The organism is Prosthecobacter gellanilyticus, assembly GCF_007992435.1.
Lineage (GTDB): Bacteria > Verrucomicrobiota > Verrucomicrobiia > Verrucomicrobiales > Verrucomicrobiaceae > Prosthecobacter > Prosthecobacter gellanilyticus.
On the sequence record NZ_BKAG01000020.1, the window covers coordinates 57,672 to 114,840 of the forward strand.

The following is a 57,169-nucleotide window of genomic DNA, read 5'->3' on the forward strand; positions in this document are numbered from 1 at the left end:
TTCGATGCACAAACGCACGTCGATCTTGAGGCTGATACGGATGATGAAAACACGCTCATCATGCACAGTGTGGTGGGAGTCACGCCTCATGAGGGTGTGCTGGCCTTCTACCAAAAAGTCCTTGCGGGAAACTACCTCGGGCGGGAGACGGAAGGTGCCATTTTGGCCTTGGATCCCGGCACCGGTGAGGTCGTTCTCTCCCAGCGAATCGGAACCCATAAATGCGATGTGGAGTTCCTGGCACAGAAACTGACCTCTTTTGTGCGTGTCGCACGTGACTGGCAGCAGCGCCTCGTCCCGAACCAGCATCACGAAGAAACCACTTCGGACGACTTTGATCCGCGGCTCTCTGGCATGATCCGGATCTAGTGAGTCCTCTCTGACAAACCTCAACCTGCACGACCATGTCCCAAATGTCTCCCATCTCCATCCGGCCGGGGAACCTTCAAGGCACCACTGGAAGCTCCGAGGTGTCCGTTCCCAAAGGGAAGCTCGGTGGTGATGAGGTCGTTGTGATGGACCGTGAGTTTCCGAAGCCACCGAAGTCCGGTGGACTGCGTCATGAAAGCGGCGTGCATGTGGGCAGCAAGGCGCTCATCGAGCGTGAATCCAGCCGCACCGAGCTCAGCACACCGCGCGGCAAGATCTCGGCCATCCAGCAGCGTGTGCCCACGGAGATCGGGAAGGACGAGGTCGCGAAGGCCATGAAGGACATCGTCGATGATCCCCGCCTGGAGCAGTCAAAGGAATCGACGAAGCCGAAGAGCTACTGGAACAAGTTTGTCGACTACTTCGCCAGCGGCCGCTTCTTGAAGCTGCTTCCCCAGGCCATCGCAGGGCCCGTGTGGTCCTTGATTGAAGGCGCCAAGGCCGAGCGCCATCAGGAGCGCATGGTGGCCATCTCCCATGATGCCGGTGCGCGCAGCGAGGAGGGCGGCGTGCACGACCTGCCCAGGGAGCTGGCTTCCGCCATGTCCGGCCACTACCAGCACAAGGCGCAGAAGCACAGTGACAAGGCCATGATTGGAACGGTCGGACTTGTTGTTACGCCGGTTACCGGGCCGCTCTTCGCGTCACTGGGCGGTGTGGTCGGTGGGGTGACCTCCGAAGTCGTGGGCACAGCGGTGGAGAAGGGGGGCGCAGGTCTTGTTTCACTGGGGGCTAGAAAGGGCGTCCAGTTTGGTCTTACCGAACCGATGCGAGACAAAGAGCGCCGGATGGAGAAGTCCGAGACCTTCCACTCTGCCGCTCACTTGAGCGTGGAGCTCGACTCGGAGGGCAACTCGGCAGAGATCGCCCGCACCTCGCGTGGCTTTTTGAAATACCTCTCCCTGCCGCCTGATAAAGAGAGGCTCAATTCTGATGACCCCAAAGTGCGTCAGCAGGAGCTATCTCGCCTGACCCTCAAGCGCGCCATGGGCGGTGATGTGAACACAGACTACAGCAAGGAAACGCGCACCACGATGGACCAGCTCGAAAAGCGCAGCACGTCTGGCACCTCCACACCCCTGTCGTCATCCGACGGCATGTCCTGGGTGCCCGTGGGTGTGGGCAGCAAGGAACGCAGCACGGACTATCTCCGCCGCATGCTGGTGTGTGAAGGCATGATGGAGCACAGCGAGGAGAGTCTTAACGTCAAAGATCGTTAGGCTCTCAGCGGGCCGTCCAGTGCTGCTGCACCTGATCGCGCGTGAGTGGCTGGAGGTTGCCCTCCGTGGTCAGTGTGTGGCCGGAGCTCAGCGTGGCCTCCTTGACTGTCATGGGTTTGGGCGCCTCAGGCTTCAGATCCCAGAGACGCGTGATGCCCGCGGCATTGGTGCTGGCCAGATAACGTCCGTCTGGACTGGCGAGTGCCGCACGGATGGGGAAGGCATCTCTCAGGACCGCCACAGGAGTCTGGTCATCGTTCAGATAGACGATGAGGCGCTTTCCGTCCGGATGTGCGCGCATGTGAGGTTGAGCGGGAATCGGGATGTCCTTGGTCGCGACGAGCTCCCCTGAGCTGATGTCATAGGTATGTACTGTCCCCGCCTCTGCTGTGAAGATATGCAAACAACGGCCATCCTGGCCGAAGGCAAGCTCTTTACCTTCCTTACCTAACCAAAGATGCTTGAGCGATGGCGCGTTGTCACCGGCGCTCTCCGCGCCATTGCTCCTGGCCTGGTCAAACCAGAGCGCTGCGGTCGCAAAGTCATGCTCCGCGCCAAAGGTCTGCGCGGTCTGGGTCTGGTGCGCGGCCAGTTGCTGCAGGCTTTCACGTGCCAGGGACCGCATGTGGCGATTGTTGATGAAGATAACCGTGCTGATGCCTAGCAAAGTGAGCAGAATGGCGCTGCTGAGCAGGCCGAGGCTGGGGTTCCGCTTCACCCATTTCGTGACCTGGGTGATCACGGTGGCGGGCCGCGCCTGGATGGGCTTGTGCTCCAGCCAGCTGCCGAGATCATCCGCCAGCGCCTGGGCGCTGGAGTATCGATGCACAGGATTCTTTTCGAGGCACTTCAAGCAGATGATGTTGAGATCACGCGGAACTGCGGGATTGAGCAGGGAAGGCGGCACCACGTCTTCATCACGGATGCGCAGCAGCGTGTCCTGCAGCGTCTCACCCAGGAAGGGTGGACGGCCCACGAGGCACTCATAGAGCATGGCCCCGATGGCATAGATGTCACTCGCCGCACACACATCATTGGTTCGGCCAGCCGCCATCTCGGGCGAGAGATAACCGGGCGTGCCGATCATGAGGCCCGTGGCGCTGAGATCACTGCGCACTTCCATCTTTCCGGCGAGCCCGAAGTCTGTGATGTGCGGCACATCATCGAGATCGATCAGCACATTGGAAGGCTTCAGGTCCCGGTGCAGCACCCAGCGCTCATGGGCGTAGTGCACGGCTTCCGCGACCGTGCGGCAGTAGGTGGCGGCCTTCAGCGGGGCCAGCGGACCGTTGCGCAGCACCTCGGCCAGGCTGCGGCCTTCGATGAAGTCCATGCTGTAGTACGGCTGCTCGCTCAGGCCGCCGTCTGCATGCTCCGAAGGCACGCTGCCCACGTGGTGAACGGTGACGATGTTCGGGTGGCGCAGGCCGGCCGCTGCTTTCGCTTCTCGGCGAAAACGCTCCCGCAGATCATCCGAGCTGAACCTGCCATCCAGCAGAAACTTCAGCGCCACAAAGCGCTCCAGGCTGAGCTGTCTCGCGAGGTAGACCACGCCCATGCCGCCGTGGGCGATCTCCTCAATGAGTTCATAGTCACCAAACTTCTCCGGCACACGCCCCCCGAGCGTGGTCGAGAGCGTGCCAGAGATGTGGGAGAGTGCCGCTGAGGTCTTCAGCAGATCCGGTGGTGACAGCAGGATCCTGGTGGCGCTGTCAGGAGATTTCTTCCCAGGCGGTTTCGGGGTTATCTGTCCCAGGCCAGCCGCCAGCAGGCAGCGGGGGCAGGCCGACCTTGGCTTGACTGGCGCCCCACAGGTAGGGCAGGGAGTGGTGGTGGGAGGGCCGGAACTCATGCTGTAGGGGGATTTTCCAGCCATTCGCGCTCGGCGGCCAGGGGCGGCGTGTAGGTCAGGAGCGTTCCACCGACCCACAAAATGTCGTTTTCGACAAAGAGGTCCACCACCTTCAGATAGCGCCGATAGAAGGCCAGAATGCCCTCATTTTCAAGGCTGTCTGCCGGGCGATCACTGGTAGCGGAAACATGCCCTTTGATGTCCGTGATGCCCACATCCGCCTTTTTGACCAGGGAGAGGAAGCGGACGATATCCGCAAACGGACTGCGCAAGCCGTTGCGCTGGGTCTGTCGCTCAAACAGCACGATGATGAGCAGGTGCGGCGTCTCCTCCGGCACCCGGTAAACCAGTGTGGACTGCCCTACGGTCATCTCCCAGCCCACGGGCGGCGCTCCGAGCATCGCCGCTGGCTGGTAGAGCTTCGGCGGCATACCCCGCTCATGGAGCCAGTCGGTGAAACGGTCGCGGAAGAATTTAGCCATGAGGGGGGAGGAGAGCGGGAATTTTCAGCGCTTTTTGTGCCTGCTGACAACATTGTTGTAATCCTGGGCGCACATTCTGCGGAGGATTTATTCACAGGCCGTCGTTACCGCTCATTGACGCTCGAACAAGGCCTGTGTTAGAACAACTCCGAATTCCCCCTAAAAGCCATGCAGATTATTAAAACAGAACTCAGTGCGGCGGCCCAGGCAGGGGCGCTCGACGGCTCGCTGGCTTTCAACAAGATGTACATGGAGCACCGGGAGTTGGTGGCCAAGACGGCTGCCAGTGGTTTGCAGGGGCTTCAGGAGGTTTTGTCCAACAGCTCCGTCTACACCTCGGCGCTCAGCCATCTGGAGGAGGCCACGGCCAGCATCGATGAGGCCAATGCACTGGCGGCGAAAGATCCTTTTAAAGCTGGCAACAGTGCCACTCAGACCCAGCACACCACGGCCACCACGAATGGCTTGAAGACCCAGGCCGGGCCTTACCAGACCACGGCAGGCGGTGTGCAGACCACGGCGCAAAATGCCGTCAATGGCACAGATTCGAGCAAGCCGGAGCGCGGAATTGCCAACAATGGGAAGTCAGCCGCTGACCTGCTGAAATCCGGCCTGGATGCCCTGGCCACCAGCGGTGATCTCACCACCGCGCTGACCCGGATCAATCAGGCCAAGTCGGATGCACAGTCGGTGGTCTCAGCGGCCACGTCACTCCGAACCACGCTGCAGGGAGAGGACCCGGTGCCGACGGCGCGCATCAACGCGCTCAACGCCGTGATCAGCGCGGCGAACAGTGTGATCAACACAGCGAATAGCACGCAGGCCCTCACCAACAGCCCCATCGCCCAGATTCGCAACGAAACACCCACCGTTCATGACCTCGGTGATGGCAATACTCTCTGCACCTGGGGAGACAGTGGTTACATGACCCTGGTGGATGCCAGCGGCAATGGCGTGATCATCAGCCCGGATGGCACGGTGGATCCTCTGAATGGCAGCGGTGAAGGCTGGAAGTTCAGCAACACCTCCACCTTCGTCCTGGCGAACGAAACCAAGATCACCATCACCCCTGGCAACCCGGCCAGCGTGCTCGCCACCAAAGGCCTGCATGCCATTAACATCACCGGCGTGCAGGCGGGGCAGGTCCCCACGGTGACACCTTATGGGCAGCTCAACGGCCGCACCGAGGACCGCGCCAGCAATGACGGTCACATCATCAATATCAACGGCAATGCCAGCAATTGGAAGATGAATGGTCAGGTGCTGGGGGATGCCGGCAGCCGTGAGCAGGTGGCGACGAGCGCGCTTACCAACGAGCTGAAACTGGATCCGACCGACGTCGCTGTTTCACCGGAGATGATGGCCTTCCTCACCCTGATCGGCGGACCTGCGGTCACGGACTACGATGGTGACGGGAAGCTGAACAACGAGGAAATGGCCCATGTGGCCGGGCTGGTTTACAACTACATCCAGCAGCTTCAGCAGAGCTTCTCCTCAGCATTGGCTGGTGTGGCGGATGCCAATCAGGCGCTCGCGGATTTGAATCAGCTTCTGGAGCTCATGCGCATTGAGAACGACACCCGCCAGGGCAACCGCCAGACCGAGAATGCCGAGGCCAAGGCTGCCTTGCAGGCGGTGGAGCGGAGGCTCGTCGCTGCTTTGGAAAAACTCAGAGGAGATCAGTCCGCCCAGGCGCAGGGCAACATCGAGAGCAACGCGCAGAACGTGCTCTCCCAGCTCAATGCCTTCAGCCAGACCGGTGGTGCAGGCGCGCCTTCGAGCACCAGCAGCGCATCCTCATCCAGCGGCACGCCTAACCAAAACAATGGTCAAAGTGAAAGCCGGCCGGATCCGGTGGGCGATGGTCTGCGCCGTGCCAGCCGCCTGCTCTCAGGCATGCTCGGCGGTGGCAATCTGAACATCCTGGACCTGCCACCGACGCCGCCGGCTTCCAATGGTCAGGCCGCTGGTGCGGCAGGCACTCCGCCATCCATTGAATCTCTGGCCCAGCAGGCGCTCACGGAAGCTGCACAGGGCGGCCTGACCGCGCTGAATGAACTCGGTGCCGCTCTCGCCGCGCTTGGCTTGCAGCTTGATCCACAGGCCGCCGCAGGATTGAACGCTCAGAACCTCTCCGCCGGTCTTCAGGCTCTCTTCACTCTCTTTGATGAGCTCGGCGTCCTGCCTCCAGGCACAGATCTCCAGGCAAACGGTCCTGGCGTTGAAGACGTGCTCCAGCAGCTTGCCAGCATCTTGCAAGGTCCGGAGAAGGGAGATGCGCCTGTCGGCGCTGTTTCCAATCGTTCGTTGCTCTCCTTCCTCGGCACCCTGGCTCAGCTCGGCTCCGCCATCAATGCCGTGGCACCTCAGGCCGGACAAACCACGCCAGGGCAGGTGGAGAAGGCTGGCACCGGCTCGCTTTCTCCTCAGTCACGCACCGCTGAGCAGCTCGCTCTTGTGCTTGCAGGACTCGCAGCCCTCGGCTCGGCAGGTGCCGGTCAGAGCACCGGCACTCAGGGTAGCACCGCGCCCACCTCCGCAGAGCTCCGCCTTGGCTTGCAGAGCTTCCTCGCTGCTATGTCGGCGTTCGGTGTCTTTGGCGTGAACCAGCAGCAGGACCAGTCCCAGGGCCAGCAGTCCGGCATCACCTTCACCAGCAACAGTTCCGAGGCCGCTCGCACCATCGCGGGCAACTTCGCCACAGATCCACAGTTGTTGAAGCAGTTGCAGGCCAACCTCAGCCGCGCCATCCAGGAGCACCAGACCCAGCTCAATCTGGCCTCCATCCTCTTTGTGCAGAGCCAGGAGGTCGTGCAAAAATTTGTCTCCATCATCAAGCAGGACGACCTCGCTCGCGACATCGTCCACACCGACGAGCTTTCTGATGAGACTCAGACGAAGTTTGATGACCGCATGACCAAGCTGAAGCAAGAGTGGGGTGTGGAGTGGGGCGCTGACAATGAGGAGCGCACGCCCGCCGGCCAGAGCAACCTCGTCAGCCGCGCCGTGCAGTCCGGCATGATGGTCTGATTTTGTTTTTTCGATGATGAACGATGCCTGAAGATTCCCAGAACTCGAAGCCCAACGGAGCCGCCCAGCCCTCGCCTGAGGAGTTGATCGCGCGGATGGATGCGCTGCTGGCCAAGGGCAGGGAAGCGATGGACCGGGTGGACCAGTTTTACACCGAGACAGGCCTTGTTCAGGGCATCGGTGCGAAAACGCTGCTCGGAGATGAAGTTCCTGAGGAAGACCGTGTAATATTCGCCCGTCTTTTGACGGAGTTGGAGATCATGGAGCAGCGCATCGCCCAGATCGAGACCGCGATCACTCCTGTCGCCAGAGTTTCAGTCAGTGCCCGCGCCGTGGGCAACCGCTACCGCATCTAAGTTTCCCTTCACCTTTACCCCTCACCTCTATGGCCTTCGACGCTGGATCCATCACCTTTAAAACGAGCGACCTCGCCAACCTCTACGTCAACGGTACCGGGCTCGCGGCGGGCGGCGGTGCGATGTCATCTGAGGATGAGTTGCAGAAGTTCAGAAGCGGATCTGTGGCCGTCATCGATGCCACGCTCACCGCCATCTTGGATGACGTGAAGACCCTGGACAACCGCATCGTCAACTTCCAGAACGCCATCACCGCCCGTGCTCCAGCAGGTACCGAGGACAAGCCCTATGATGCGGCCATGATGAAGCGCGAGTTCATGGAGGAAGTGTTTGCGCTGCTGCTCAAGCGTTCTGACTTCCGGGCAAACTCGCCCACCTACAATGTGAACACGGGTGACGTCACCGAAGACCTGCTGGGAGACGGCCTGCGGAACCTCAGCGACAAGACCTTCGATGACATGCGCGGCTATCTCGTGGAAGGCGGCAAGCGGATCTTCAATTCCTATTCGTCTCTGATTGATGCCATCTTCACGGAAGGCAACAAGATGGCCAACAACCCCACGGACCCGGCCACGGGTCTGGCAGTGTCCACCAACATCACCACCACCATCCCGGACACGGACATCGGCGGTGTCATCTACAATCGCGTGACCTCTGAGCGCATCCCAGGCGCCAGCGATCCGGACGACACCAAGAACTTCAATTACTACCTGATCCAGAAAAACTCCACCCCGGTGGTTTCGGGCAAAACAAACGTCGAAGGCTATGCGGTGAACCGCACCGACAACACCGTCTCCACCACGCGTCCGGTGGTGGACACTCAACTCACCTTTGGCGGCAATTTGGTGACCACCAACTACCTCCGGGTGAACAAGAACCTGACCGCCATCACGGGTGAGGTTCCCCAGCCTCGTCTCAGCCGGCAGATGTCCCCCATGTGGTTCCTCTACTACTGGAACGAGGCCCGCGTCAAAGTGCTGCGCGGCCAGTTGAACTTCAAGGAAGCCGTCACCGGCGAAATTCGCGATGACCTTGCCAAGGCCCAGAAGGCCTACTCGGATCTGGAGAAACAGGCGGGCCGCACCCGTTCCCAGTCGGCGGACGGCAAGACCATGAATCCTGACCTCAGCTATGAGACCGCCACCATGGATTTCTTCGAGGCCACGAACACCAAGGCTGGAGCCACGCTCTACGACAATGCCGGTGCCGATGACCTGCAGAACTTCAATACCTGGGGCAGCAGCCGCAGCACTCTCAAGACCTACATTGATGCCAAGAGCACCCACTCCCAGGATGCCATGCTCGATTATCAGACGACACTGAACCGCTACAACAATGCCTTTGAGGTCATGAGCAAGCTGCAAGAAAAGGTGGACGGCCTCGTGAAGAGCCAGCTCCGCAACGTGGCCTGATTCGCCTTAGTTTTTACCTCCCTCACTCTCCCAAACTCCCACGCCAACAGCCACCATGAGCAACACTGCCAACCCGAAAGCGTATTTCGAAACAGATGAAGAACTGCGCGATTTTTATGAAAAGTTCGGCCAGAACGGCCGCACCTTTCAGGACTTCACCAACCTGACTCCCCAGAGCATGGAGGTGATCTACATGGTGGCTTTCAACCAGTTCAATGCCGGCAAGTATGATGAAGCGGAAAAGATCTTCCAGCTTCTCTCCGTGCTGAACCACTTCGACGCACGCTTCTGGACCGGCCTGGGCGCCAGCCGTGAGATGCAGAAGAAGTATGATGACGCCATCAAGGCCTACACCTACCTGACCGTCCTGGATCTCGAAAATCCGACGCCCGCCCTCCTCATGGGCAAGTGCTATCTGGGTGCTGGACGCAAGGAGGACGCGGAGAGCGCTTTCCACGCCTGTATTTTTATTTGTAAGGACAAGCCGGCAAATGCGGAAGTAAAAGCACAGGCCCAGTCTCTCCTCGAAATCCTCGGGAAGAACTGACCGGTCTGTTGAGACCCTTTCACTGCATCGCCGGGAGGTGCAGCCGCCAGAATCTGAACCTCTAGAACCCACCTTATGAGCTCGATCAGCAACAGCACGACCGCGAAACTCTCCTCCTTTGATCCCACCCAGTTCAGTCAAGACCTGGACAAGGTGAAGGAAGAAGGAGCCCAGTCCCTCACCCAAGCCCTGACCCTTCTCGCCAGCCTGGATGCCACCGGCCTTGTGTCCGGAGAAGGCGGCACCATCACCCTCGCCCCGCCTAAGGGCATGATGAACGCCGCGGATCTGACCCTGCGCATCGGCATGCTTCAGGACGCCCTCAATGAACTGATGCAGCAGGTCTCGAAGAATGAGATCGAGGGCCGCTTGAACGACCTCAACCGTCAAAACACGGAGCAGCTCGACAAGATGAAGAAGCAGATGGAGGAGGTCGAGAAGTCCGTGAAGAAGCAGCAGGAAGCCGCGAAGAAGTCGAACATCTTCACCGCCATCGCCAACTTCTTCAAAGCGGTCTTCGACATCGTCTGCGCCGTCTTTTCCGCCATTGCCGCCGTCGGTTACTTGCTCGTCAATCCTGCGGCCGCCGTGGGACTGGCTGTCTCAGCCATCGCGCTGGCTGCTTCAGGCATATGTAACATGGTAGTAGCGATCGATGCGGCCATGGCAGCCGCCACAGGCAAAGGTTTCCTCAGCGACACGGATAAAAAGAATCTTGAGAAAGCCACCGAGATTCTCGGCTACATCGCCCTGGTGGCAGGTGTCCTCTCCGGGATTGCGGTCATCGTCAGTGCCGTCCGCACGGGCGCCGCGATGGCGGGCAAGGAGCTGATGAAGCACGGCATGGAAGCTGGCAACAAGGCGATCGCGAAAGAGGTCCTCAACGCCGGCAAGCAAGCCATTCAGGAAATCACCCGTGACTTCTTCAAGCAGGCCGCCAAAGAGGCCGTCAAGGAAGGCTCCAAGGAGGCTGCCCAGCAGACCGCCAAAGTCTTTCTGGAGCAGGCGGCCAAGGTCGCTGCCCGTGAATCCATCAATGCAACAGCCTCCGAGGCTACCAAGGCCGGTTTGAACGCGGTGGTGAAGCAGGCGATCACGTCGGTCGTTAAAGAAGCCATGAAGCCGATGCTTCAGGAGATGATCGAACTCAGTCTGAAACAGGCTGTGGCGGCCATCTTCCTCCAGGCTCCGTCTGCAGTGGTTTCGGGCGTGGGTGATGTGAAGGTGGCTGATCTCATGACCGAGGCCGCAGATGCCAAACGCAAGGCAGACGAAGCCGAGGCCCAGTCCAAGGCCATCGAGGCCATGATCAAGATGCTGAGAAACCTGATCGAGCAGCTCCAGAGCGATCTCGAGGACATGATGGAATCAGCGATGGAGACCGTGTCCGCCATCTTCAAGGCCGCTGACGACAGCGCCTCGTCCATGAAGGAGCTCATGCAGTTCCAGTCCGCCTGATTGCCTGGCCTAACGAAGTTTTAAAAACCTCATCCATCACCCACTATGAATGTTTCTTTCAATGTTTCATCCGGTTACGCCAGCCAGATCGGCCAGACCGATCAGACGGAAAAAACGCAAGAATCCCAGAAATCCAGCAAGTCGCTGACTGTCTCAGTCTTCGGTGGAAAAGGCTCTGAGGAAACCAAGAGCTCCAACGGCATCACGCTTTCTTATCCGATGATCGGCCCCGAGGATTTTGACGTCAATGAGTTTGCTCAGTCCCTGGCCAACATGGATGTGAGCGTTCTCCAGACCATGACCAACACCGCCGCTGCGCTGGTGGTGAACGGAATGGTGCTCGATCTGGCCTCCAACATCGTCAAGGGCGGGACAGACTACATCGAGAAGAATGCCGCTGACATCACCGCCGCCCTTGAGCATCTCGAGAAGCGCGCTGCCGAGACCGAGAAGTCTCTCTTCGACATGATCAGCAGCAGCAAGTATCCGGACTTCAACTCCTTCCTGAAGCTCATGCTCAGCATGGCCCAGGAGCTCCGTGAGTCCACCGCCAAGGCACGCCAGGAAATGGTCAAGGGTGAGTATAACAACATGCTCGACCAGGCGAAGACCATGATGGACAACGCCAAGTCCAACTATGACGCCGCCATCAAGGAGGCCAAGGCCACCCGTGCTCAGGGCATCGGCAAGATCGTCGGCGGCTGCCTCACCTTCGCGACCAGCCTTGCGGGTGGTCTCGCCGGCCGTGGCAATCCTGCCATGGGCTTCCTCGCAGGCGCGCAGGCGGGCGGCATGTTTGGCAATGCCATGACCCAGATCATTGATGGCTCCACCGCCGTCTATGCGGCCGAGATGCAGACTGAGGCAGCCGGACATAAAAAGGATGCCGAGGAAGGCCAGGCTCTCCTGAAGAAGTATGAGGCTTCCCAGAAGCTCATGCAGGATGCCCAGCAGGTGATCCAGGAAATGCGTGACGCCGCCAAGACTCTCTCTGACATGGTGCTGAAGCTCTACCAGGACTTCATTCAGAACCAGAGCCAGATCGTTTCTCGCGCGAACATCTAAGAGGCGGATTTTTTCTGCAATCCTGCCTGTCCCAGAAGGTTAGAATCCGGTAGCTCATGAGTTCCTTAGCATCATCCACATCCAACCGCCTGATCATCGGGCAGGAGGTGGGCTCATGAGCGCCATTGGCAATGACGTCCGCGCCCTCGTCTCTTCCTTCTCCAGCAAGGAAGGCGTGGCGGACTCGCTGGCCCAGGCCCAGCGCCAGGAGGGCAGCATCAAGGGGCAGGTGGTGCAGGAGACCGACGCCGCCACCGCGCTCCAGAATGCCGCGGAGGAGATGACCTTCGCTGCCTCGGAAAAGGTGGAGAAGAAGCTCTCCGAGCGCAAAGCCGGCTCCAAGGAGTCGATGAAGCTCAACCAGGCTGAGCTTGCCGAGAAGTATGTGACGATGACGGGTGACTCGCAGTCGCCCCAGAAGCTGAATGACTTTGTCGAGGCTCTTAAAAAGAGGGGCAGCAAAGCCAGTGAAGGCGAGATCCGTGACATGCTGCAGCGCGAGTTCAGTGATGTGAGCGAGCAATACGCTGCCATCGCCTTCGCCGAGGAAGCCCTGAAAGGTCAGGAAGGCGAGGAATTCAAAGAACTGGCTGCCAAGGTCGGCAATGTGAAGGAAACCTTGATGAAGGAGGCCGGACCTGCCATCCGCGCCGGCATCAACATCGCCTCGGACGTGCTCGGTTTTGCCAAGCAGGGACTGGAGCAGCTCGACAAACTGCGTGAGCTGTATCGCTACGCTGTCCTGGGCCGTCCGAACGTCTCTGAAATGTATCAGGCCATCATGACCCGCTACGGCGAGAGTCGTTTCTCTCAGGCTCTCGATTTCCTCATCCAGGCTGCGGGCAGTGACCTCGATGCCAGCGGCATGGGGCCCAGCATGGAATCCGCCCACCTCGAAACCGCCGTGAACAACATCAACTACGTGCAGCAAATGGGAAATCTCTTCCGCACTCTCTCTGACCTTGTGGACAAGGTCCGCCCGAACGCCACACCTGCGCCTGCCTTCTCCTTCGCCTTTGCCAATGGCAGATGAATACACAGCCCATGATCTCATGCGCGAGCTGCTGGAAATGACCACGCAGCGCTGGATCGATCCCGAACGCTTTATCCAAATCACCAACCGCCTCGGAGTGAAGACTTCCGAGATGCGAATTTACTTCCTCACTCAATTGCGCGAAAAAGTTCGGCAGATTCCCTTGAAACTCTACCCGGTCCCTGACATCCGGGAGAAGATGCTCGACGCGCTGCAACAGGCCATGGACACTGAAATCTCACGAGAGGAGGTTGCATGACATCACTCTTTGACGAGACCCTCGCTGAGTTTGGCCGCAGCATCGGCATGGAAGGCTTGGCCCTTCGTGAGAACAATGCCTTGATGCTGGACATGCAGCGGCTCGGCACCCTGGCGGTCGAGCTGATCGGCGAGCGCAGTGAGGATGTCTCCATCAGCCTCATCCGCCAGATCGAGACGCCAGATGAATCTGCCTGCGCGCGCCTCCTGGAACTGTGCCACTATCGGGCGCCCGCACCTTTTCCGGCCCGTGTGGGCTGGACCCGCTCCGGCCAGCTCCTCTTTGCCGTCCGCATGGATGGTTATCTTTTCACCCTGCCAAACATGCATCAGGCGCTCGACTGGCTCACCAGTCTGCATGATCAGAGCAGCACCTTCGTTAGATCTGCATGATGCAACTTCTCCCAGAAGCTTTTCAGCCGCGCATCGGGCTCGCCTCCATCGAGCTGGCTGACGAGTCCCCCCATGCTTTGCTGCCGGATGATTCACATCTCCAGCCGATCAATGCGGCCGTGGAGAGACAGCTCGAGGTCATGCTCCAGGCGGAGACCTTTGAGAAGGTCATGCTGGATGCGCTGCGCCCGAAAGTGCAGGACCAGAGCGTGCTTCACCCCAGTGTCTTCCACCCGATGCGTGAGGAAGTGGCCGTGAAGCTCCGTGAGGAGATCCACACGCAGCACGATATCAGCGTCGTCCAGGAACTCCGCGCCGCCATGGCCCTGCTCGACCATCTCGGCGCGGTTCATGACCTCGGTGAGCAATACCGCTACGCGCTCCTCCGTGGCTGACGACAAGACCGCCCGTATCACTCTCTCATGGAATCTTCTCCCGACATTCCTCCCAACCCCGAAGACTCGCTCGAGTCTCTGGAGCCCGACCGCGCGTTCCTGGCGCTGACGACGCGCCAGAGGGACTGGTTGATGACTGTCGCCTACCTGCACCTGGAGCAGCACAAACCAGATCGCGCTTGTGTATTGCTCCGTCTGGTTTACCGGGCCTTCCCGGAAGACTCAGAGGTCCAGCGCTGCCTCGCTCTTGCCGAGTTGCTCGCTGGTTTCCCGGTGGCCGCCGCCCGTGCCGCCACGCGCGCTTTCAAACAATCTGACGGTCCCCTGCGTGTGCCGGTGGGACTGGTCTTTGCCAAAGCTCTGTGGGAACAGGGTAAACATGAGGCGGCGCGGGATTTCCTGGCCAGCCTCCTAACCGACGAACGACGCTAACATTCTCCCATGGCCGCCTCGATTGCTTCAGTCCAAAATGCCCTCTTAAAGGGTGCCAAATACTACGACGTGCTCATGGCCGTCGTGGTCGTGCTCATCCTGTCTCTGATGATCCTGCCGGTACCTCCAGCCCTGCTGGACGTGCTGCTCGCGGTGAACCTCGCCGTCTCGATGCTGCTGCTCATGCTCTCCATGTATGTGCCGCACATCCTGGAGTTCTCGACCTTCCCGTCGATGCTGCTGGTGACCACGTTGTTCCGGCTTTCGCTGAACATCACCACCACGCGTCTCATTTTGCTGGAGGCTCACGCCGGGGACATCATTTTTACCTTCGGTAACTTCGTGGTCGGGGGGAACTTCATCGTCGGTGTGGTGATCTTCCTCATCATCACGATTGTGCAGTTCATCGTGATCACGAAAGGCGCGGAACGTGTGGCCGAGGTGGCCGCGCGATTCACCCTGGATGCCATGCCGGGCAAGCAGATGAGCATTGATGCCGACCTGCGTGCCGGAAACATCACTCAGGAGGACGCCAAGAAGCGACGACATAACATCGAGAAGGAGAGCCAGCTCCACGGCTCCATGGACGGTGCCATGAAGTTCGTGAAGGGGGACGCCATTGCAGGTCTCATCATCACCGCCATCAACATCACCGCAGGCATCGCCATCGGCGTGCTGCAAAAGGGCTGGGAGATCGGCAAGGCAGTCACCACCTACTCCATCCTCACCATCGGTGACGGTCTGGTGTCCCAGATCCCGGCGCTGCTCATCTCCATCACGGCGGGCATGATCGTGACCCGCGTGGGCAATGAAGAGGAAGGCGGTGCCCTCGGTGGCGATGTCGGCAAGCAGCTCCTCGCCCAGCCCAAAGCGCTCATGATTGCTGCTGGCTTCATGTTCGGCTTCGCGATGATCCCAGGTTTCCCGAAGATCCCCTTCATCATCCTTGGCGTGGTGGCCGGTCTCATCGGCTATGCGAACTTTAAGACCAGCAATACGCCCGTCGCAGTGCAGCATGACAAGCGCAACCTCCCGGCCGCTGCCGCCACCGGCCAGAAGCCTGCCATCAAGCAGCAGCGCCGTGATGATGGGGGTGATGACTTCTCCGTCACCGTGCCTCTTCTGATGGACGTGTCCGCCGCCAGCCAGGACATCGTGGATGCAAACGCGATGAATGACGAGCTCATACGAGTGCGAAAAGCGCTGTATCACGACCTCGGCGTACCCTTTCCGGGCATCCACCTGCGCTTCAATGAGTCTCTGCCAGCCGGTCAGTACAAGATTCTCCTGCATGAGGTGCCCATCGCGGAAGGCCAGTTCCGCACGGACTTTGTGCTCGCCCGTGAGAAGCCGGACTCACTGAGAATGCTCGGCATTCCCTTTGAGGAAGAAAAACCCTTCCTGCGTGGCCTCCTGCCGCTCTGGGTGCCGAAAGACCGTGTCGCAGATCTGGAAAAGGCCAGGGTGCCTTTCCTGGCTCCCACCCAGGTGCTGACCTATCACCTCAGCGTCATCCTCAAACGCTACGCCGGTGACTTCGTCGGCCTGCAGGAGACCAAGTACCTGCTGGAGCAGATGGAATCCCAGTTCCCGGAAGTGGTCCGTGAAGTGCAGCGCGTGCTCCCGGTGCAGAAGATCACAGAGGTCTTCCAGCGCCTGGTGCAGGAGGAAGTCTCCATCCGCAACCTGCGCACCATCCTGCAGGCTTTGATCGAGTGGGGCCAGAAGGAGAAGGAAGCCGTGCTTCTCACCGAGTATGTGCGCGCCAGCCTGAAGCGTTACATCAGCTACAAGTTCAGCCGCGGGCAGAATATCCTGGCTGTGTATCTCCTGGAGCCAGGCTTGGAAGAGAAGATCCGCAAGGCGGTCCGCCAGACATCAGCCGGTGCTTATCTTGCCCTGGAGCCCATGACGGTGAAAACCCTTCTCACCTCCGTGCGAAAAGAAGTCGGAAATGTCATGGAAAGTAACCAGCGTCCGGTGTTGTTAACATCGCTGGATGTCCGTCGTTACACCCGCAAGCTGATCGAGCAGGAGTTTTATGAGCTGCCTGTCCTCAGCCATCAGGAGCTGACCGAGGAAATCACGATCCAGCCCCTCGGGCGCATCTCCGCCTAAATACTTTCATCCTAGAACAATCAAGCATTGCTTCCCGGTCCTAATTTTGCTTCAACTCTAATCAGCATAGTTTCCAGTATTGGCCTAATTCCCCATGAGTGACGCACTCCATGAACCTATCGCGGTACTTTGTGAAGAAGTGGGGTTGCCTGTCCCTGCGCCAGACGCTCGCGGGACTTATGTGATCGACATCGACGGCCAGCAGATTCGCGTCTTTGCCTTGAAGAATGGCAAGGTCGTTCTGCTCGGTGTCATCGGCGGGGCAGGGGACATCGCGGAGCGCCGCAAAGAGTCCCGGCACAGCATTCTGACCTCCTGCTTGAATCTCCAGGCGGTGCGCTTTGGAAAGCTAGGCACATCTGAAGTGCTCACGCTCGAACCCGAGACAGGGGAGCTGGTGCTCTGGCAGACCTTTGAAGGTCCGGGCGTGTCCATCCCTGCCTTCCTGCAGGGGGCGGAATCCCTTCTCAACGAACTCGAATTTTGGAAAAACTGGCTGGCCGTCTCCTGACACATGCTGATGAACCTCTCCCGCTCGTCTCTCATCATCACCTCGCTCGCATGCATGCTCGCTGGATCTCTGCTCTCCCCCTTGCAGGCCCAGGAGTATGACCGGGTCCCCTGGCGCACGAGGCGTGTCAGCTTCACGCCCCAGCAGCGCTCCGTGAGGGATCTGCTGAAGGACTTCGCCACCTCCCAGAATCTGCCTTTGACCCTCAGCGACCAGGTGCGCGGCGTGACCAGCGGTACCTTTACCAACGTGGAGACCGAGAAGTTCCTCGACCTCCTCTGCGAGGCTCACGATCTCGTCTGGTTTTATGATGGCGTGCGCATGATCATCGAGTCCACGGACGAGGTGCTCTCCCGTCCGCTCTCCCTCCCATTTGTCACCCCGCTCGCGCTTCAGGACGTGCTGTTCAGCGTCGGCTATGCCAGCGGCCCGAAGGGACGTCAGTTCCAGGTCAAGCCGGGGCATCGTGATGGCGTGCTGTTGCTTGTCGGCGGACCTCAGTTCATCCTGGCCACAGAAGCCTTGGCCCGTGACTTGGACACCCAGGAAAACCGCCGCGTGAATGAGCAGATCACCGTCCGCACCTTCCGGCTGAACTACGCTTCCGCAGGCGATATCACGGTGAACAGCGGCAACAACAACCGCGTGATTCCCGGCGTGGTTCGCAGTCTGCAAAACCTGATGGCCAACCAGATCCCTGGCAGTCCTCTTTCCGCCGGTGTTGAGGACACCGACAACCGCGTCACACGCCCCGGTCTTCGTGGCAGCGGACTCGCCGCCATCGGCAATCCTAACGCAGGCGCACCGGTGAAGCCGTTCAACCCCTATGATCCTGCCGGCAGCCAGCAGGCAGCGCAGGGCGCCGCGCCCGGAGGCAGGCAGGCCGCTGACCCGAGTGATCCACGCTCACCTATGATCGTGGCTGACTCCCGTCTGAATGCGGTGCTCGTCCGTGATGTCGCCGCCCGCATGCCTCTCTATGAGGAGCTGATCAAGATGCTCGATGTGCCGACCAAGGCGATCGAGATCACGGCGGCCATCGTGGACATCGACAGCGACAATCTGCGCAACGTCGGCATCGAACTCCTCGGCCTCGGCAAAAAGGGCAATGACCGGGGACGGATTGGCTTCGATGCGGATCGTGGCATCTTTGATGCTGTGAACACTCAGGGCCAGGTGCCCAGCTTTTTTGACAGTGCCAACCTCGCCCGTGGTGTCGGCTTGAATGCGACTGCGCTTATCAGCGCGGGCGGCTATGAGTTGCTGACTCGTCTCCGTGCCATCGAGCAGGTCGGCGCAGGGCAGATCGTCTCCAGCCCGTCCGTATTGACGATGGAGAACGTGCAGGCGGTCATCCGCACCGACGAAAAGGTGTATGTCCGAGTGGAAGGCAACCTCCAGGTGGACCTCTTTGATGTCACCACCGGTGTGCAGCTCCGTGTCACGCCCACCATTGTGAAGGCCGGGAACCTGAATGATTTCCGCCTGCAGATCGACATCACAGACGGCAGCTTCTCCGACACCCGTGTGGATGATATTCCCTCCACCCGTGAGAGCGCCATCACCACCCAGGCCATGGTGCCGGAAAACAAGACCCTCCTTCTCGGTGGTTACTCAGTCGAGCGCCGCAGCCGCAACACCCGCCAGGTGCCGCTTCTTTCCAAGGTGCCGGGGCTCGGGAAGCTCTTCTCCCGGAACGAGCGCAACCATGAGCGCACCCAGCGTTTCTTCTTCATCACACCGCGCATCGTCGATATGCGCAAGGAGGCCACGGATCCCGCCGATTATACCACGACGTCCGGCAATGATCTCGCTCTGCCTAGCTACCTTAGCAGCGACCAGCTCTCACGAGACAAGGTCGAGGATCTCGCACGTCGTCTGGCGGCCGGAAATCATAGCGCCATGCATGAGGAGACGATCTCGGGCAAGCGCCCCAACCCGCTCCTCCCTCCGCTATCTGACACCCCGAGAGCCTTGCCTGCGTCCGAGCCTCTGTATGAGACCTACGACGGCATCACTCCTCCGCCGAGCGCGACACCGGCTCCCACCAAACGTCCCATCCCTTCTTACATGCCCCGTCGATGAGTAATCCGCGTCAACAATGGCTCCTCAAAGTGATCGCCGGCCCTCACCAGGGGGCGGAGATCAGCCTGCACGCGGGCAAGACTCTCATCGGCAGTGATGATGAGTGTGACGTGGTGCTTCATGATGTCCTGGTGGCTCCGCAGCATCTGGAACTTGAATTGGGTGCCTCAGGTATCGCCGCAGCCCCGCTAGGCGGACGTGTCTACGTTTCAGGAAAACGCATCCGCGATGCGCGCCAGACCGTCCCGTCCTTTGCCTTCCTCTCGATTGGTGGCAGCCATCTCGTCATCGGTCCTGCGGAAGAGAAGTGGCCGCTGCTTTCCGCCGCAGATGTTCCTGAGCTGGAAAAAGAGGTCGAGGCACCGGCTGAAGAAGCTGAGAAGACGGAAGAAGCTGCGACGGAGACTCCTGCCGAGGAAGCGGCTCAAACGCCAAAGCCGGTCGTGGTCAATACCGTCACCACGGCTCCCGCGGCATCTCCGAGTTCCAAGCTAGGCCCGATCCTCGGCATCGCCGCAGGCATTGTCCTGCTCCTGGGGTGGGCGGTCGTTTACAATGATTTCTTCGCCGCCCGCAGCAAGGCGGTGGACGACACGGGCCGCAAGCCCCTCGAGCGTGCCAATGCGGTGATCGACGAGCTTGGCCTAACCGGAAGTGTGAAAGTGGAGGAGGCTGCCGGTCGTCTCACGGCCAGCGGTTATGTGGACAGCGAATCACGCCAGCGTGAGCTTCAGGCCATCTTCCGTGCCACGGTCCCCGGACTGCGCACGAAGATCTACAGCCTGGAAAAGATCGCCTCCAGTTCCCGCGCGCTTTTGGATGACCAGCATCTGCCGCTCACCGTCTCCAGTTTGAGCAATGGCAAGCTGAAGGTCACCGGCAAGCTTGCCTCCGCCGACCCCTGGGTGCGCATGAAGCAGACCTTGATGCAGGAAGTGCCAGGCATCAGCGGCGTCGAGGATGAGGTGGAGATCGAGGCCCCACGGCCAAAGGCTCCGAACACCGTTCTCGTGCCCATGCCAACCCTGATGCTGGGCAGCAGCGCACCAGTCACCCCTGCCAAGTCCGTGGCAACGGCCCCGGCACCTGCGCCAGTCGTTGTCGCCAGCAACACGCCAGCCATCACTCTACCTCCCCCTGCAGCGCCGGTCGCACCGCAGGCGCGAACGTCAGATCCGACCCCGCAGCCGGACCCGGTCACGGACTACCTGATCACCCAGGACACGATCGACACGCCTGAAGCGAGCATCTCCGCCATCCGCGCCATCGAGGACGGCCAGGGCTACGTCCGCCTCAGCACCGGTGGTGTCTACTTCACCGGCGCGCGCCTGCCCTATGGCGGTACCGTCATGAAGGTCGAGCAAAATGAGGTCACAATTATTGAAAAAGGTGAAATCCGCACCCTGCGTCAGGGTGATATTGCTATGAAGGCCAAACCTATCACCCCACTGACCACTCCATGAGCAACGATGTCCTGAGCAATCGCGAACTGAAGGCCCGTGTCGACACGGCCGACTTTGCCGAGACTCTCGCCGCGGATGCGGATGGTAGTTTCTATGCGGACGTCACCAGCTATCTGGAAGCCTGGACCGCGCGCATCAAAGGCTACCAGGATGCCGGAGTGTCCAAAGCTGAGTTTGAAGAGCTCACCCGCCTTTCCCAGAGCGTCCAGACTGCCGGACGCGTCCTCGAATTTTTCGTGAAACTGCAAAAGCTTCCGCCGCCGCAGCCTAACGAAAACTAAACCCGCAAACTAAAACACCAACACGCCACCCATATGCCAGTTACAGACTTCAATCCGCCGCTTTTCGGCTCCAACTCCACCATCTGGAACACGATCACCACGATGGCCACCACCCTGAACACTGAGACCACCGCCGTCATCACGGACGCCAGCACTACGGACTTCTCTGATCCGGGTTCTGTCGTGCTTCTCCAGATGCGCGTGAACCAGGTCACGAACGCCGCCACCGCCGTCTCCAACTTGGTGAAAGCCATCCAGGAGCCGTCGAAGAACGCCGTGTCGAACTTGCGCTGATTGTTCATCGTTCTCTCTCATTTTTTCTCCCTCTTAAACCATGGTCCACATCGATTCCGAACTGGTCCGCCTGCTCATGCGGGTCGGCTACACAGCCGCATGGAATGGCCTTCATAAAGAAGCCATCTCCATCTTCGACGGTGTCGGCGCTGTGCGTCCTGAGAGTGAGATTCCCGTCATCGGGGCCGCCGTCGTGGCGCTCCTTTCGGGTCATTATGAGGTAGCCGTGAAAACCTTGCGGGAAGGTGCTCTCGAACTCAATCCTGACAGCGCACTGGCGCGCGCCCACCTCGGTGTGGCGCTGCGCCTGCGCGGGGATGAGGACGAGGGTCTCGCCCTTCTTCAAGAGGTCACTTCACAGACGGCTGATCCAGATGCCGCCGCCATGGCGCGCAACGTCCTGGCCATGAGCCCTGACCAGCTCAAACCCAATCTCAAACTTCTATGACACCTATCGCCATCGCTGCTGCCGTCCCGGCACCGGCGACCTTCAGCCAGATGATGCCTGTGACCGTGCAGGCCTCTTCCGCAGCCGACGTCGACCGCCTTCGCGCGCTCGTCGCCGGCATCCAGCCCGCCGGTGAAAACGTCGACGTGATGCCGCCCACCAACCGGATCGAGCAGAGCGGTTTCCGCACCATGGGGGACTCCATCCTCGACGGTGTGTCCAAGTTCAACACGGGTTACAACGACTCCCTGTCCAACATCACCAACAAGCTGGAGCACATCGCCAACACCGATCCTCTCGAGCTCGGCAGCAACTTCGGTGAGCTCATGGCTCTCCAGGTTGAAATCGCCCGCTGGACCATGTCGGTCATGGGTGTGGACAACGCCTCCAAGGCCGGCACCAACACCATCAAAGAACTGAGCAAAGGCGGCTGATCCCGGTTACTCCCGAAACCGCTGTCTGCTGAATCTGAATTCCCTCTATCCCGAAGCTGTGAGATCCTCTCTGCCCTACCTTCGCCGGCTTTTGCTGGTGCTCATCCCCGTCATCCTCGTCAGTTGCGCCAAGGTTCCGCTGTTCAGCGAACTGCATGAAGAGGAGGCCAATGAAATCATGGCCCACCTTCTCGAGCAGAAGATCGAATGCGTGAAAGTCGCTGCCAAGGAAGGCTTGTGGATTCTTCAGGTCCCGCAGGATGATTTCCCGCTCGCCATGCACACGCTTCAGGCCCTGGGCCTGCCGCGTGAAAAGCTCGTCAAGATGGGAGAGGTTTTCCAGAAGAGCGGCCTCGTCTCCTCGCCCACCGAGGAGCGCATCCGCTTTATCGATGCCCTGTCCCAGGAGCTCTCGGACACCCTCATGAAGATCGACGGCGTCATCGCCGCCAAGGTGCACATCGCCCTGCCGAACAACGACCCGCTGAGTGACAAGACCACACCGGCCTCGGCCTCCGTGTTCATCAAGTTCCGCGCTGGTTACGACGTGGAAAGCTCCACGCCTGACCTGAAGAACCTCGTCACGAAGTCGGTGGAAGGCCTCACCTTTGAAAACGTGGAGCTCATCATGAGCCAGGCAGACGCCATCCCGCCGCCGCCCAAGAATGAGCACTCGGACGAGAACAGCATGCTTGCCAAATGGCAGGCCAAGCTTCCGCCCTGGGGCATCCCGGCCGCCAGTGCCGGTGGTGGTTTCCTGATTGCCGCCATCTTCTTTGCCGCCATGCGCAGCAGGAAGCCGGCAGCCTAATCTATTTTATTTTCTTTTTCGAAACACCACAGCATGAGCACTCCTGGAGGATGGTATGCACAGCAGGCAAAGGCTAATCCGGACCTGTTCCGGGTGGTCTTTGACTTCAACAGCCGTCCGCAGTACTGGGTTCATCCGGAAGTCATGGATCGCCTGCCTGATGCCAAGGTCGTGAAGGCGCTGGCCGGTGCCACTCATGGTTCGGCCCATCTCGCGAAGTGGCTGCGCAACATTCTGGATCTGAATGCGCATGAGCCCGTGTGGGACTTCGAGGAACCCCGCCGCCGTCTGAATCTGCTGGCTCCCGAGACCCTTGCCAAGCTCGCTCGTTTCGCCGCCGCTGCCCTGAGCTGGCCGCGCATCGCCTCCGTCATCGGCAAGGTGCAGATGCAGGAGATCAAAAGCACCTTCGGCGAGGACGCCCACTCCTTTGCCCTGCGCCGCGCCCGCTTCATCATCCCGGAGAGTGATGCGGTGCTGCCTGAGAGTGACAAGCCACTGTATGACAACGCCATGGAGCTCGGCTGGAACCTGCTGACCTCCGCCGCCTGTGACGAGGCAGACCCCATCCAGCAGAGGTTTGTGCTGAAGCTGCCGATGGCTGTCGCCGAAAGAACGCTCCGCCGCGTTCCGCAGGACATCCGCGAACGTGCCTGGAACCGCATCCGCAAAATCAGCACCGAAGTTTTAACCGAAGGAGAGACGAAATGCTTTGCCTAGAAAAGAGCGGCGTCGCCGTCGCCCCAGATTCCAAGATCCTGAAACGAGATGAGCATGCGTTCATCATCGACGGCCAGCGCATCCTTGATGCCGCCCGTCATGAGGCCACGCTCATCCGTCAGCAGGCCATCGCCGATGCCGAAACGAAGCGCCAGGAAGGCTTTCAGCAAGGCCAGGAAGAGGGCAAGGCGCAGATCGCCGAGCACATCGTGGAGTGCATGGGGCAGAGCGCCGCTTACTTCTCCAAGGTGGAAGATGTGATGGTGGACCTCGTCATGCGCGCCGTGCGCAGTGTGATCGGGGAGATGAACCAGCACGACCTCATCGAGAAGATCGTCCGCCGCGCGCTGGAAAGCACGCGTAACGAAAACCATGTCACCGTGCGTGTGTCTCCGGGGCAGGCTGACTGGCTGAAGAGCCGGCTCTCCGCCATCATGCAGACCTTTCCGAAGATCCAGTTTCTGGATGTGCAGGCTGACAGCCGCCTGCCTGAAAACGGTTGTGTCCTCGAAACCGAGATCGGTGTGGTGGATGCCACGCTCGAAACGCAGCTCAAGGCCATCGAGAAGGCCCTGATCCGCTCCATGAAATAACTGACAATGACGCCGCCCACCTTTGACTTTGATTCGCTGACCACGCGCCTGAAGCGCGGCATTGATTCCGTGCCGCCGCTCAGCCTTCGTGGTCGTGTGACTCAGGTCACCGGCACCATCCTGCGGGCCTATGCTCCTGGTGCCAAGATTGGCGAGCTCGTGCGCTTGAAGAACCCTTGGGAAGAAGAAGGCATTCTCGGTGAGGTCGTCGGCTTCCAAAAGAATCTCGCCATCATCACCCCGCTCGGTGAGATGCTCGGCCTCTCCTCCACGACCGAAGTCATTCCCACCGGGGAGATTCACAAAGTGCCAGTTAGCAATGACATGCTGGGCCGTGTGCTGGATGGACTCGGCAATCCGTCTGATGGCAAAGGCCCCATCAAGATTGAAGACTACTACCCCGTCACCGCGGATCCGCCGAATGCGATGACGCGTGAACTGATCAGCAGGCCCATCAGCCTTGGCGTTCGTGCCCTGGATGGACTGCTCACTTGTGGTGAAGGCCAGCGCATGGGCATCTTCGCTGCCGCTGGTGGTGGCAAGAGCACGCTGCTCAGCCAGATCATTCGCAACACCACTGCTGACATCGTCGTGCTCGCCCTCATCGGTGAGCGTGGTCGTGAGGTGCGTGAGTTCCTGGAGCGTGACCTCGGTGAAGAAGGTGTGAAGCGCGCCGTCACCGTGATCGCCACCTCCGACCGCCCTTCCATGGAGCGTCTGAAGTGCGCCTATGTAGCGACCGCGATCGCTGAATATTTCCGTGACCAGGGGAAGAAGGTGCTGCTCCTCATGGACAGCGTCACCCGCTTCGCCCGTGCTCTGCGTGAGATCGGTCTCGCTGCGGGTGAGCCGCCCACACGCCGTGGTTTCCCGCCGTCCGTGTTTGCCACGCTGCCACGAATGATGGAACGCGCTGGCTGCTCGGATAAAGGCAGCATCACCGCTCTCTACACCGTGCTCGTCGAAGGTGATGACATGACTGAGCCGGTCGCCGATGAGACCCGCTCGATTCTCGATGGTCACATCGTTCTCAGCCGCAAGCTCGGTGCCGCGAATCATTATCCAGCCATTGATGCGCTGGCCAGCGTGAGCCGTCTGTTCACCGCCATCACCACGCCGGATCACATGAAGGCCGCGGGCAAGATCCGCAATCTCATGTCCAAGTATCAGGAGGTGGAGCTGCTCGTCCGCATCGGTGAATACAAGAAGGGCAGTGATGCCGCTGCCGACGAGGCCATCGCCAAGATCGATTCCATCAACAACTTCCTGAAGCAGGGCCTGCGGGAGCAGAGCAGCTACGACCAGACGCTTCAGGCCATGATCCAACTCGCCAAATAAACGATCATGGCGCGCTACCCACTCCAAGACATGGTTTTTGTTCGCGAGCATCGCGAAGACAAAGCCAGCAAGGCCGTCACGGCCGCGCGCCGTGTCGTGCTGGAGGCGGAGAAGCATCTCGCAGCCAAGCAAAAGGAGCTGGAAGAATACTCCAAGTGGCGTGTCATCGAGGAAGAGCGCCTCATCCAGTCCATCATGCGCCGCCCGGTGAAGCTGGGTGACATCACAGACATCCGTCTGGAGATCTCCTCCATCCGCGAGCGCGAGCTGGATTTCATCGATCAAGTGCGCAAGGCGGAAGGCGAGCTCGACCGCGCGAAGGAAGAGCTGGAAAAAGCCAAGCAAGCCTTCAAGCAGGCCACGCAGGATCTCGAGAAGCTTCTCGAGCATCGGGTGACCTGGCAGGATGAACAAAATCTCGAGGCCGAGCGCCTCGCCGACCTCGAACTCGAGGACTTCAGCGGCCCGAAAAATGATCTAAACCTCCACCCGGACGAAGCCAGTTATGAACTCAATTGAATCCTACTCACCTCCGAAGTCTACCTCGCTCGACGAGGACAGCAGCATCGCTTCCGATCTGCTCGGCAGTGATGCAGCAGCGCTGGAAGCCCTGCGCGCTCTCATGGGTGGTGCTGGGACTCAGCAGCCAGCCTTTGGTGTCACCCTCGTTGAGGACAAGTCCAAGCTCACCCCTGAGCTTTCGGACCGCCTCGCCAGCCTGATGCAGAACCTGCTCGATGACGGCAGTGTTCCACCTTCACTGGTGCCCGTGCTGAACAGCCTGGGTGACAAGCTCAAGGCCGGCGGTGACCTAACGAATGATGCTGAAGCTCTCTCGCAGCTTCAGAACCTCCTCACGACTCTGAAGGCAGAGCCAGCCCAGAGCCCGCTCACCATCAGCAACACACCTTCCGCGGCTGATGCGCTGCGCAAGGCTCTTGAGGATGCCTTCACATCGAACTCCACCCGCAACGCGGCGCAGGTGAATGTGGACCGTCCAGACCTTCCCGCTGTGGCTGAAGTGCCTGTTTCCGATGTCGTCACGCTCGGTCACAGCATCCTGCAGTCTCTCGACAGCCAGTCCACCGCCGCCGCCACGGCTGCAGCACAGGTCAGTGGTCCTGCCACGGCAGACCGCATTGAGCATGTCAGCAACCTCATGAATGAGATGGCGGACCGCGTGCTCGTCACCGATCCTCTCCATGGTCAGAATGCTGAAGTGCGCATCAAGATCGCCGAGAACATCATGCCCGGCACGGAAGTGCGTATGTGGCGTGAGGATGGCGGCCAGCTACGCGTGGAGTTTGACACCACAAATGCTTACTGGGCACGTGTGCTGAATGACTCCACCACCCAGCTTTCCCAGCGTCTCAATGAGCGCCTGAACCTGCCTGAAGGTGCGCAGGTGACCGTCCAGCATGAAAGCGGCCAGCCGCAGGACGGCCGCTCCCGCAACCGCCACACTCCCTGGGAGCTGGCACAGCAGCAGGGTAACGAATAGTTGAACCATTCTCACACACTCCCGAGTGAGCCAGTCACCTCCACGATCCACCTTCCGTCCCGAGTTCATCCGCCTCTCCAACCGCATCGCTGGCAAAAACCGGCCGCTGCGCTTTGAGTGGAACGGACAGCCCGCGCAGTTCAGCTTCACCAACCTGCTCGTGAATCCACGCGGCAGCTGGGTCCTCGCGCTGAATCTGGGAGGTCATGCGCTGACGATGGAGATCAGCCGTCTGCCTGAGCTTGCCTGGATCTCTCCCACGCTGGTGGGCATTGATCTGCAGGCCCTGCCATCTGATCTGGCCTGCGGACTCATGGAGGCCTGCTTTGGCGAGCTCTTCGGGGCCTTGAGCAAGGGCGGGATCGATGTGTCGATCACCTCCGTCCAGCCGTTCAGCCATCGGCATGCGCCTGAGGAAGTGATTGAATGGAATATCAACCGTGGCAGCGAGATCGCCTGGATGCACGGCAGCGTGCATGGCGATGACGCGGCACTGGCTCATCTGGCTAGCTTGATGGAGCGCGCTCCCGTGACTGCGCAGGATGATGCCAAGCTGCCCGTGCTCGTCCAGCTCTCCGCCGCCAGCATGGCACTGAAGCTGAGTGAGCTGAGATCCGTGGAGGTGCATGACGTCCTCTTTGCTGATCTGATGGACTACCGCGCGGCCAAGGAGTGTGCCTTTTATCTCGGCGGCCGCCGCGCAGGCATTGGCACCCTGGATGCCAAGGTCTTCTCTCTCAAACAACTCATCACCGCTCCCGCCAACACTATGGCCAATGCCTCCTCTGCTTCTGTGAACGACATCGAGATCGAGCTGACCTTCGTGGTCGGCCAGACCACTATCACCGTGGGTGAGCTGCGCAGCCTGGCGCCGGGCTTCACCTTTGATCTTGGCAGCCCTGCGGGTGCTGACCTCACCATTTGTGCCAACGGCAAACCCATCGGCAAAGGCCAGCTGATCGAAGTGGGGGAGCATCTGGGCGTCCGAGTGACCGAGTTTTCCGCACCATGACCTCTTTTCAGATCCCCGATCCGCTTACGCTGATCCTGCTCACGGCGGTGCTTTCCATGGCACCGTTCTTTGCCATCATGGCGACGTCCTATGTGAAGCTGGTGGTGGTGCTGAGCCTTGTTCGCAATGCGCTGGGTATCCAGCAGATCCCGCCAAACATGGTGCTGAACGGCATCGCGGTCATCCTCACCATCTACATCATGGCCCCCGTCGGCCAGGCCACGTTCGCCGCCGTGGAGAAGGAGGATTTTAGCAACTTCAATGCGACGAAGCTAAGGGTGGTGCTGGAGAAGGGAAGCACACCTATCCGTGAGTTCCTGAACCGGCACACCACCTCTCACGAGAAGAAGTTCTTCGTGGACACCGCCCGCCGCGTGTGGGGAGACAAGTCCAAGGTGGAGATCCCCGCTGACAGCTTCTTCGTGCTGATCCCGGCCTTCACCGTCAGCGAGCTGACCTCCGCCTTCCAGATCGGTTTCCTGCTCTACCTGCCCTTCATCGCGATCGACCTCATCGTCTCCAACATCCTGCTCGCCATGGGTATGATGATGGTGTCTCCGATGACGATCTCCCTGCCGTTCAAGCTGCTGCTCTTCGTGCTGATCGATGGCTGGGCACGCCTGATCCACGGCCTCGTGCTGACCTATGTGCTGCACGGTGGCGGCGGTGGTGGCTGACGACGGCGCGCGCATCTCTTTTCCCATTTCTGAATGAATCAAAGTTTCCTGCTCGAAATGACCAACCAGGCTCTCATCCTGGTGCTCATCCTTTCCATGCCGCCGATCATCGTCGCGACGGTGGTGGGGGTGCTGGTGAGCTTGATCCAGGCGCTGACGCAGGTTCAGGAGCAGACCCTCGGTTTCGCCGTGAAGCTCATCGTGGTCACCATGGTGCTTCTGCTGACCGCCGGGTGGACAGGCGCGGAGATGTACAAGTACACCCTGCATATTTTTGACACCTTCCCGACTCTGCAAAGATGATGGGCGACTACGATGTCCGGACGCTGTTTCTCATCGTGGCTTTCACGGTGCCGAGAATGATGTCCGCGCTCCTGATCTCCCCCTTTTTTGGTGATCAGTTCATCATGGGCATGGCGCGGCAGGTGGTGATCATCTCGCTCAGCCTCATGGCCCTGCCGATCACGCTGCAAAGCACGATCAACATCCCGGACTCGAACTTCTGGCCGCTGTTTCTGCTCGGCGTGCTGGTGAAGGAGATCGCGCTTGGCATGCTCATCGGTTTCTGCACGGGCCTGGTCTTCTGGGTGGCTGAAGGCACGGGCTTCTTCATTGATAACCAGCGCGGCTCCAGCATGGCGGAAATGTTTGACCCCATGTCCGGTGGCAGCAGCAGCTTGTTCGGTGTGTTATTCACGAAGGTGCTCGGGGTGCTGTTCTTCCTTGGCGGAGGTTTCTTCTCCTTCCTGACCATCATGTATGACAGCTACATCACCTGGCCGGTCTTCTCCTATTTCCCGACCTTCCAGCCCGGGTTTGCCATGACCTGCCTCGGCCTGCTGGACAACATCATGGGCCTGATCATCACCTACTCGGCGCCGATCATCATCGCCATGTTCATCGCGGAGTTCGGGCTGGGCTTGATGAACCGTTTCAGCCCGCAGTTGAACGTGTTCTTCCTGGCCATGCCGGTGAAGAGCGGCATCGCCTCGCTCCTCATCATTTTCTATCTCGTCTTCCTGCTCGGTTTCTTCAAGGAGCAGATCATGACCCCGCAGAAGTGGAGTCTCTTTTACCACGGTTTCTTCAAGTAACTCATCATGAGCGAGAAGACGGAGCCACCAACACCGAAAAAGCTTCGCGATGCCCGGAACAAGGGCCAGATCGCGAAGAGCCAGGATGTGACTTCCGCGGCGCTGACGGTGGCGAGCTTCGTGACCATCTCCATCCTCTGGCCGTCCTATGTGGAGGAGTGCAAGGCGCTCATGCTGCTGCCCACGGCCTTTTACACCCAGCCCTTCCGCGAGGTGGTGGACGAGGTGCTCTACGGCATGGTCTTCAAGATCCTGCTGCTCTCCGCGCCCATGCTGGTGGTGGTGATGGTGGTCGGCATTGCCTTCAATTACATCCAGGTGGGCTTCCTGCTCACCATGGAGCCTATCAAGCCCGAGCTGAAGAAGCTCAATCCGCTCGACAAGGCGAAGCAGATGTTCTCGATGAAGAACATCATCGAGTTCCTCAAGAACGCCACGAAGGTCATCATCATCGCGGTGCTCATCTACATCGTGACGAAGAACTCGCTGGATCCGCTCACGCGCATCCCGTATGCCGGGGAGGAAGGGGTGCTGTACAGCCTGAAGCCCATGCTCAGCAATCTGGCGGTGAACATCACGATGGTTTACATCGCCATCGCGGCGGCGGATTACTTCTTCCAGAAGTTCCAGCACATCAAACAGCTCAAGATGAGCAAGGATGAGGTGAAGCGCGAGTATAAGGAGAGCGAGGGCAATCCCGAGATCAAAGGCAAGCGCAAACAGATCCATCAGGAGATGGTGATGAATGACACCATGGAACGAACCCGAAAATCCAGCGTCGTCGTGACTAACCCCACCCATCTGGCCATCGCCATCTATTACAAAGAAGAGGACAACAAGATGCCTGTCGTGCTCGCCAAGGGCGAGGACTACGTGGCGCGCCGCATGGTGGAGGTGGCCAAGCAGGAAGGCATCCCCGTCATGCAGCACATCCCTCTCGCACGCGCCCTTTATGAAAAGGTGGACATGGACCGCTATGTCCCTGCCGACCTCATCGAACCCATGGCGGAGGTTCTCCGCTGGGTGAAAGAATTCCATGAGCAGCAGCACTGACAGCCCCCCAGCCTCAGGCACGGTCTTCAAGGCCTGCGTCGAGCCGCATCAAGGCGGCAAGGACGTCGACTGGCTGTATGCCCAGATGGCGCAGTTCAATGCCAAGGCCAGCGGTGGTCTGGACCACAAGCCGCTGGCGGTGTTTCTCCGGGACGAAAATGGCCTGCCGCATGGTGGCCTTCTCGGCTGGACGCTGTGGTCCTGGCTGCATATTGACACGCTCTGGGTTTCGGATTCACTGCGCGGCAGAGGCTTCGGGCAGAAGCTGCTTTTTGCCGCTGAGAAGGCCGCCCGCATCCGCGGCTGCACGCTGGCGGAGGTGGATACCTTTAACTTCCAGGCCCGCGCCTTTTATGAGAAATGCGGCTATACCATCTTCGGTACCCTCCCAGGCATCGGCAAGGGCCGCTTTGAGAGGTTCTACCTCCAAAAGGAGCTCCAAACCTGATTCGCCCTCCCTTTGTAATGCGGGGTCGTGAAAGTGCTGATGCACCTTCAACCCCGGCACTCCTGACTTTTTTCCTCCCCTCCCATCTCCGGCCTCTTATGAAACACTTTCTCCTTTTTGCGCTGCTGGCTCTCCTGAGCAGCGCCTGCCTGGTGTGCGCCCAGGTGCCGCCGATCATCAACTACCAGGGCAGGGTGGCTGTCAGCGGCGTGAACTTTGACGGCAATGGCCTGTTCAAGTTCGCGCTTGTGAACACCGCCGGCACCACCAGCTACTGGAGCAATGATGCCTCCAGCAATGGTGGCAGCGCGCCGACCCTCCCGGTGACATTGCCGGTGAGCAAGGGCCTCTATTCCGTGCTGCTGGGAGACACGACCCTGGCGAACATGACGGTGATTCCAGCCTCGGTCTTTGCCAATGGTGATGTACATCTGCGCGTGTGGTTCAGTGATGGCGTGAGTGGTTTCCAGCTGCTGACCCCCGACCGTCGTCTCGCTGCTGTTGGTTATGCCATGACGGCTGCCAACATCCCTGACAACACCGTCACAGGCGCGAAGATCACGGCGGGTGCGGTTTCCACGGACAAGATCTTCACGGGGGCAGTCACGACGGACAAGCTGGCGATTGGCGCGGTGAGCAATGACAAGGTGGCCACGGATGCCATCACCACGGACAAGCTCTTTGCTGGCGCGGTGACTGCCGACAAGCTCGCCATCGGTTCGGTGACCGTGGACAAGCTGGCGACCAACGCGGTTACGACGGACAAGCTCATGAATGGCTCAGTGACTGCTGAAAAGCTGGCCGTGGGTGCCATCAGCAATGCGCAGCTTGCGACTTCATCACTCACCATCACACCGGGCGCAGGGCTTTCGGGTGGCGGTTTGACGACACTCGGTGGCACGGTCACCCTCACCAACACCGGTGTGGTGTCTTTGACGGGTGGCGGTGGCATTACGGTGAGTGCCAGCAACGGCGCGGTGACTCTTGGCAGCACGGCGACGAGTTCAAACATCGCGAGCACGATCGTCGCTCGCGATGCCAGCGGAAACTTTGCCACGGGTGCCATCAACCTGCCGTCCACCACGTTAACGACGGGCATGCTGCAACAGAGCGGCAGTCGTCTGCTGCATACCTATGGCACGGAGAACCTCTTCGCCGGACGTCTGACAGGTAATTTCTCCACCACGGGCAGCCAGATTACTGCCGTGGGCGCTGGCGTGCTCTCGGTGGATGAAAGTGGATCTGCCAACACGGCGGTGGGTTATCAGGCCATGCGGTTTAACATCTCGGGCAGCGACAACACCGCGATCGGCAGGCGTGCGCTGAACGCCAACACCAACGGCTCCAACAACGTTGCGCTCGGACGTGACGCAGGCGCGAACCTGACGACAGGCAGCAACAACATCCACATCGCGAATGCGGGGGTGGATGGTGAGTCGGGCACCGTTCGCATCGGTGTCTCAGGCACCCACACGCGCACCTATATCGCAGGCGTGATTTACGGCGACGCCTCCGGCCTAACCAATCTTTCGGCGGCTTCCATCACGCCGGACTCGGTCGGCACCTCGAAGATCATCAATGACACCATCGTCAATGAGGACGTGAACAGCGCCGCGGCCATCGCTTACTCGAAGCTGAACCTCGCGAACGGCATCCGGAACGCGGACATCTTTGCCTCCGCGGCCATCGCTGACAGCAAGCTGGCCACCATCAGTACGGTAGGAAAGGTGGCCAACAGCGCCACCACGGCGACCTCCCTGCGTCTCGCCAACACGATCGTCATGCGCGATGCGAACGGCGCTTTCAGCGTGGGCAATTTGACCACGGATGGAGCTGTCAGCCTGCCTGCGACCACTGTGGCGGGTGCCGGTGTGCTGTTTCAGGGAGGCGTGCGCATCATGCACACATTTGGCACAGGAAACTTTTTCGCAGGAAACAGTGCGGGCAATCTGAGCGTCTCCGGGACGCAGAACACCGGTGTGGGTGTGAGTGCTCTCACGGTGCTGGCAGGGGGCTCGCAGAACACCGCGCTGGGCAGTCTGGCACTGGCCGAGAATACCGCGGGCGGTTCCAATGTGGCCATCGGCATGATGGCTGCCACCAACAACATCACGGGGAATCAAAACACCGCAGTGGGCGTTTCCGCCCTGGAGGCCTCAGACACAGGCTCTCGAAACACCGCGATTGGCCAGGGTGCTCTGGCGGTGAACACGTCGGGTAACAACAACATTGCCCTCGGCCGGCTGGCAGGCGCGAACATCACCACGACGTCCAACAACATCCACATTGGCAATCCTGGTGTGAATACGGATGCAGGCATCGTCCGCATCGGCAGTTCCGGGCTTCACACCCAGATCTTCCTGGCGGGCACGATTGTCGGCAATGGCGCGGGTTTGACCGGTATTCCGCTGGCGGGTCTCGACCCCGATTCGGTGGACAGCAGCAAGGTGGTCAATGGCAGCCTGGTGAATGTCGACATCTCTGCCAGCGCCGGGATTGTCGATACCAAGCTCGCGACCATCGCCACGGCGGGCAAGGTGGCGAACAGCGCCACCACCGGCACGAGTGCCAACACGGCCTCGACCCTGGTCATGCGTGATGCCAACGGCGACTTCACCGCAGGTGCCGTGACGGCGACGACCTTCACGGGTTCAGGCTCGGGCTTGACCGCCGTGCCGGGTGCCGTGCCATGGAACGTGGTGGCAGGTGCCACACAGCTTGCAACGTCTAACCAAGGATATGTTTTGACGAATGCCTTTGAAGCTGTGGTCACTCTGCCGGCCAGTCCCGCTGTGGGTGACATTGTGCGTATTTCAGGTGCGGGGAAGGGCGGCTGGCGCGTGCTGCCAGGTGCCACCCAGAGCATCCTTTCCATGACACTGCGCAGTGCTCCAGGCAATGTGTGGACTTCACGTGAAAGCGCGCGGAACTGGAGCGGAATTGCCTCGTCCGCCGATGGTGTCAAACTTGTGGCGACGGCGGATGGCAATCAGATTTACACCTCCACGGATGGCGGTCAGACCTGGACACCTCGTGACGGCAACCGCCTGTGGCGCGATGTCACGTCCTCAGCCAGTGGCACGCAACTGGCTGCTGTGGTGAGCGGTGGACGCATCTATGTGTCTGGTGATTCGGGCGGAAGCTGGACACCGCGTGACAGCAACCGCAACTGGCGAGCGGTCGCCATCTCGGCGGATGGCACCAAACTGGTGGCCGTGGCATTCAATGGCTTCATCTATGTGTCCGATGATTCAGGCGCCAGCTGGAATCCGGTGGCGACGACGCGGAGCTGGAACTCGGTCGCCTCTTCTTCGGATGGCACCAAACTCGTGGCCTCGGTGCAGAATGGTTTCATTTATACTTCGATCGATTCAGGAGCGATCTGGACCCAGCGTGCGGTGAGCGCGAACTGGATTGATGTGACCTCATCCGCTGATGGGACCAAACTGGCAGCCGTTGTGCAGGGCGGTCAGGTGTATGTCTCCTCCGACTCCGGCGTGACATGGACACCCAAAGACTCCTCACGGAACTGGTACAGCATCACCTCCTCAGCCAGCGGTGGAACCTTGCTGGCAGGTGTGGATACCGGCCTGCTTTATGTGTCCTTCGACGATGGCAATACATGGGCGCCACGCGAGTCCAGCCGCGTCTGGGCTGGCGTGGGGACTTCGGCAGATGGCAGCAAGTTACTGGCTGCAGATGAAGGCGGCACGCTTTACATCAGCGAAACGGGAAGCGGTCCTTCGACGACCACAGCGACCACGGGATCCCTGCGCGGGCCACGCGGGTCTGCCATCGAGCTTCAATACATTGGAGACAATCAATTCATGCCGCTGAGCTCAGCGGGAACCATCATCGCGCACTAACCAGATGTTGTACAGCCAGAGCAGCGCATCTCTTCGTTCACGTCAGCACGCTGGCGTGTTCGCTCGTGCTTGCCTGGCCTTGACCATGGGGAGTTTGTGGATGCCAAATGCATTTGCGCAGTCAGCCTTTCCATCCGCGAGCGGTCGTGCTGGAAGTGCGACTTACTCCGATGTCGGAACTTTGGGCGATGCTTTCGACACACGCACCACCACTGGTCCGCAGATCACGGCACGTCAGGGCTTTGCGGGCCAGCTTTATGAGCCGAAGACACTGAGCCTCTCGGCGAACTCTGCCTCCGTGGTGGAAGGTGCGGCGACTCAGTTGAGCGCCACAGCCACGATGGATGACGAAACACTGGTTAGGCTGGGGAATGCAGAGCCTGCGTGGACCGTGCGTGAAGGTCCGATGGCTGGCATCAGCACGAGCGGCCTTGCCACGGCAGGGGATGTTTTTATCAACTCACCCGCGAAGGTGCGAGGAGCCTGGCAGGGTGCCATCGGCGAGCTCACGGTCATCGTACTGGACACCAGCGTGGTACCTCCAGGCCCGGTGGAGCCAGGAATGGGCTTCACAGCGCAAGCTTTCAGCCCTGCCGCGAAGGGCACCTACCAAGGCATTCTGAGAGACATCAATGGCAGGAGCCTTGGTGCTATTCAGAGCTTCACGGTCACGGAGACTGGCAAGTTTTCGGCGAAGGTGATCTTCAATGGTGTCACCTATCCGCTTTCGGGGACTCTCCTGCCGAATGGAAGCTTCACAGGCTCCATTCTGCGCACGGGTAACACGGCTCTGAGTGTGACCTTGCAGCTTGGCATCACCACCAGCGGTGCGCTGACCTTGGTGGGCACCATCACGGGCGATGGCACCACGGGCACGGGCTCCATCGCGCAGGCACCCTTTGGCAATGCGAACCCGGCACCCGCAGGACTGGTGAAGAGCTACACCTTTCTCATTCCGCGCACGATCACCGGCACTCCCACCGTGCCGGAAGGCGAAGGCTTTGGATCTGCCAAAGTCAGTGCCTCAGGCGTCATCACGGCTTCCGGGAAGACAGGAGACGGCGTGGCCTTCACCAGCGGTGGATTCCTCACGGCGGACAATCAGTGGCATTTCTTCCAGCCTCTCTATAGCAGTCAGGGGCAGATCGCTGGCGTGCTGACTTTCCGTGATGTGGCTGCGGTGAGTGATCTGGATGGTCCACTGAGCTGGATCAAGAATCCGAAGCCGGCGAATGCGAGCTATCCGCTGGGCTTCAATCTCACGCCGAGCTTCATCGGTGCCATCTACACGCCGCCTGCCACCGGGCAGCGGGCGCTGAGCTCGCTGGCCGATCAGCACTACAATGCGCGGGTTACCGTCGCTGGCCTGCCGATTCCGAATGGCGGCTTTGCGAAGACGGTGAACTGGCTCAACACGAATGCCATCAGCTATTTTGGTCCTGAGACATTGAGCGCAAGCCTGGCTGCAAGCACCGGGATTCTCACGGGAAGCTACCGGGATCCGATGACCCGGCTCTCGGTGAGCTTTGGTGGAGCCGTGTTGCAAAAGCAGCAGATCGCGGGTGGCAATTTCCTGCTCGCGAACAAGGCCGGGGATCTGGTGATCGAGCCTGGAACTAATTTTGGTTATCCTGGTAGTGATCCGGCAGGGGCGTTGCCGCGCATCACCGTGCCTTCCGTTCTGCCCACAGCACTGCAGGTATCCACCAGCCTCTTCAGCGGTCTGGCGGCGGGCAGCTATGGCGGCCTGCTCAAGCGAGGTGCGGACATGACGGGTGGACTCGAGAACGTCGTTATCGCACAAACAGGTGCCCTGAGCGGCACAGTGATCATTCTGGGCAAGCGCTACGCTTTCAAGGGCACCATGGGCAGTGATGGCAAAAGCACGATCGTGATCAGCCGCACGGGCCTCCCGAACATCACTGGAGAGCTTCAGCTCATGCGCGTGGACTTCACGGCGGACCACTGGCAGATCAGCGGCACTTTCACGGCGGATGGGCTGACTCACACGGTCGAGGCTTCGCACTATCCCACCTATGTGGCCGTGGCACCTGCAGCGCAGGCGGGCCGCTACACTCTGGCCGTGCGTGCGCCTGATGCCGTGGACACGGCCCAGCAGCCAGGAGGCGATGGCTATGCAAACCTGACGGTCTCAGCGATGGGTGACTGCACAGGCACGCTCACCCTGGCGGATGGCACGCGCGTAACCTTTGGCGGCCGTGTGTCCCGCAGCGCGGAGTGGTTCGTGCATCGTAGTTTGTATGGCACCAGCGGCGGTTATCTCGTCGGCAAGCTGACCTTCCGTGATGTGGGTGCTGTGAGTGATCTCGATGGATCTCTGCGCTGGGTGAAGCCGGTCGCAGTGGCTGGCACCACCAGCTATCCGGGCGGCTTTGACAGCACGCGTACCTTGGTCGGCAGTCGCTACACTCCACCGGTCACCGGCCAGCGGGCCTTTGCGGCGCTGACCAACTCTCTCTACAATGGCTGGGTGCGCCTCAGCGGACCTGACATGTCCACGCTGCCGCTCCTGGATCTCACCGCAGTGGATCGCACGTTGACCTGGACTGTGGCCAACCAACTATTGTATTACGGTCCTGACAAGCTCACTCTCAGCTTCAGCGCCTCCACCGGGCTGGTCACCGGCACGTATGTCGATTCCGCGAGGAAGGTGAATCTTTCCCTGGGCGGAGCGCTGCTGCAGAAGCAAGGGCTGGTCACGGGGCGCTACGCCGCAGGTGCAAGGACAGGGCTGATGGTGCTCCAGCCACGTTAATTTGTTCCAGGCATGTGTAATGCTTGTGCCTGATGACGGTTATGTATGAATGAAGCCGCACTGCACTCAGTGATCACGATTGTCTTGACCTCCATCGGGTGTCAGGGGCAATAGCGAGCCTGACAGTTTCACTTCAGCTTTTTACTCCCATGCCTGATACAGATCCCCGTCTCGCCTCGCTCCTTAGCGCTCTGGGCGCCCACATCGGCCTGCCGAATCTGGCGCTGAATGACGACAATGTCTGCCGCATCGTGCTGGATGGCAGCTTGGTGATCGATATCGAGCATCAGGTGGGTTCAGACAATGTGCAGGCTTTCTCCGTCGTGGGGCCTCACCCTGGCGACAATGTGCGGCTGCTGCACAAGCTGCTGGCAGGCAATCTTTTTGGCCAGGGCACGGGTGGTGCTGTGCTGGGGCTGGATGAGCAACGCGGCGAGGTGCTGCTTTGCCAGGCCTTTGATCTCTCGGTCATCACCTCGGAGCGATTCATCAGCGTCCTGGAGGCCTTTGTGGGCTACGCGCAGGCGTGGACAGCGGAGATCCTGGATGCTGAGGAGGAGCATGCCATCAGTGATGATCATCACACTCCGGATGAACCTATGTCCGGCCCCGCCGGCTTTATCCGCGTCTGATTCCTTCCTGAACTAGTCAGCCTCAACGACCAAGGCCATGCCAGTCACTCAAGCCTCTTCTCTTTCTGTCTCATATCCAACGATCCTGCCGCAAGTGCAGCAGGGTGGGATTGGTGAGGGTGGTGACCAGCGCCTCGGCGGCATGAAGGCCGAGGAGGGTGGTGGTGGCATTCAGCGCGCATTCACTCCGAAGACCACCTGGGAGCGTTTCACCTCCCGTCTGAAGCACGGTTGGGAAGGAGCGAAGTTTGACACAGACCAGGGGGCCAGCCAGGCTGCTACGCGCTTCAATGCCCGGCACAAGGAGTTCAGCGGCAAGGTAGAAAGCCTCGTGTCCCGGCTGGCTTCTGGGAAGAACTCCGATGTGTCCGATCCGGACATGATGGCCACGCTCCGGAATGATGTGAAGGTCATGCACCGGAACGCTCCTTGGGCATCACGCACGGATCTCCTTTCGAGCCGCATGGATGTGGAGCTCGGAAAGCTCTCCGATGACCAGCTGACTGAAGTTTCCAAGCAACTCGCCTCAGCCGACACCTCCCGCCTGACTGACAAGGACAAGGTGGACCTGCAAACGATGCAGCGTGCCGTGCTGCGCCAGCAGCTGGCCCGCAGTCCCGAAATGGGCACCATGCTGGGGACGATCAACCATGGGGCACCCAGCACGGTGACAGAGAGAAACACACTGGTGGGACGATTGACCGGTCTCAATACCCAGACCACTCAATCGTTGACGGGGTTGAATATCCCTGCGCGAGGCGGTAATGATGACATCGTTAGCGGAGCCATCAGTATTGCGCTGAAGCGTGGGGGTTATACCCCGGCCCAGTTAGGCGGAATGAACCGCAACCTGCTGAATGTAGAGCGTCAGCTGTGTCTCGACAGGCCTTTGACCGACAAAGGTGAAGTGCCTGAAATTGCCTCGTTCCAGCCGCGGATGCGCATGCTTGGCCGGGCTGTCCGCGAGGAGTTCCTCCAGAACAATGTCACGACCTTCAAGGATGACAATCTGCGCTCCAGAATGAAGCCGATCGGTTCCGGTGCGGCGCACACGGTTTCCAAAGGTGAGTATCACCAAGGTGGCGGAGAGGTCAGCCGGGTGCACAAATATGATGACGAGCAGTTGATTCATCCGGATGGGGGGCGCTTCGGAGCTCCGGCCAAGCTGGGCATCGACCAGAGCAATCCCAAGCTGCTTGAGCGCGCGGTCTTCACCTCCAAGCTGGACACGCGTCTCGGCTTCAATGTCTCCGTGGGGACTGACTTTGCCCGTCATCAGGACCAGACAGGCATTGTCATGGAACTGGCGGGTGGAAAGACGGCGAAGGACACGGTGGGCGTGACGGGCAATCCTGGTGTGGCCCAGAAAGAGCTGATGAAACTCCAGCTCCTGGACATCATCACAGGCCAGGCGGACCGACATGGCGGCAACTATCTCGTCCAAACGAATGATCAGGGCGTGATCACCGGCGTGAAAGCCATCGACAGTGACTTCTGCATGGGTCCTGAGCCCGATGATGCCTCCAAGATTGTGGGCAGGCATGCGGTTCATCTGCCTGGAATGCCACCCGTGATCGACACTGACATGGCCATCGCCATTCGCGGGTTGTCAGATGACGATGTTGCGAGATTGTGCGGAGACATGTTTGATGATGCCACCATTGCCGCCGCCAAGTCCCGATTAGGCAAATTGAAGGGGCACGTCACTAAGCTGGAGCAGACCCCCGGAGGGATCATCCGCCCGGATCAGTGGGGGACGAAGGAGGTGACGGAGAAGCTTGAAAATACCACGGTCAGGGTCGGGAACAAAGACGTGCCCACCAGCTACTGGCAGCGAGATCATGCGCGTATGGAGAGACCCTTCGACCCGTTTGCTGAACTGGGAATCTCATAACACGAACGGACACATCGCATATGAAAGGCCTTCGTGACATGACCTCCACACTCCGCCGCCACCGGCTGCCATCGCCGCAGGTGCCGGAGCCTTTGCAGCCACACGTCCTGCGCCGTCGAGACTGGGTCTGGGGATCCCGCGTGGACGTTCCACGCCTGTATGACCTCGAGAGCTACATCATCGAGACGACCGACACGCCGGTGGAGGATTTCTTCCTGCTCGGGCACGATGGTTACGGAACAAACTCCTGGTTCCTCCACTGCTATCTCCAGCATGGCCCGCTGAGTGTCTTCATTCAGACGCCATGGGGCGGAGCCTATGCGGATGCGGCGCGTGTGATCGATGCCGTGCAGCGCCGCTTTGTGCTGCTGGAGCGTTTGCTGGTTGCCATGGACCAGGCGTTGATCGGCGGTCACTCGCTGCCAGGCCGTCTCATCGTCCAGCAGAGCTCCGTGGAGTCACCCCGTTGGGGCTGGCTGACGGGTGACCAAACTGTGACTTGGCAGGAAGAGTTTGCCAATGCCATGACACCGGCCCTCGAATCTCTGCAAAGCCACACTCTTCATCGCTCATGAACCTGCATCAACATACCAACGAACTCCTCCAGCGCGTCGCCGAAGATATCCTGCCTGAAGCACTGAGCGGAGATCCGCTGAAGCTCACGGACGAGAACCAGTGCATCATCACGCTGGATGAGAAGATCATCGTGATGATCTACCTGGATGAATCCACCCGCACCTTGATCCTGACGGTGCCGATCGCGAAGCTGCCGGAAGACGTGTCACGCGGTGCCATCATGCTGGAACTGCTGCGCGCGAACTACTGCTGGAATCTCACGCAGGGCGGCACGCTGGGTGTCGACCGCACGACGGACCTCATCTGCCTGAACTACATGGTCGACCTGCCGCTGGCAGAGCCTGCGCAGATGCCGCAGATCATCAGCAAGCTGGCTGCTGTGTCCCAGCACTGGATCAATGTCATCGCTGAAATGAGCAGTGACTCTGAAGGTGAGATTCCTGCGGAAGCCGGCTCCATGATCCGTGCCTGATCCAGACTGCCCACATCTCCTGAAACTGAACGGAAACTTCATTCCACTTCGAACGCCATGTCTGTTCATCTCCAGCAACCCCTCCTCGGCGGGCTGCCTCCTCTTCCTCACGATCAAGGCATCGATGCAGGTCAAAACAATGTGCCGCCCCAGCAGGGTTATGTTCCGCCTCAGCTCGGCGGCCAGCTTCCTCAGGCGCCGCATCTGGCGCAGCAGCAGGGAGGGCAGCAGATTCCACAGCCCAGCATTCACATGCGCCGGTTCTCAGCCGTGCTGGTGGGAGTCGGCTCTGCTTTTCGCGCTCTGCTTGCCGTGGGCACACTGGGTATTTCGGAAGGTCTGAAAGCCCTGGCTGGCAAGATCTATGATGCGGCGACCTCAAGCAGCCGTCATCAGGGACCGATCGCCATCAATCTGCCGAACAATGGCGGGCTGGTGCATGTGGATCCGAGCATCCTGCCCGGGCGCATTCCCAAAGGCATGACGCAATTGCAGATGCAGCAGGCACTGCAAGACAAGGTGGACGACGGCTACCGACTTGTCTCTGATCTCACCGCAGGAAACCCGATCGGGCGCACGTGCACGCAGAAGGACATGACAGACATCATGTTCTTCCTCCAGGTGAAGGCGGAGAACTCCAAAGGCAGCTTTAAGGAAGGGGCCTTCAACATCGCGGACCCAGGAGGTCGTATCAAAACCTTCCTCGATTCCAACAACACGGCCTATCAGCGTGACTCATCTCACATCACGGCCTTCCAGACGACAGGTGGCGAGGGGCATCGCGGCATCGATGCGAACGGCGGCGGTCCGGACTTCGACAAGACGCTGCCGCATGGCATGAAGACGCTTCTTTACGGAGGCATGTCCACCAATCCCGGGTTGAAGATGCCTGAGGACCGCCTGTATCTGAAGATCGAGAGTCATGGCGCCTGGCTGACCAAGCCGCGCGGCGGAGATGATGCTGGTGGTCCGCATCGCACGGGCAACCGCCATGATGTCGGTGCTTTCCTCGGCCATAGTCTGTCGTTCATTGCCACACGTGGTCAGGGCTCGGCCGCAGGCACGTTTAAAGAGCGCATCCCGGACACGGTGAAGAATGCCTATGAGAGTCTCCAGGAGCGCATCGGCCCTCCCGCGAATGCCACACTCGGCCAGGGTGACCCCACTGGCACAGCCAGCGGCATCCGTGTGATGCTGGAAAATGTGGACCTTGCGCTGACGCAGGTGATCCATGGATCACAGGAGGAAAGGGATCTACAGTTCTTCGCGAACAACATCCGGGCGACCTATGACCACAGCAATGTGCGCTTTGGCAATGAGATCATCTTCACGGCCCAGGACATGGCTTGAGCCTGATCCTGATCCAATCCATGGTTAGGCCGCAACGGCATCGAGCAGCAGACGGATCTCCTGCTCGATGTCCGCAGGATCTTCCACCGTCTGGGCGATCTCGTGGCGGAGCACCTCACCATAGCGCTTCCTCATGCGAAAGACCGCGACGGCTACCGTGCCGGAGCTCATGCCGAGCTGCTTCCCGAGGCCCTGGTAAGAGTCAGGGTTTGAGCCACCGGCGAGGAAGGGTTGAAGAGCATTGAAGAGGTTCACCTTGCCCTGGCGCTCGTAGTCGCGCTTCAAGGCATCAAGAGCGCGCTGGAGGAGGTTCTCCGCCCAGCTTCTTTGAAACAGTTTTTCGGGTGTGTCGGGGTGCGCGATCTCGCGCTCATAGCGCTCCTCACCTTCATCACAATCCACGGGAACAAAGGTGATTCGTCCACCGCGTTTCTCGGCGCGGTTTTTACGCGCTTCATTGCTCACAAAGTGCCGTACGGCACCGAGGAGGAAGGAGCGAAAACGACCGCGCTCAGGATCGGCATGGGAAAGCACATTGTTTTGCAGCACGTGGGCAAAGAAGCCCTGGGCCAGATCCTGCGAATCTTCTGGTGAGTAGCCCTGGCGCCGCACAAAGGCATAGATGGGATACCAGCAGGCGCGGCAGATGTCCTCGAGATCTTTTTTAGAACGCTGGTCTTTGTCATCGGCAGCACGGAAGACCATGCTCCAGCGCGTGGCGGAAAAAGCCTCGGGTCCCCGAGCCCGGTCAGAAACCTGGCTGGGTGCGTCGTTGATCGAGCTGTCGTCAGCTGCCATGAGCAGGGGTTAGATGGCGCGCATCTTGTGCGCAACTAAGTTTTTTCTTACATTTTTTGAAGGCTCCGAGACTTCGGGGAGTCCTGAATTTTAACCGCAGATAGCGCAGAGTGCACAGATGCCTTGGAGGGGGCTTCTCTACCTGTTAGCCGATCCATCGAAGCATCTCCTCACGCACACGTGCCAGAGGCGTGGCCCAGTCTCCGAGGGAAGGCTGGCGGAAGAGGTGCATGACGTCGGGATACCAGGGCGTGTCTGTCCGGTTCAGCATCCAGCGCATGTCGGGATCAAAGGGGAGGATGATCCAGACCTGCTGGCCCATGGCTCCGGTGAGGTGTCCCACAGCCGTGTCCACGCTGATGACGAGGTCCATCTGAGCGATGAGCGCCGCGGTCTCGGCGAAGTCATGAAGCTCCGCCTCCCATGTCTGAATGGGAAGACTGGCGAGTGCGGCGCGGTCGCTTTCGAGGATCTCTTTTTGCAGACAGTGGAACTCGGCATCGTTGGTTAGCAGGCTCTTCATCTGCTCCAGCGGGATGCTGCGGTGCTCCTGGCCCTTGTAATGAAGGTTTCCGCCTGACCACACAAGGCCGATGCGGGGCCGTGTCTTCGGCCCCAGTTTCGCCGCCCAGGCCTCGCGGAGCAGGGCAGGGGCGCGGAGGTAGGGAAGATCTGCCGTGAGCTGGTCCACGGATTGCCGGAAGGCTCCTGGCAGGCTCATCTGCGGGCAGTGGCAGTCAAACTCGGGCAGCGGCTTGAGATAAGGCGTAAGCTCGATGGCATCAAAACTCTCGCGCAGAAGCGGGATGAGACCCTCCTGGGCCTCGACAATGACCTGTGCGCCTTGCCGAACCAAAAGTGGAACATAGCGGCAGAACTGGATGACGTCTCCAAGACCGCCATCAACATTCAGCAGGAGACGCTTGCCTTCGAGCGGTCCATCACCCAGCCACAGAGGCTTGCCGACATCACGGAACTCCTTGCCATGGCGGTCAGATTTCCAGCGCCATTCAAACATGGCCCAGCCGTTCTCGAAGTCCCCCGTGAGAACCAGCATCTCCGCTTTGTTCCACCAGGCGTCTGCATAGTCGGGAACGAGCGCGGTCGCACGATCACAGCATTCGATGGCCTCAGCATGGCGACCGAACTCACGCAGCACGATGCTTTGATTATAATGCGCCTCAGCATAGTCAGGACGGATGCGCACGGCCTCTTGGTAGCTTGCCAGGGAATCCGCAAGCCGCCCCTGCTGGCGCAGAACATGGCCGCGATAGTTCCAAATCTGCGCATCGTCAGGATCAATCTCCAGCGCGCGATCATAACTGGCGATGCATTCATCAAGGCGGTTCAGCGCACGGAGTGTGATGCCGCGATTCTTCCAGGCACTCAGATACTCGGAGTTGATGGCGATGGCGCGATCATAGTCCGCCACGGCGTCATCGAATCGTTCCAGCGCTTTGAGGACGACGGCGCGGTTGTTGTAAGCCACGAATGAGTCCGGCTTGAGCTCAATGGCCCGGTTCAGGCATTCGATGGCTTCTTCAAGACGGCCAAGCTTGCAAAGCACAATGCCCTTCTGGCGGTGGGCATCGGCATTCGCGGGATTGGACTTCAGCGCACGCGCATAATGATCCAGCGCCTTCACGAAATCTCCACGCTGGGCATGGATGGCAGCGAGTCCTGCGAGGGCGAGACTGCTGGCCGGTGCTTCGAGAAGCCAGGCCTCATATCCGACCTGGGCTTCATCCAGACGACCGGCCCGATGCAGCGCCGTGAGTGCTGCGAGTGAGGAATCTCGGGTGGAGTCGGCCATTCAGGACACAGCAAAACGTAAGAAACCCTGCATGCAACGAGCTTTCGCTGATGCATGCAGGGCTTCGGAATGAAGTCGGTTGTTATGCCTCGACGCCCAGCAGTTCCTTGGCAGCACGGTTGCCGCTTTCGACACCGCCGTTCATGAAGCCTGGGGACTCGCCGCTCGTGTGCTCTCCGGCGAAGATGAGCTTGCCGTCCAGCTCGGGCTTCGCAGCCGCGCCGTAGACCCAGGTGTACTGGCCCACGAGTGGGCTGGAGTAGCTACCGCGCATGGTTTTCATGCTGGGCCAGTTGAGCATGGTCTTGTTGCCATCCGCCTTGGCTTTGAGGCCAGGGAAGATGGTGTCCAGCTCGGCGATGTATTTCTCAATGTTCTCCGGGCCGTACTGTGCGCCGATGGTGCCGCCCATGAAGTTCGTGATGATGCCGCTGTCACCGGACTGACCGCGGCTGGTTTCCCACACGCTCTGGAAGCTCTTGTCCGCATACACAGCGCCATTGCAGAACTCTTCGCGACCGCCGAAAGGCTTGCGCCAGAGCCGCTCGCTGAAGCCGTACATGACCTTGAGGTTGGTGCCGTAACCCATCTCCTGGATGGCCTTGTGCTTGTCTTCGCTAAGCTTCAGTTCGGTGACACCATCGATTCCGCGCAGGATGGTGAAGGGCAGCGCCATGATCACATTCGCATAGGAGGGCGTGAGCAGCTTGGAGTCTGTGGTGAAGCTCAGTTTGATTTTGCTGCCTTCTTCCTGAATGCGGACCAGGCGATGACCACTGTGAAGCTTCACCTTGCCGGAGATGGCGCGCTGCACAGCCGTGGGCAGGGTGTCATTACCACCACGCACGCGCCATGCTTCGTCGCTCTCACCAAAGATCTGGAAGCCGTTGCTGGTGTCCGGATTGATGAAGTCGATCAGGTTCAGGGCGGACTGCCTCTCCGCATCCACGCCATACTCGGGCACATAGGCCACCTCCAGCATCTGGAGAATCCAGCGCTCGGTGCCTGAGCCCACCTGCTTCATGTAGTCCTTGAGGCTGGTGTTGTCGAGCTGGCGTGCCTTGGCGGTGTATTCACCCTTGTCATCGGTGAGGCCTTCCGCATCTGCGGCGATCTTTTTGGCCAGCGGCTCAAAGGCGGTGATGACGTCCTTATCGGTATAAAATTTTCCGCCGAAGTGGTAGAAGTCCACGCCTGCGTCACCCTCCTTCAGGTTCTGCAGATCCACACCGAGCTCCTTGGCGAGCTCGATAAGATCGGTGTGATTGGAGTCCACCAGCTCGCCGCCAAGTTCGACAAACATGCCGTCCTTGTTGAAGTCTCGCTTCGTCCACATGCGGCCGCCGAAGCGCTCCTGGGCCTCATAGAGATGCACTTCCACGCCTGCCTGCATGAGACGGAAAGCGGCGGTGAGTCCGCCGATGCCGCCGCCGACGATGGCCACAGGACCTTCGATCTTATTGGTGGCGGGCTTTTCTTCTTTCTTCTCCGCTTCCTGCCCGTGCAGACCGATGGTGGCAGACAAGCCTGCGGCACTGGCGAGGCGGAGGAACTCACGGCGTGAATGCGCGTGAGGGGCGGAGGCTTCGCGCATGGCGCGCATCACGGAGCGGAAGAGGGGAGTGCGTCCTGGGTTCATGGCTTTGGGACTGTGAGATGAGTTGAGCAACAGAGGGCGATTACAAAGAAGGGCGTGGCCCTCGCGGACCACGCCTCATCACAAAGGAGTTTCCTATTATTCGTCGTTGGTTGGGCCGACGCCGATGAGCCAGAGCTTCAGGAAGTTCATGACCTGCTGCTTGGTAAGCTGGTTGGCATCCAGCTGGTAGGTGATCTTGCTGGCGGTGCAGGTGTCTGCGTCACCAGACTTGGCCATGGTGTCCACATAGGAGACGACGCCGGTCAGGGAAGGCACGCTGTTGTCCACGGCGAAGAAGGCCTCTTCGTCATTGGCGCTCTTGAAGGCATCTGCCTCGGTGCTGGAGGGCTTGTTCTTCTCTTCATTCCAGCGGAGGTTGAACTCATACTGGCCTTTGCCGTTGGAGGCGCGGTTTGGATCTTCCACCCACTTGATGGAGCCGGTGACCACGTCTTCATATTCCTTGCCATTGAGGGCATAGTGGAAGCGGATGCCGTTGGTCAGCCAGTTGCCTGTTTCATAGTCGAAGTCCAGGTTTCCGGTGACGGTGCACTTTGGATAGCTCTGGGCAGGTCCCTGGGCCAGCTGCACGTTTTCAAAGCGCATCGGGTCCACGTTCTTCACTTCGAGCTTCACTTCCTTGCCCTGGAACTTGCGGACATAGGACATGACGCCATCGGTCTTCTTGCCTTTGCCATAGAGGCGGCCACCGAAGTTGTCAGTGAAAGCAGGTGAGCGGCCGATGGCATCAATGCTCACGCGATGCTTGCTGTCACCGGAGCCGGCGAGCTCATACACACCCTGGTTGTCGATCGGCACCGTGCCGACCCATTTGCCCACGGTTTTCTTCTGAGTCATGTTCACCGGATTGAGCACAGCGAGGTCGAGTGAATAGAAGAGCTGACCGGGCTGCTCCACGCTGCCGAGGATCTTGCTCGTGAGCAAAGGCTGGCGTTCCACCTTGCCTTTGAACTCCGTGGTCTTGGCGACATTGAGCGCCACTTCATACACATCCTTCGCGCCTTTCTCAGGCTTGCCTTCGGCGGTGAGGCGTGTGCGCGTGTTGAAGGCGATGTTGACGGAGCCGGAGATGGCTCCGGGCTGCGTGATTTTCTCCAGCTCTTCAGCGTGAAGCGTCACAGCGGTGAACGCAATCAGGGGGAGTAGGCCAAGTGGTTTCATGATGATGTTTTGGTTCTCGAACTTGCTAAGGCGGTCAGTTTTACGCATCCCACGTTCGGAAGGCTATTCCAAAAACTCAAGTTGTTTCCAATCAAGGGTTGGGAGAACTTGCATACTCCCTTCGGAGTATGCGGCGAAACTCTATGTCAATAATGGCACATACATGCGCAGGGATATGAGTGCGCCTGGGTTGAGTTGCGGAGAATGCTCTGGCCTAATGAAATGTCTGACCATATTGAGGCGGCTGGCACCGCGACATGAAGTGCCAAGGAAGAGGAAAGTCTGATCTCTGGAGTGAGGACAGTTTGTCGTGAAACTGACTCCAAAAGATGGTGCGCGGTGCAGGGTTCGAACCTGCGACCCCTGCCGTGTGAAGGCAGTGCTCTACCGCTGAGCTAACCGCGCGGTGTTGTGTGGGGCGAGAGTCTTAGACGTGGTCCGAGGCTTTGCCAGTGCTTTTTTATCTTCTGAGATGGTTTTTTTGCTGCTCAGGCTCCCCGGCCACGGTACTCACCTGGAGCCACGCCGACCCAGCGCTTGAACACGCGGGAAAAGATGGCCGCGTTCGCGTAGCCGACACTTTCGGCCACGACTTCCAGCTTGTCGTGACTGGCCTCCAGCAACTGACGGGCGCGCTCCATGCGCAGGCAGGTCAGGTGCTGCATGGGGCTGCGGCCGAGCTCCTTCATGCACAGACGGCGCAGGTGCTCCGGGCTGCAGTGACTGCGGTGGGCGAGTTCGGCCAGCGTCCAGTCCCGTTTCAGGTCCTGCTCCACATCTCCCCACAGTCTGGCCACGCGCGGCTCCTGGCTGCGCCAGGGGTGGGCCATGCGACGGACGGTGCCATGCAGCAGCTCTAACCAATGATGCAACATGCGCGGCTCGCGCTCGCCCTGCCATTCACTGCGAAAACCGGTGATGAGACGCAGGATGCCCTCCGCCTGATCCGTGGGCATGACTGGAGATGCGGCGCCGACAACTGGAGTGACAAAGGAGGGCTCGTCATAGCGGATCCAGGCAAAGCTCCAGCGCTCGCGACCTGTGGCATAAAAAGCATTCAGCACACGTGGCGGTGCCAGGCAGACCATGCCGGGCTTCACGCGCTGCCAGCGGCCATCCAGCAGGATCTCACCAGCGCCGCTGACACAGGCGAGCACAAAGCTGCCCGCAGGTGCCATGCGCACACGGCGATACGGCGGCAGCGCCTCATCCATGCCGAGCCGGGCGATGCGGTGCGTGCTCATCTCCGCACACTCCGAAGCCTCGACCACCCAGCGGCGCGGGCGTGGCCCATCGAGGGTGGTTTCGGTGAGGTCATGCCCGGCAGTCATGCGGAGCTATGACGTGGGATCGCCACTACTTCAAGGGCGGCAAAGGCGGGAGCTTGGCGCTGTAATGCACGGCGCGGTGGCGGTTGTCATCAAAGGCAAAGTGCAGCCACTGCTTGTCCGCGCTGACAAAGCCATCTGGGTAGTTCATGCGGCCTTTCGGGCCATCGACTGATTCCTGCTGGAGCACTCGCTGATAAGGCCAGGTCTTCATGCCATCGAAGCTGATCCACAGCGCCATGGGGCTGCGATGTTTGCTGTTCGGGTTGTGCAGGATGGCCACGGTATCACCACCGAGATTGTACAGCGTGGTCTTGCTGCCCGGATTCGGGATCTGGGTGATGCTGGCGAACTCGGGCCAGGTGAGACCGCCATCCTTGCTCTCGGCCTTGTAAAGCATGCCGCCGAGACCATCCGCGCGGATGACCATGGTGATGCGGCCATCGGGATGCTCAAAGAGATCGTTCTCGGCCCAACCAAAATAGCGACTGTTCGGCGTGAGACGGACGTTGCCATGCTCGGTCCAGGTGGTGCCGCCATCCTTGCTGATCAGCACGCCATTGCGTGGATTGGTGAAGGCGCGGTCGAGCGGCTCCTTCTTCTGCTCGTCATCAGGGCCGATGTAGTGCTGGAAGGGGATCATGATGCGGCCGTCTTTGCAGACGATGTGCTTGCGAATGAAGGTGCGGTTCTTCAAGCGGCCAGGAACCTCGATCGGCTTGCTCCAGGTATTGAAGCTGTCATCGCTGGTCAGATACCAGGAGCGCCAGTCATTGGCCCAGTGCTTCGAATGCGTGGAGAAGAAGAGCGTGCTGCACTGGCCCTGGATCATGAGTTCGGTCGGGCCCTGGCCGATGGTTTTGCCCTCACGCGGGAAACCGACATCGAAAGGCGCGAGCGGTGTCCAGGTTTTGCCCTTGTCCGTGCTGCGGGTGACGCCCGTGTAGTTCAGAGGGCTGGGCTCGGTGTCGCCACCGGCGAGGATGAAGAGGATCCATGAGCCATCGGGAAGCTCGCGAAGAGTCGTGTCGCAAACCATTTTGTTCGGCGTGAAGCCATCGTAGGGGATGCTCTTGAAGTCCTGCTTGGCATCTTCCAGGCCCTGCGCGGTCCATTTGGGGTCAGGCCTGATGGAGGAGGGAAGCTTGGGCGAGTGGGCTTTGTTCACCACCGTCTTCTTCGGTGTGAAAACCGGTGCCGCATTGGTGGCGCGAGGCTTGGCATGGTCCATGGGAGTCGGTGGCGGCAGTGGGCGTGGAGCAAAGTCAGCTTCGGTGAAGGCCACGTGCAGAATCTCCGCATCGGTGTGGCGGTTCCAATCATAGAGGATGTGGATGGTGCCGTCCGGATCCTGGATGCCATCAGGATAAGAGACTTCGCTGCGATCATCGATAAGCAAACCCTTGCCCCAGGTCTTGCCATCATCCTCGGAAAGGTAGGCCTTCATGTTGGAGCGGCGCGGCAGGCGAACATTGATGGGGCCGTTTTTCACGAGCAGGAGTTTGCCGCTGGCGAGACGGCGGATGAAGAAGCGCGCGCTGCAGTTCTGAATGGTGGAAGGCTGCGGCTCGCTCCAGGTCGCGCCTTTGTCCGCAGAAGTGCTTTCGCTGATACCATCCTTGGTTCGGGCGAGCATCCAGAGGCTGCCGTCCTTGCGCTCGACGATCATGTGCTCATCGAAGTCTGTGCGTGGAAAAGTCACGCCACCGCGACGGGTCCAGGTCTTGCCCTGATCCGTGGAGGCGAAGACATTGGCCATGCGGATGGCATCGAGGTCCTTGTGCGCTTCCTTGTCCACACCTGGGCCGCCCATGCGGTCGCGAGTCCAGAGAGACACAGGGAGGAGCCAGTCGCCATTGGAAAGCACGGTGGGCTTGTTCAGTGTGCAGCCATCGGCAAAGCGTACAGGAGCGGTCCATTTGGGCTCGGCTGCATCCGGATCATCGCAGCGGATGAACCAGTCACCGCAGCGACCATCAAAGTAGCCGAGGCTCTGATCAAAGAAGCACCAGAGGCGTCCCAGAGGGTCTGTCCAGAGATTGCCGACGAGGGCGCGGCGCTCATAGCGCACGCCATTCAGTTCACCATCCTTCGGATCGATGACGACCTTCGGCTTGGACCAGCTCTTGCCATTGTCCTCACTGCTGGCGAGCATGAAGAAGCCATTTGGCGAATCACCATTGCCCACCCAGGCGGCCCAGAGACGGCCCTTTGGCGTGCGATCCATGCCGATGATCATGTTTCCAGGGCGGACCTGATCATCATACTCCGGGCCGGGCTGGGTATTGATCACAGGTGGCTCGAGAGAGAGATCGAGCAGGGCTTTGTCCTGAGCAAAGGCGGCCGTGGCGGCGAAGCAGAGGGCGGTGAGGAGAGGCTTCATGGTTGGATGAATGAGGACGAATACGCACTCAAGAGGGTGCGATTGGCAGCGCAGGGCAGGGAAGTGAGGGTTATGTTAACACCATGTGCGGGCCAGCTCGATGTTCCGCTTGAAGCCTTCGCGCACGAGCGAGAGATCCGAGTCCATGGCGAGCCAGTTAAAGCCCATCGCTTTGAGCTTCTCCTTATCATCCGCATGACGCACAAGGATGCCGCAGCCTTTGCCATGATCGCGCGCTGCTTTGGCGACGGCATTCACGCAATCATCATAGCTGCGTGGAGACTGGCGGGCCTTCAGATCATAGGACAGATCGGCGGGACCGATGAAGAGCGCATCAATGCCCTCTACAGCGGCGATTTGGTCCGCATTCGAGACACCTTCTGCGGTTTCAATCTGTGCGAGGATGATGGGCTTGGGCAACTCGCCTGCTGGAATGCGCATGCCATAGCCATAGGCGCGCACCGTGCGTGAGACGCCACGATGACCCTTCGGAGGATAGGTGGCTGAGCGCACGCAGTGCTCGGCTTGGGCCACGGTGTCCACATGCGGGACCATGATGCCGTCCGCGCCCCAGTCCAGGACGCGACTGATCAGATCTGGATGCGGGGCGCTGACACGCACGATGCCGAGCGTCTGGCTGCCGCGGAGAGCACGTAATTGGTTCGGCAAGGCAGCTTCGGACTCGCAGCCGTGCTCGAGGTCGATCAAGACCCAGTCAAAGCCGCACTCGGCGGCGAGTTCGGACATGGCGGGTGAACCGATGGAAAGAAAGGTGCCGATGTGGGACTTCATGAAGGGAATTTTGACAGGAGATTTTGACAGGAGATTTTGACAGGAGATTTTGACAGGAGATTTTGACAGGAGATTTTGGGGCAGGATGATTTTTTAGCCGTTGAGGATGTCGAGCGATGCATTCTCGCGAAGACCACGGAGGGCTGTTTGAATGCGGGCGTGAGTCATGGCTTTCAGGCTCTGGCCGGAGGAGCCGCTGCTGATGAGGAAGAAGCCATCGTCACGATCAAAGTAGCCTGCACCCACGCGGATCACGGCTTTGACGATCATGTTCCGCAGGAGGTGCAGCCAGAAGCGGCGGAGATGCTCGGTGGGCAGAGCGCGGATGCCTTGATAGCCCTCAAAGGCTCGCTGAAGAAACGCTGCATCATGAAAGCAAGCGAGTAGGGAGAGGTCGTCCATGGAATCGCCGCTGATGCTGTCATCGAAGTCGATGAAGGCGCTGATTTGATGCTGAGTGCCGAGAATGTTCCAGAGGGCGAGGTCTTTGTGGACGAGACAGCCGGGAGCGAGCTCAAGAAGAGATCGATGCGCTTCGATCTCGGTGGTGATCTCGTCTCTTTGAGTGGCGGTGAGAAAGCCTCGTGAAACCAGGAATGAGAGATGGTCTTCGAGGCGAAGGTAGAAGTAGTCCGAGTAGGTCGGGTGAGGACTGCGGAGTGTTTTGCGGTCTGCGTTACTCGTTTGGACTTCGGACCACTCGAAGATGCCAAAGCCTTGGAAGTGGATGTTTTGCCATTGGGCGACGGCCTGGCCGATGGCGTGTGCAATGCTTGGTGCATCCAACGTGCCTTGTTTGAACCAGTGATTGAGGTCAGGCGCTGCGATGCGTTCCAGGGCCTGCCAGGCAAAGGGCACGCGACGACGTGAGGCATCACAGCCATGCACTTTTGGCGTGGAGACTCCGGCGGCGCGTACTTGATCCATCAAGGCGGACTCGATGGCGATATGCGCATCTTTTTCGGGACCGTTCTCGACACGGATGAAGAGGCTCTTGCCATCCACCTCGGCATTCCAGGTGAGGTGGTTACCTTGACCTGCGCCTGCGCTCAAGCGGATGTCCTGAGTATTGAAGAAGCCTCGCAATGCCACAGCGAGCTGCTGCTCGATCTCGGCATCAGGCTGAGTGCGTGTTTGGGTGCCGTGAAAGGCCGCAGGACGATCGCACTTCCAGTAATAGATATCGCGGCGGCTCATGCTTCCTTGGTGTCGCCGGTTTCCTTCACGGGGTGCATGCGCCACCAGCTGGCGATGCTGCTGCCAACCAAGGTTTGGATGAAGGCGCTAAAGACGGCGGGCACGGCGGCAAGGGGCATGGAGGAGATGTTTGCCTGTGCAAGGGCTGCGGCAAGACCGCCGTTCTGCATGCCCACCTCAATCGACAAGGTGCGGGCGATATTCAGCGGATAGCCGAGGAGGCGGGCGGCTCCGAAACCCAGACCAAAGCCAAGGACATGCAGCAGCGTGGCGGCGACGGCCAGCAAGCCTGCATTATTCTTCACGGCCTCGGCGTCCTTCGCCACGATGCTGCCGGTCACAAAGAGGAAGGTGATGACCGCCAGCACCTGGCCCCAGGGTATGACGCGAGCCACGACCTTCGGTGCGAGGTAGTTGATCAGCAAACCGAGGAGCACAGGAACGAGCACAATCTTCAACGTGGAGATAGACATGGCGACGGCACTGACTGGGACGTAATGCCCAGCGAGCTGCTGGCACCAGAGCGGTGTCATGACAAAGGCGAGCAGCGTGGAGATCATCGTCAGGCAGACTGAGAGCGCGAGATTGCCACGTGCGAGATAGGTCATGAGGTTTGACGCGGTGCCGCAGGGGCAACTGGCCACGAGGATGAGGCCGACGGCAAACTGCGGATCAAGCTTCAGCCAGCGTGCGACCAGCCATCCGGACAGCGGCATAATGGTGTAGTGCAACACAAAGCCGACGGCTACTGAGCCGGGCATGCGTTGGAGGCTCTTAAAGTCCTTCACCGAAAGGGTCAGCCCCATGTTCAGCATCACAAAGCCGAGAGCGATGACGACATAGGGATTAAACCAGATGAGAGCCTCGGGCTTGATAAGCGCCAGAATGGAGATGCCAATGGTCCAGACGGGATAGAGGTTGGTGAACCAACTGATGATGCGTTGCATGGAGATAGGAAGAGACAGAATTACTTCTTCGTGGAGGCGGCTGGAGACACGGCTTCAAAACTGCCGCCCGGACCGGCGACGCGGTACTCATCGAAGAAGACAATGTTCTGCGGTGTCTTGTCATCGACGCTGTGGTACTGGCCAAACTTCGCATAGGGGCCGAGTTCCTCAGGATACTGCGTGATGATGTTGCGCTCGTTCACGAGCTCGACGCCATCCTTCCAGATGGTCCAGAAGCCATCTGCTTTGGCTGACCAGCGTGCATGCACGACCCAGTCCGTCCACTTGCCTTTGACCAGAGGCAGTCTGGCGAGTGTGCGGCGCTTCTCTGTGGCGTTGCCATTGATCAGCCATTCGTTGCCCTGCACGCGAATGGAGAGCACGGGACTCGGACCACCTTGCTGCGTGTGCCATTGGAAGAGCACGGCGTTGGACTTGACCGGCGCGGTGAACTCTTCTGGAACGAAGATGCTCAGACCATACCAGTAGTCCTTCTCCATCTCGATCTTGGTCGTCTTTTTGCCGTCCGAGAACTCGGCGCGCTGGCCACTGTTCACTTCAGGATCGCTGGCCCGCAGCAAGGTCTTCGCAGCATATTTGCCAGCGCGGACGGGCGAGGTGACGATGCTTAAAGAATCGTCCTGCGCTTTTTGCAGTCCAAGTTGAGGAAGTTCGCCGGCTTCAAAGTCGATGACTTTCAGCAAGGGGGCCTCATCCGCCGCCGCAGAAATGACTGCGAAACATAATGTTAGGCCAGTCGAGCGTAAAAGATAGGAGAGTGTGGAGAGATTCATGGGGCGGGAGCCTTTTTCGGGGTGACCTTGGGTTCTTGTGCTTTGGCGGCCTTGGCGGTCGGTGGTGGCAGGGGAACACTTTGAGCGAGCGCGAGCATCTCGGCTTCATTCAGAGCTCTCTTATAAACCGCGAGGCCACCGATGACTCCGCCGAAGAAGTTTCCCCAGGTGCCGCTGCGATGCACGGCGCCGACGGTGAAGGGCGAACCTTCCGCGCCGCCATCGAAGAGGCCTTCGGTGTAGGGGAAGGGGTTGTATTGCTCCAGGGAGTCGAGCTTGCCGTCCAGGTAGACGCGGGATTCGCGACCATCATAGGTCATGGCGAGGCAGTGCCATTCGCCCAAGGGGATCTCGGTGGCGCTGCTGGAGTAGGTGATGCAGACCTTCTGGCCTGGTGTGCCGCCACCGACACTGGACACGTGACCATGAATGCGGTTTGCCAAAGGATAACGCTTCATCTCGTCTGCACGCGTGCCGGTTGGCGCATTGAGGAAGAGGCAGTACTGGCGCTTGCCACGAGTTTCATCCCACACGCCAGCGATAGCCTGCCAGAAGGATTTTTCGACGCGCTTCACCCAGGCGACGACACTGACCTTGGCCTCCTTGCCATGAATGTTCAGATCACGAAGATCGGGACGGTCGATCATGAACCATTGGCCGGGTTTGATGCGAGCGGCATAGGGACCGAAGACTCCGCCGGCATCACTGCGCTTGATGGGCCCTTTCATCTCCTTCAGCGCGTAAGGTTGGGCACCATGAGAGAGGCGTGGTTGACCTGCCTCTTCATTGAAATCCCAGAAGGCGACAAGGCCCTCGGCGTGCTTGGTCAGGGATGCGGGAAGGTCACGTGCAGTGGCTGAGATGGCTGTGAGCAGAGTTACAGCCAAGGAGAGATAGATCGGATGAAGACGGGAGATCATGCGTGACGTGAGTGTCAGGGGTGTTTGGCGGAAGCGCACGACAAACTGTAGAGGCTGGCTTGGCGAAGCTCGATGAGAACGCGGACGGGGCGGTCGGTGGGAAGCGGGCTGTTAGATTTCCACTGAGGCGACCAGCGGACGGAGTCGGCTTTGAGCGGAGTGCAGTCTTCAAGGGCATGGCCTGCGATAGGACTGCCATCGGCTTCCAGGAGAGCCACGCGGACTTCACCCGCTGCAGCATTCGCATTCACGATGAGGTTCGGCTTGGAGAGTGTGAGGGGCTTGGTTTCGATGCGTGCGATTTCGTTACCCGCATCGAGTGATACGAATCCATGTTTCCGCCATTCTGCACGGCCGATGGCGATGCGCTTCGGCGGAATGGGTGCGCCGTGAGAGGTGGTCATGCCGGTGTAGTAGATCCAGGTTTCATCTCCCACATGCACGGCGGTGTTTGAGACGCCGAAGATGGAGCCTGCATCAAAACTGCCTTCAGTACCGCGTGCGATGATGGGCTCGCGCTTCTCAGTGCGCTGCCATTTTTTTCCATCGGCGCTGGTGATGAGTTGG

At 59.8% G+C, this 57,169-nt stretch carries 54 protein-coding genes and 1 tRNA gene (2 of these 55 only partly in view); 40 read left to right on the plus strand and 15 right to left on the minus strand.

Annotation, left to right across the window (positions count from 1 at the left end; all coding sequences use genetic code 11):
* A protein-coding gene (locus BGE01nite_RS14900; protein WP_146851278.1) for a type III secretion system chaperone crosses the window boundary here: on the plus strand, positions 1–369 show its 3' portion. The gene continues 90 nt to the left of window position 1, outside the view; 369 of the gene's 459 nt are visible here — the last part of the coding sequence; the start codon falls outside the window, past its left edge; it ends in the stop codon at positions 367–369.
* Between the two features lie 44 nt (positions 370–413).
* Positions 414–1,649 (plus strand): hypothetical protein, encoded by a 1,236-nt coding sequence (locus tag BGE01nite_RS14905; protein WP_146851279.1) that lies wholly within the window; start codon positions 414–416, stop codon positions 1,647–1,649.
* A gap of 4 nt (positions 1,650–1,653) precedes the next feature.
* Here the strand turns inward: BGE01nite_RS14905 and BGE01nite_RS14910 are convergent, their stop codons facing one another.
* Together BGE01nite_RS14910 and BGE01nite_RS14915 are read right to left on the minus strand one after the other, a co-directional pair.
* Positions 1,654–3,501 carry a WD40 repeat domain-containing serine/threonine protein kinase gene (locus tag BGE01nite_RS14910; protein ID WP_170266804.1) on the minus strand — a complete coding sequence of 616 codons (1,848 nt, stop codon included), beginning with the start codon at positions 3,499–3,501 and terminating at the stop codon, positions 1,654–1,656.
* Complete coding sequence (locus tag BGE01nite_RS14915) at positions 3,498–3,983, minus strand: hypothetical protein (protein WP_146851281.1); 486 nt, start codon at positions 3,981–3,983, stop codon at positions 3,498–3,500. Before BGE01nite_RS14915 ends, BGE01nite_RS14910 begins: the two co-directional genes overlap by 4 nt.
* Positions 3,984–4,151: 168 nt before the next feature.
* On the opposite strand from BGE01nite_RS14915, the gene BGE01nite_RS14920 reads away from it, so the two are divergent.
* The 38 genes from BGE01nite_RS14920 (at position 4,152) to BGE01nite_RS15105 (ending at position 42,809) form a co-directional block, all read left to right on the plus strand.
* On the plus strand, positions 4,152–7,013 hold the full coding sequence (locus BGE01nite_RS14920; RefSeq protein WP_146851282.1) for a hypothetical protein: 2,862 nt from the start codon (positions 4,152–4,154) through the stop codon (positions 7,011–7,013).
* Between the two features lie 23 nt (positions 7,014–7,036).
* Positions 7,037–7,369, plus strand: a complete 333-nt coding sequence (locus BGE01nite_RS14925; RefSeq protein ID WP_146851283.1) for a hypothetical protein — start codon at positions 7,037–7,039, stop codon at positions 7,367–7,369.
* A 29-nt stretch (positions 7,370–7,398) separates the two neighbouring features.
* On the plus strand, positions 7,399–8,781 hold the full coding sequence (locus BGE01nite_RS14930) for a hypothetical protein (protein ID WP_146851284.1): 1,383 nt from the start codon (positions 7,399–7,401) through the stop codon (positions 8,779–8,781).
* Between the two features lie 55 nt (positions 8,782–8,836).
* Positions 8,837–9,328, plus strand: coding sequence for a SycD/LcrH family type III secretion system chaperone (locus BGE01nite_RS14935; protein WP_146851285.1), 492 nt, complete (start codon positions 8,837–8,839; stop codon positions 9,326–9,328).
* 75 nt (positions 9,329–9,403) lie between these two features.
* Positions 9,404–10,786, plus strand: a complete 1,383-nt coding sequence (gene sctE, locus BGE01nite_RS14940; protein WP_146851286.1) for a type III secretion system translocon subunit SseC family protein — start codon at positions 9,404–9,406, stop codon at positions 10,784–10,786.
* A 45-nt stretch (positions 10,787–10,831) separates the two neighbouring features.
* Complete coding sequence (locus tag BGE01nite_RS14945; RefSeq protein ID WP_146851287.1) at positions 10,832–11,851, plus strand: hypothetical protein; 1,020 nt, start codon at positions 10,832–10,834, stop codon at positions 11,849–11,851.
* Between the two features lie 115 nt (positions 11,852–11,966).
* The gene (sctW, locus tag BGE01nite_RS14950) at positions 11,967–12,884 is read left to right on the plus strand and encodes a type III secretion system gatekeeper subunit SctW (protein ID WP_146851288.1); all 918 of its coding nucleotides are present in this window, start codon (positions 11,967–11,969) and stop codon (positions 12,882–12,884) included.
* On the plus strand, positions 12,874–13,143 hold the full coding sequence (locus BGE01nite_RS14955; RefSeq protein ID WP_146851289.1) for a TyeA family type III secretion system gatekeeper subunit: 270 nt from the start codon (positions 12,874–12,876) through the stop codon (positions 13,141–13,143). Before sctW ends, BGE01nite_RS14955 begins: the two co-directional genes overlap by 11 nt.
* Positions 13,140–13,535: a type III secretion system chaperone family protein gene (locus tag BGE01nite_RS14960; RefSeq protein ID WP_146851290.1), complete on the plus strand. Its 396-nt coding sequence runs from the start codon at positions 13,140–13,142 to the stop codon at positions 13,533–13,535. The genes BGE01nite_RS14955 and BGE01nite_RS14960 overlap by 4 nt, the downstream gene beginning before the upstream one ends.
* Entirely contained in the window at positions 13,532–13,930 is a 399-nt protein-coding gene (gene sctX, locus BGE01nite_RS14965; RefSeq protein ID WP_146851291.1) for a type III secretion apparatus assembly protein SctX, read from the plus strand. Before BGE01nite_RS14960 ends, sctX begins: the two co-directional genes overlap by 4 nt.
* A gap of 27 nt (positions 13,931–13,957) precedes the next feature.
* Positions 13,958–14,362 (plus strand): type III secretion apparatus assembly chaperone SctY, encoded by a 405-nt coding sequence (gene sctY, locus BGE01nite_RS14970; RefSeq protein WP_146851292.1) that lies wholly within the window; start codon positions 13,958–13,960, stop codon positions 14,360–14,362.
* Between the two features lie 9 nt (positions 14,363–14,371).
* Positions 14,372–16,480 carry a type III secretion system export apparatus subunit SctV gene (sctV, locus tag BGE01nite_RS14975; protein ID WP_146851293.1) on the plus strand — a complete coding sequence of 703 codons (2,109 nt, stop codon included), beginning with the start codon at positions 14,372–14,374 and terminating at the stop codon, positions 16,478–16,480.
* A gap of 94 nt (positions 16,481–16,574) precedes the next feature.
* Positions 16,575–16,991 (plus strand): type III secretion system chaperone, encoded by a 417-nt coding sequence (locus tag BGE01nite_RS14980; RefSeq protein WP_146851294.1) that lies wholly within the window; start codon positions 16,575–16,577, stop codon positions 16,989–16,991.
* 9 nt (positions 16,992–17,000) lie between these two features.
* Complete coding sequence (gene sctC / locus BGE01nite_RS14985; RefSeq protein ID WP_218032998.1) at positions 17,001–19,076, plus strand: type III secretion system outer membrane ring subunit SctC; 2,076 nt, start codon at positions 17,001–17,003, stop codon at positions 19,074–19,076.
* A complete protein-coding gene (locus BGE01nite_RS14990; protein ID WP_146851296.1) occupies positions 19,073–20,539 on the plus strand; it encodes an FHA domain-containing protein in 1,467 nt (488 codons plus the stop codon). The genes sctC and BGE01nite_RS14990 overlap by 4 nt, the downstream gene beginning before the upstream one ends.
* Positions 20,536–20,820 (plus strand): hypothetical protein, encoded by a 285-nt coding sequence (locus BGE01nite_RS14995; protein ID WP_146851297.1) that lies wholly within the window; start codon positions 20,536–20,538, stop codon positions 20,818–20,820. Before BGE01nite_RS14990 ends, BGE01nite_RS14995 begins: the two co-directional genes overlap by 4 nt.
* A gap of 33 nt (positions 20,821–20,853) precedes the next feature.
* The gene (locus BGE01nite_RS15000; protein ID WP_146851298.1) at positions 20,854–21,114 is read left to right on the plus strand and encodes a hypothetical protein; all 261 of its coding nucleotides are present in this window, start codon (positions 20,854–20,856) and stop codon (positions 21,112–21,114) included.
* 40 nt (positions 21,115–21,154) lie between these two features.
* The gene (locus BGE01nite_RS15005; RefSeq protein WP_146851299.1) at positions 21,155–21,562 is read left to right on the plus strand and encodes a tetratricopeptide repeat protein; all 408 of its coding nucleotides are present in this window, start codon (positions 21,155–21,157) and stop codon (positions 21,560–21,562) included.
* Positions 21,559–21,996 (plus strand): hypothetical protein, encoded by a 438-nt coding sequence (locus tag BGE01nite_RS15010; protein WP_146851300.1) that lies wholly within the window; start codon positions 21,559–21,561, stop codon positions 21,994–21,996. Before BGE01nite_RS15005 ends, BGE01nite_RS15010 begins: the two co-directional genes overlap by 4 nt.
* Positions 21,997–22,054: 58 nt before the next feature.
* A complete protein-coding gene (gene sctJ, locus BGE01nite_RS15015) occupies positions 22,055–22,807 on the plus strand; it encodes a type III secretion system inner membrane ring lipoprotein SctJ (protein ID WP_170266806.1) in 753 nt (250 codons plus the stop codon).
* A 33-nt stretch (positions 22,808–22,840) separates the two neighbouring features.
* Positions 22,841–23,527 carry a SctK family type III secretion system sorting platform protein gene (locus BGE01nite_RS15020; protein WP_146851302.1) on the plus strand — a complete coding sequence of 229 codons (687 nt, stop codon included), beginning with the start codon at positions 22,841–22,843 and terminating at the stop codon, positions 23,525–23,527.
* Entirely contained in the window at positions 23,515–24,120 is a 606-nt protein-coding gene (locus BGE01nite_RS15025) for an HrpE/YscL family type III secretion apparatus protein (RefSeq protein ID WP_146851303.1), read from the plus strand. Before BGE01nite_RS15020 ends, BGE01nite_RS15025 begins: the two co-directional genes overlap by 13 nt.
* A gap of 6 nt (positions 24,121–24,126) precedes the next feature.
* Positions 24,127–25,458: a type III secretion system ATPase SctN gene (gene sctN, locus BGE01nite_RS15030; protein ID WP_146851304.1), complete on the plus strand. Its 1,332-nt coding sequence runs from the start codon at positions 24,127–24,129 to the stop codon at positions 25,456–25,458.
* A 6-nt stretch (positions 25,459–25,464) separates the two neighbouring features.
* Positions 25,465–25,977: a type III secretion system stalk subunit SctO gene (gene sctO, locus BGE01nite_RS15035; protein ID WP_146851305.1), complete on the plus strand. Its 513-nt coding sequence runs from the start codon at positions 25,465–25,467 to the stop codon at positions 25,975–25,977.
* Complete coding sequence (locus BGE01nite_RS15040; RefSeq protein WP_146851306.1) at positions 25,964–26,959, plus strand: type III secretion HpaP family protein; 996 nt, start codon at positions 25,964–25,966, stop codon at positions 26,957–26,959. Before sctO ends, BGE01nite_RS15040 begins: the two co-directional genes overlap by 14 nt.
* 25 nt (positions 26,960–26,984) lie before the next feature.
* Entirely contained in the window at positions 26,985–27,971 is a 987-nt protein-coding gene (gene sctQ / locus BGE01nite_RS15045; protein WP_146851307.1) for a type III secretion system cytoplasmic ring protein SctQ, read from the plus strand.
* Positions 27,968–28,648: a type III secretion system export apparatus subunit SctR gene (gene sctR / locus BGE01nite_RS15050; RefSeq protein ID WP_146851308.1), complete on the plus strand. Its 681-nt coding sequence runs from the start codon at positions 27,968–27,970 to the stop codon at positions 28,646–28,648. Before sctQ ends, sctR begins: the two co-directional genes overlap by 4 nt.
* Positions 28,649–28,681: 33 nt before the next feature.
* Positions 28,682–28,951 carry a type III secretion system export apparatus subunit SctS gene (gene sctS, locus BGE01nite_RS15055; RefSeq protein ID WP_146851309.1) on the plus strand — a complete coding sequence of 90 codons (270 nt, stop codon included), beginning with the start codon at positions 28,682–28,684 and terminating at the stop codon, positions 28,949–28,951.
* Entirely contained in the window at positions 28,948–29,742 is a 795-nt protein-coding gene (sctT, locus tag BGE01nite_RS15060; RefSeq protein WP_146851310.1) for a type III secretion system export apparatus subunit SctT, read from the plus strand. Before sctS ends, sctT begins: the two co-directional genes overlap by 4 nt.
* 6 nt (positions 29,743–29,748) lie before the next feature.
* Positions 29,749–30,795, plus strand: coding sequence for a type III secretion system export apparatus subunit SctU (gene sctU / locus BGE01nite_RS15065; protein WP_146851311.1), 1,047 nt, complete (start codon positions 29,749–29,751; stop codon positions 30,793–30,795).
* Complete coding sequence (locus tag BGE01nite_RS15070; protein WP_146851312.1) at positions 30,779–31,243, plus strand: GNAT family N-acetyltransferase; 465 nt, start codon at positions 30,779–30,781, stop codon at positions 31,241–31,243. The genes sctU and BGE01nite_RS15070 overlap by 17 nt, the downstream gene beginning before the upstream one ends.
* A 98-nt stretch (positions 31,244–31,341) precedes the next feature.
* Complete coding sequence (locus BGE01nite_RS15075; protein WP_146851313.1) at positions 31,342–35,109, plus strand: beta strand repeat-containing protein; 3,768 nt, start codon at positions 31,342–31,344, stop codon at positions 35,107–35,109.
* Between the two features lie 100 nt (positions 35,110–35,209).
* Positions 35,210–37,885, plus strand: coding sequence for a hypothetical protein (locus BGE01nite_RS15080; RefSeq protein WP_146851314.1), 2,676 nt, complete (start codon positions 35,210–35,212; stop codon positions 37,883–37,885).
* Between the two features lie 149 nt (positions 37,886–38,034).
* Positions 38,035–38,517: a type III secretion system chaperone gene (locus tag BGE01nite_RS15085; protein ID WP_146851315.1), complete on the plus strand. Its 483-nt coding sequence runs from the start codon at positions 38,035–38,037 to the stop codon at positions 38,515–38,517.
* A gap of 37 nt (positions 38,518–38,554) precedes the next feature.
* Positions 38,555–40,411: a hypothetical protein gene (locus BGE01nite_RS15090; RefSeq protein ID WP_146851316.1), complete on the plus strand. Its 1,857-nt coding sequence runs from the start codon at positions 38,555–38,557 to the stop codon at positions 40,409–40,411.
* A gap of 38 nt (positions 40,412–40,449) precedes the next feature.
* Positions 40,450–40,986: a hypothetical protein gene (locus BGE01nite_RS15095; protein WP_146851317.1), complete on the plus strand. Its 537-nt coding sequence runs from the start codon at positions 40,450–40,452 to the stop codon at positions 40,984–40,986.
* Positions 40,983–41,459 carry a CesT family type III secretion system chaperone gene (locus tag BGE01nite_RS15100; protein WP_146851318.1) on the plus strand — a complete coding sequence of 159 codons (477 nt, stop codon included), beginning with the start codon at positions 40,983–40,985 and terminating at the stop codon, positions 41,457–41,459. The genes BGE01nite_RS15095 and BGE01nite_RS15100 overlap by 4 nt, the downstream gene beginning before the upstream one ends.
* A gap of 57 nt (positions 41,460–41,516) precedes the next feature.
* Positions 41,517–42,809, plus strand: coding sequence for a hypothetical protein (locus BGE01nite_RS15105; RefSeq protein WP_146851319.1), 1,293 nt, complete (start codon positions 41,517–41,519; stop codon positions 42,807–42,809).
* A gap of 24 nt (positions 42,810–42,833) precedes the next feature.
* On the opposite strand, the gene BGE01nite_RS15110 is transcribed toward BGE01nite_RS15105, so the two are convergent.
* The 13 genes from BGE01nite_RS15110 to BGE01nite_RS15170 all read right to left on the minus strand — a co-directional run.
* Positions 42,834–43,607, minus strand: coding sequence for an RNA polymerase sigma factor (locus BGE01nite_RS15110; RefSeq protein ID WP_146851320.1), 774 nt, complete (start codon positions 43,605–43,607; stop codon positions 42,834–42,836).
* Between the two features lie 145 nt (positions 43,608–43,752).
* Positions 43,753–45,420, minus strand: a complete 1,668-nt coding sequence (locus tag BGE01nite_RS15115; protein ID WP_146851321.1) for a tetratricopeptide repeat protein — start codon at positions 45,418–45,420, stop codon at positions 43,753–43,755.
* An 82-nt stretch (positions 45,421–45,502) separates the two neighbouring features.
* Complete coding sequence (locus BGE01nite_RS15120) at positions 45,503–47,059, minus strand: flavin monoamine oxidase family protein (RefSeq protein ID WP_146851322.1); 1,557 nt, start codon at positions 47,057–47,059, stop codon at positions 45,503–45,505.
* Positions 47,060–47,155: 96 nt separating this feature from the next.
* Positions 47,156–48,241, minus strand: coding sequence for a hypothetical protein (locus BGE01nite_RS15125; RefSeq protein ID WP_146851323.1), 1,086 nt, complete (start codon positions 48,239–48,241; stop codon positions 47,156–47,158).
* A gap of 330 nt (positions 48,242–48,571) precedes the next feature.
* A tRNA-Val gene (locus tag BGE01nite_RS15130) sits at positions 48,572–48,646 on the minus strand.
* An 83-nt stretch (positions 48,647–48,729) separates the two neighbouring features.
* A complete protein-coding gene (locus BGE01nite_RS15135; RefSeq protein WP_146851324.1) occupies positions 48,730–49,572 on the minus strand; it encodes a helix-turn-helix transcriptional regulator in 843 nt (280 codons plus the stop codon).
* A 25-nt stretch (positions 49,573–49,597) separates the two neighbouring features.
* Complete coding sequence (locus BGE01nite_RS15140) at positions 49,598–51,952, minus strand: sialidase family protein (RefSeq protein ID WP_146851325.1); 2,355 nt, start codon at positions 51,950–51,952, stop codon at positions 49,598–49,600.
* A gap of 75 nt (positions 51,953–52,027) precedes the next feature.
* Complete coding sequence (locus tag BGE01nite_RS15145) at positions 52,028–52,744, minus strand: HpcH/HpaI aldolase family protein (RefSeq protein ID WP_146851326.1); 717 nt, start codon at positions 52,742–52,744, stop codon at positions 52,028–52,030.
* A gap of 93 nt (positions 52,745–52,837) precedes the next feature.
* Positions 52,838–53,941 carry a phosphotransferase gene (locus BGE01nite_RS15150; RefSeq protein WP_146851327.1) on the minus strand — a complete coding sequence of 368 codons (1,104 nt, stop codon included), beginning with the start codon at positions 53,939–53,941 and terminating at the stop codon, positions 52,838–52,840.
* Positions 53,938–54,888 carry a bile acid:sodium symporter family protein gene (locus tag BGE01nite_RS15155; RefSeq protein WP_146851328.1) on the minus strand — a complete coding sequence of 317 codons (951 nt, stop codon included), beginning with the start codon at positions 54,886–54,888 and terminating at the stop codon, positions 53,938–53,940. The genes BGE01nite_RS15150 and BGE01nite_RS15155 overlap by 4 nt, the downstream gene beginning before the upstream one ends.
* Positions 54,889–54,908: 20 nt before the next feature.
* Positions 54,909–55,682 (minus strand): polysaccharide lyase family 20 protein, encoded by a 774-nt coding sequence (locus tag BGE01nite_RS15160; protein ID WP_146851329.1) that lies wholly within the window; start codon positions 55,680–55,682, stop codon positions 54,909–54,911.
* Entirely contained in the window at positions 55,679–56,602 is a 924-nt protein-coding gene (locus BGE01nite_RS15165; RefSeq protein ID WP_146851330.1) for a LamG domain-containing protein, read from the minus strand. The genes BGE01nite_RS15160 and BGE01nite_RS15165 overlap by 4 nt, the downstream gene beginning before the upstream one ends.
* A gap of 14 nt (positions 56,603–56,616) precedes the next feature.
* Positions 56,617–57,169, minus strand: the 3' end of a protein-coding gene (locus BGE01nite_RS15170) for a glycoside hydrolase family protein (RefSeq protein WP_146851331.1). Its footprint extends 935 nt past the window's final position; the window shows 553 of its 1,488 coding nt (coding positions 936–1,488); its start codon lies off the right edge, out of view; its stop codon occupies positions 56,617–56,619.

Excerpts from the sequence above, each read along its gene's own strand:
- sctV (WP_146851293.1), top strand. The coding sequence starts at position 14,372 with ATGGCCGCCTCGATTGCTTCAGTCCAAAATGCCCTCTTAAAGGGTGCC.
- BGE01nite_RS15095 (WP_146851317.1), top strand. The coding sequence starts at position 40,450 with ATGACCTCCACACTCCGCCGCCACCGGCTGCCATCGCCGCAGGTGCCG.
- sctE (WP_146851286.1), top strand. The coding sequence starts at position 9,404 with ATGAGCTCGATCAGCAACAGCACGACCGCGAAACTCTCCTCCTTTGAT.
- BGE01nite_RS15040 (WP_146851306.1), top strand. The coding sequence starts at position 25,964 with ATGAACTCAATTGAATCCTACTCACCTCCGAAGTCTACCTCGCTCGAC.
- BGE01nite_RS15080 (WP_146851314.1), top strand. The coding sequence starts at position 35,210 with ATGCCAAATGCATTTGCGCAGTCAGCCTTTCCATCCGCGAGCGGTCGT.
- sctT (WP_146851310.1), top strand. The coding sequence starts at position 28,948 with ATGATGGGCGACTACGATGTCCGGACGCTGTTTCTCATCGTGGCTTTC.
- sctO (WP_146851305.1), top strand. The coding sequence starts at position 25,465 with ATGGCGCGCTACCCACTCCAAGACATGGTTTTTGTTCGCGAGCATCGC.
- BGE01nite_RS15085 (WP_146851315.1), top strand. The coding sequence starts at position 38,035 with ATGCCTGATACAGATCCCCGTCTCGCCTCGCTCCTTAGCGCTCTGGGC.
- sctX (WP_146851291.1), top strand. The coding sequence starts at position 13,532 with ATGATGCAACTTCTCCCAGAAGCTTTTCAGCCGCGCATCGGGCTCGCC.
- BGE01nite_RS15075 (WP_146851313.1), top strand. The coding sequence starts at position 31,342 with ATGAAACACTTTCTCCTTTTTGCGCTGCTGGCTCTCCTGAGCAGCGCC.
- BGE01nite_RS15005 (WP_146851299.1), top strand. The coding sequence starts at position 21,155 with ATGGTCCACATCGATTCCGAACTGGTCCGCCTGCTCATGCGGGTCGGC.
- BGE01nite_RS15070 (WP_146851312.1), top strand. The coding sequence starts at position 30,779 with ATGAGCAGCAGCACTGACAGCCCCCCAGCCTCAGGCACGGTCTTCAAG.
- BGE01nite_RS15020 (WP_146851302.1), top strand. The coding sequence starts at position 22,841 with ATGAGCACTCCTGGAGGATGGTATGCACAGCAGGCAAAGGCTAATCCG.
- BGE01nite_RS15125 (WP_146851323.1), bottom strand. The coding sequence starts at position 48,241 with ATGAAACCACTTGGCCTACTCCCCCTGATTGCGTTCACCGCTGTGACG.
- BGE01nite_RS15090 (WP_146851316.1), top strand. The coding sequence starts at position 38,555 with ATGCCAGTCACTCAAGCCTCTTCTCTTTCTGTCTCATATCCAACGATC.
- BGE01nite_RS15010 (WP_146851300.1), top strand. The coding sequence starts at position 21,559 with ATGACACCTATCGCCATCGCTGCTGCCGTCCCGGCACCGGCGACCTTC.
- BGE01nite_RS14920 (WP_146851282.1), top strand. The coding sequence starts at position 4,152 with ATGCAGATTATTAAAACAGAACTCAGTGCGGCGGCCCAGGCAGGGGCG.
- BGE01nite_RS15120 (WP_146851322.1), bottom strand. The coding sequence starts at position 47,059 with ATGAACCCAGGACGCACTCCCCTCTTCCGCTCCGTGATGCGCGCCATG.
- BGE01nite_RS14905 (WP_146851279.1), top strand. The coding sequence starts at position 414 with ATGTCTCCCATCTCCATCCGGCCGGGGAACCTTCAAGGCACCACTGGA.
- BGE01nite_RS15150 (WP_146851327.1), bottom strand. The coding sequence starts at position 53,941 with ATGAGCCGCCGCGATATCTATTACTGGAAGTGCGATCGTCCTGCGGCC.
- BGE01nite_RS14930 (WP_146851284.1), top strand. The coding sequence starts at position 7,399 with ATGGCCTTCGACGCTGGATCCATCACCTTTAAAACGAGCGACCTCGCC.
- BGE01nite_RS14925 (WP_146851283.1), top strand. The coding sequence starts at position 7,037 with ATGCCTGAAGATTCCCAGAACTCGAAGCCCAACGGAGCCGCCCAGCCC.
- BGE01nite_RS15140 (WP_146851325.1), bottom strand. The coding sequence starts at position 51,952 with ATGAAGCCTCTCCTCACCGCCCTCTGCTTCGCCGCCACGGCCGCCTTT.
- BGE01nite_RS15155 (WP_146851328.1), bottom strand. The coding sequence starts at position 54,888 with ATGCAACGCATCATCAGTTGGTTCACCAACCTCTATCCCGTCTGGACC.
- BGE01nite_RS14980 (WP_146851294.1), top strand. The coding sequence starts at position 16,575 with ATGAGTGACGCACTCCATGAACCTATCGCGGTACTTTGTGAAGAAGTG.
- BGE01nite_RS15025 (WP_146851303.1), top strand. The coding sequence starts at position 23,515 with ATGCTTTGCCTAGAAAAGAGCGGCGTCGCCGTCGCCCCAGATTCCAAG.
- BGE01nite_RS15145 (WP_146851326.1), bottom strand. The coding sequence starts at position 52,744 with ATGAAGTCCCACATCGGCACCTTTCTTTCCATCGGTTCACCCGCCATG.
- BGE01nite_RS14945 (WP_146851287.1), top strand. The coding sequence starts at position 10,832 with ATGAATGTTTCTTTCAATGTTTCATCCGGTTACGCCAGCCAGATCGGC.
- BGE01nite_RS15110 (WP_146851320.1), bottom strand. The coding sequence starts at position 43,607 with ATGGCAGCTGACGACAGCTCGATCAACGACGCACCCAGCCAGGTTTCT.
- BGE01nite_RS15000 (WP_146851298.1), top strand. The coding sequence starts at position 20,854 with ATGCCAGTTACAGACTTCAATCCGCCGCTTTTCGGCTCCAACTCCACC.
- sctY (WP_146851292.1), top strand. The coding sequence starts at position 13,958 with ATGGAATCTTCTCCCGACATTCCTCCCAACCCCGAAGACTCGCTCGAG.
- BGE01nite_RS14960 (WP_146851290.1), top strand. The coding sequence starts at position 13,140 with ATGACATCACTCTTTGACGAGACCCTCGCTGAGTTTGGCCGCAGCATC.
- BGE01nite_RS15105 (WP_146851319.1), top strand. The coding sequence starts at position 41,517 with ATGTCTGTTCATCTCCAGCAACCCCTCCTCGGCGGGCTGCCTCCTCTT.
- sctN (WP_146851304.1), top strand. The coding sequence starts at position 24,127 with ATGACGCCGCCCACCTTTGACTTTGATTCGCTGACCACGCGCCTGAAG.
- BGE01nite_RS14915 (WP_146851281.1), bottom strand. The coding sequence starts at position 3,983 with ATGGCTAAATTCTTCCGCGACCGTTTCACCGACTGGCTCCATGAGCGG.
- sctU (WP_146851311.1), top strand. The coding sequence starts at position 29,749 with ATGAGCGAGAAGACGGAGCCACCAACACCGAAAAAGCTTCGCGATGCC.
- BGE01nite_RS15115 (WP_146851321.1), bottom strand. The coding sequence starts at position 45,420 with ATGGCCGACTCCACCCGAGATTCCTCACTCGCAGCACTCACGGCGCTG.
- BGE01nite_RS14990 (WP_146851296.1), top strand. The coding sequence starts at position 19,073 with ATGAGTAATCCGCGTCAACAATGGCTCCTCAAAGTGATCGCCGGCCCT.
- sctS (WP_146851309.1), top strand. The coding sequence starts at position 28,682 with ATGAATCAAAGTTTCCTGCTCGAAATGACCAACCAGGCTCTCATCCTG.
- BGE01nite_RS15160 (WP_146851329.1), bottom strand. The coding sequence starts at position 55,682 with ATGAATCTCTCCACACTCTCCTATCTTTTACGCTCGACTGGCCTAACA.
- BGE01nite_RS15135 (WP_146851324.1), bottom strand. The coding sequence starts at position 49,572 with ATGACTGCCGGGCATGACCTCACCGAAACCACCCTCGATGGGCCACGC.
- sctC (WP_218032998.1), top strand. The coding sequence starts at position 17,001 with ATGAACCTCTCCCGCTCGTCTCTCATCATCACCTCGCTCGCATGCATG.
- sctR (WP_146851308.1), top strand. The coding sequence starts at position 27,968 with ATGACCTCTTTTCAGATCCCCGATCCGCTTACGCTGATCCTGCTCACG.
- BGE01nite_RS15100 (WP_146851318.1), top strand. The coding sequence starts at position 40,983 with ATGAACCTGCATCAACATACCAACGAACTCCTCCAGCGCGTCGCCGAA.
- BGE01nite_RS14995 (WP_146851297.1), top strand. The coding sequence starts at position 20,536 with ATGAGCAACGATGTCCTGAGCAATCGCGAACTGAAGGCCCGTGTCGAC.
- sctW (WP_146851288.1), top strand. The coding sequence starts at position 11,967 with ATGAGCGCCATTGGCAATGACGTCCGCGCCCTCGTCTCTTCCTTCTCC.
- BGE01nite_RS15165 (WP_146851330.1), bottom strand. The coding sequence starts at position 56,602 with ATGATCTCCCGTCTTCATCCGATCTATCTCTCCTTGGCTGTAACTCTG.
- BGE01nite_RS14910 (WP_170266804.1), bottom strand. The coding sequence starts at position 3,501 with ATGAGTTCCGGCCCTCCCACCACCACTCCCTGCCCTACCTGTGGGGCG.
- BGE01nite_RS14955 (WP_146851289.1), top strand. The coding sequence starts at position 12,874 with ATGGCAGATGAATACACAGCCCATGATCTCATGCGCGAGCTGCTGGAA.
- BGE01nite_RS14935 (WP_146851285.1), top strand. The coding sequence starts at position 8,837 with ATGAGCAACACTGCCAACCCGAAAGCGTATTTCGAAACAGATGAAGAA.